The sequence below is a fragment of the Peptoclostridium litorale DSM 5388 genome (assembly GCF_900141635.1).
In the GTDB taxonomy this organism is placed as follows: domain Bacteria; phylum Bacillota; class Clostridia; order Peptostreptococcales; family Peptostreptococcaceae; genus Peptoclostridium; species Peptoclostridium litorale.
The window spans coordinates 173015-230685 of sequence record NZ_FSRH01000001.1 but is presented as its reverse complement, the minus strand read 5'-3'; the positions used below and the strand labels follow the sequence as shown (position 1 = coordinate 230685).

Here is a 57671-nt window from a genome sequence, read left to right as displayed (position 1 = left end):
ATTTATTGATTGTTAACATTTAATTGGATAAATTAGTTACTACAATGTCATTTGAAAAATAAATCATGCTTATTGGCTAAAACTGCTAGATTAGAATGGATAAATTCATTTTCAAATGGAAAAAGGTTGAATAATGCACTTTTTTTTGATATACTAATGAAGCATATTATTGGTATAGTTTAATTGGATAAAGTCTAAAAAATGATGTCTGGGGTGATTTGATGACAAAAGGACAAATTGAAGCACAAATCAGTGAAGCAATTAGTAAGTTTGAAATTGAACACATGGGCAGAGGTCCGGAGAAGATTAGAACTATTATTCTCCAGGATTTGATACTAATAAGGATAAAGGGTTTTTTGAGCGTTTCTGAAAAAAGCCTTGCCCAGACAAAGGACGGCGTAGAGCTTGTCAAGAAGGTGAGGTCTGCATTGTTTGAGAATGCGAGAGAGCGTTTGGAGGAAGCCGTAAAGTCTGTGATTGACGTGGAGGTTGTGAGCACTTTTTCTGATGTGAGCACCAAAACGGGAGAAAAAATCATAGCTGTAGTAGTTGATAGGGATATCGAAAAAAACATATAGAATGACGTTGGAAGACGCATTGAAGGGTCAATGACCAGTCGATAAGTAAGCCAACAGTGAAAATTCTGCCAAGGCAGGATGTTTGCTGTTGGCTTTTTTGTTTATACAATATAAATAGAGAGTTTGGAGGGTGTTTATGGAAAAAATCGTCAATGAGATTAATACTAATGTGGAAAGCAAGAAGAGATGGCTGTACGTCTTTTTGGGAATTATAATTATGATGTGCCTTGGAACAGTGTATTCGTGGAGTGTTTTCAGGATTTCAATCGAAAAGATTTTTGACATAGGAGCCGCTCAAAGTGGTCTTCCATACATGATTTCACTGGCTTCGTATGCAGTTTTCATGCTGCTGACAGGCAAGCACCTGGACAAATACAGCCCAAGGACTATAATCTTCATAGGAAGTCTTCTTGTTGGCGGAGGCTGGATACTGTCGGGATTTGCAAATAACATATATGTGCTGACATGCACCTATGGGCTTATAACGGGTGCAGGTGTAGGTATAGTATACGGAGTTCCAATGACTGTGGCTGCAAAATGGTTTCCTGAGAAGAAAGGGCTTATCGTAGGCCTTGTGCTTGTGGGATTCGGACTTTCACCGTTTATAACGGCACCTATTGCAGGTTATCTTATAGAGACTTACGGAGTTATGGCTGCGTTTAAGATTCTGGGAGCGGCATTTATAGTATTGATGCCGGCAGTAGCATATCCGCTGAGCTATCCTGTGGAGTCCGGCTACGAGAGCGCCGGGAAAATCCGTGGCGCAAGTGCTGCTGCTCATGGAACAAGCACTTCAGACATGATAAAGGCTAAAAGCTTCAAAGGCCTTTATCTGAGCTTTATGATAGGGGCCATGATAGGGCTCATGCTTATTGGAATGACGAGCAATGTAGGCATAGAGCTTATAAAGCTTTCAAAGGGAAAGGTAGTGCTTCTTATGTCTTTGTTTGCGGTTTTCAACGGAGTGGGAAGACCTACATTCGGATGGATAACAGACAGATTCTCTCATAAAAAGGCAATGCTCATATCTTACGTGCTCATAATAATAGCTTCGGTATTTATGCTCATGGCGGGAGATGGAAGCGTTATGCTGTACGCTGCAGCATTTTCGATATTCTGGTTCAACCTGGGAGGATGGCTTGCAATTGCCCCGACTTCAACTATTGCAATGTACGGTGCAAAGCATTACAGCCAAAACTACGGAGTTATATTCACGGCCTACGGCATAGGCGCCATAATAGGAGTGCTTGCCTCGGGAATGATAAAGGACGCATTCAGCAGCTATTACGCAGTATTTTATTTTGTAATAGCATTATGCATACTGGGAATAGTGTCGTCTCAAAAGATGATAAAAGTGCAGTAGCTGAGATGTCTATAAATATATCCCAAAAGAGTAAAACGGGTGGATTCCACCCGTTTATTTTTTGTCCACCGAATCTATTCATTTGACGATCTTAATATTCCATAAATAGCGAATATTGAGAATGCGACCATGCTGAGTCCGTAAAAGTAGCGGTGGGATTTAAAGTTTAAAACTGCCACTATCAGGCATACGATACCTGAAATTGCGATTAATTTCTTATTTATAGTTTTAGAGTCCATTTATATCATCCTCCAAACAATCATCACATCCACATTATACCATGTTTTGAAATATACACAACGGCTGTAAGCTTCATGTTAACACAGCGATGTTGACTATATTAACATAATGGAATTGCGCCAGCTCAACATGAGCATTGACGAGATAAAGAGGTATTTTGACAACAGGAATCTGAATCAATCGGTTGAAATACTAAGGGAAAAGCACGGCGAGCTCAGGGAGAAGATAAGGCAGCTTCAGCAACTTGAGGAAAGCATAGGCGAAAAGATAGAGCACCTTGAGCACATCTCAAAAGTGTCTGATTCAAAAGAAATAGATATCAGGGAAATCAGTGAGAGGGAGATAATAACATTCAACCGGTGCGCTGAAAATGAAATTGATATCTATAAAAAGGGATACAGAATATGCGGAGTCATACTCCAGATTGTGCAAATAGACATAAGCGTAACAGACAAAAATGAAGAGGCTATGTTTGAGACGCAAATCCCCATAAAAAAGCATTGACCTTTGTGCAACACAAAGGTTTATAATTGACTTCATAAAGACAAAGAACATGCAGTATATGCCAAATGCATGTTTTTTATTTGGTAACCGTATTCACTCCGCTCATGTCGCTTATGTTTTTATGCGGGTTTGTGGGCAGGCCCGACATTTACCTCAAGGGCATGCTTTTTATTATCTGGATATTTTAAATATTTTTAAATTTAGTAACCTGCGTTACATAACCAAACTAACCCATATAGTAAACTTTATCATGTAGAAAAGAGAAAGCGATATTCATTTCAAGAGTTCAATAAAGGTATCATAAATAAAAGTGAATTTAATGCAGGAAAAGCATAAGGTGCGTTGCGCTAATATTACATGGACTATAGAGGAGGAAATTATAATGGGTATGTTTTGTTTTCAGTGTCAAGAGGCTGCAGGATGCAAGGGATGTACTAAAATAGGTGTTTGCGGAAAGACTGAAGATGTGGCAAGGGCTAAGGACCTGCTTGTATATGTGACAAAGGGGCTTGCCATAGTGAGCAGCGAGGGAAGAAAGGTTGGAGTTGTTGATTCAATAGTGGACAGATATATTACTGAGAACCTGTTTACGACGATAACTAATGCCAACTTTGACAGGGATGTTATACTAGGCAGGGTGAGAGAGACATTGAAGCTGAGGGAGGAACTGAAATCAAACGTTGTAAAAGCTGGAGGAAAGGTTGGGGAGACAAGGATCAATGGGGGACTGCTCAAGAGGATTCTGGGAATGGCGTCGCAGGAAGTTATAATGCCTGATGCAGCAGAGTGGTCAGGCAGCACCGAAGTGGATTTCGACGCCAAGGCAGAGAGGGTAGGAGTCCTTGCGACGGAGGACGAAGACATAAGGAGCCTGAGGGAGCTCATAGTGTACGGCCTTAAGGGTCTGTCGGCGTACATGAAGCACGCTATGAACCTGGGATACAACGACGAAAATATTCATGGATTCATGGCAAGGGCGCTGGCTGCTACGCTTGACGACAGCCTGGGCGCGGACGAGCTTGTGGCTCTTGCACTTGAAGCTGGAAAATACGGAGTTGACGGAATGGCGCTTCTGGACAAGGCGAACACAGGAAGCTACGGGCACCCTGAAATAACAAAGGTTGACATCGGAGTAAGGGGAAATCCAGGAATACTTATATCAGGACACGACCTAAAGGATCTTGATATGCTCCTAAAGCAGACAGAGGGGACAGGTGTGGACGTTTATACACACAGTGAAATGCTTGCGGGGCAGTATTATCCTGAGTTCAAAAAGTACGGACATTTTGCGGGAAATTACGGAAACGCATGGTGGAAGCAGGCAGAGGAGTTTGAAAAGTTCAACGGGCCTATACTCATGACTACGAACTGCGTCGTTACTCCAAAAGACTCGTACAGGGAAAGGCTGTTTACAACGGGAGCCTCTGGCGTGCCTGGGTGCAAGCACATAGAGGCAGCTGAAAGCGGAGAGAAGGACTTCTCCCAGGTGATTGAAATGGCCAAAAACTGCAATTCCCCAACTGAAATAGAAAGGGGAGAAATAGTCGGCGGATTCGCGCACAACCAGGTGCTGTCCCTTGCAGACAAGGTTGTAGACGCTGTAAAGGCCGGCGCAATAAAGAGGTTCTTTGTAATGGCCGGCTGCGACGGAAGGGCCAAGTCTAGAAACTACTATACCGATTTTGCAAAGGCCATACCAAAAGACACTGTGATTTTGACCGCAGGCTGCGCAAAATACAAATACAACAAGCTTAATCTGGGAGAAATAGGAGGAATTTCCAGAGTCCTTGACGCAGGCCAGTGCAACGACTCATATTCGCTGGTTGTGATCGCACTCAAGCTTAAAGAGGTGTTCGGGCTGGATGATGTAAATGAGCTGCCTATATCGTACAATATCGCATGGTATGAGCAAAAGGCCGTAATAGTACTGCTTTCGCTCCTCCATCTAGGGGTCAAGAACATTCACCTTGGGCCTACTCTTCCGGCGTTCTTATCACCAAATGTCGCAAATGTGCTTGTGGATAGCTTCGGGATAGGCGGAATCACAAATGTGGAAGACGACATAAAAATGTTCATGGAGAGCTAATAAGGCAAAATACAGCAGGTTGAAATAGAAATAGAGTGACAATAATATAAGTCTGGAGAAGCCATGTGATTATTGGAGTTCAAATAATCACATGGCTTCTTTTTACGATTGCATAAACTCTTGTTCCAATAGAGTTTTTGACCTGCTTGGAAGTATTAATTCATTGAACAGCACAGCCGTCAAAACGCCTGTTAAAACGTATGAAATTCTGTATGTAGCGGCTGTCAATGATGACAGTGAAATTATGGAAAAAGACAAAGAGAGATACGTAGAGAATATATACGACTCAGCCAGGCGCTTGTGAGGCATGTAGGCCAGCATCAATAGAATGCTAAAAGGTATTGTTGCCATGGAGACAAATGTGTTTTTTACAAAAAAGGAAAATGCAAGGAACATAAGCCCTCCTATTATGGTTCCCTGGATTCGCTTAAAAGCCCTGGAGTGAATTTCGTTGCCCGTTGGAACCAGTGTAAAACAAGTAGAGGCAGATATCCAGTACCATTTTGGCAGATTCAAGTATTTCCATAAGACGAATGAAAAGGCGGTGGCTATGGACAGCCTTAATGCAAACCTTGATACATGTAAATTCAAATTCAAACCGTTTTTCAGCTTCGTATTGTTAGACTTAAAGTTGCCGACTAAGCATTCTTTGAAGCACATGATATCCGTATTCATGTTTTTATGGCTGGCAGACCAAATGATCTCTTCAAATAGATACCCTGTAATAAGCCCTATGAAAGAAGACAGTGCATTGAAACAGAACATATCCAGGGTTATGCCAATCGATTGAGTGAGAATAAATAAGCAATAGTAAAACATATATCCGCTGGTGTTAGTGTCGTCATTGAATATGCATACCACGGCAAATGGAACTATTAGATTTAATATGAAGGACAAAAGCAGGCCTGAGTTTGCCAAAGAGCCTAAAAAAATAACTAAGACGATATTAAAATATAGATATACGATTTTATAAAGAGGTTTGACTTTCATGTTCTTGTTGGGAGCAATAAAATAGAATGATGTTGTTAATGCGCTCAGCAGTGCGACATTAAGTCCGAATAAGAATTGGTTAACAGCAAGAGAAAGCAAGAATGTAAAAGTGTATCTAAGTCCAAATTTCAAACTGAGTTTGTTGAACTGTAAGTTGAATATATTGGCGGTGAATTTCATGTTGAACACTCCTATGCACAAAATAAAAAGTTGAATTTAAATTCAACTTTTAAAGACATTATATAGGCTAATTGATATATAGTCAATAGAAAGTGAATTTTGATTCAAGTTTTATAAACTATACTAACAGATAGAAATGTATTAAAATTATTAGAAAGGAGTGAATAGAGTTGAGTCATATAAAAGAGCCCATTCAAAAAAGAGCGATAGAAAAAAGGTTGAGGCTAATAAAATCGGCTAAGAAAGTATTCAATGACAAGGGATATCACAATACCCATATAAAAGACATAACGGGGGAAGCTGGGATTTCAACTGGATTATTTTACAAGTACTTTAAAGACAAGGATGATATCTATATAGAGGTTGTGAGACTGCTTATAGAGAAAGAGATGGAGGTGGTTTTAGATTTTAAGAACAGAATGGCTGAAGATATTGATAAAAAACAGGCCATAAGAAACTATATTGAAAGCCGGCTTGAATTTATTACATATAAGAGAGTCATGGAGGAATTCAATGTTCTAATGAATGAAAACGAACAAATAAAAGGTTTTTTTGAGGATGTGAAAAAAGACTATTTAAATATAATCAAGGAAATATTGAGACGGATATGGGTCGGTGCTGATGATTCGACGCTACACGTGGGGGCTATGCTGGTATGGCGCACCATATATATTAACATTGTAGAAATAGCCGGGATGGCCGATGAGGACTTGAAAAAGGAATACATAGATAATTTGACGGACATAATATGCAAATATATTGTAAGGGGCGACATATTCCCAGCGGTGTAAAAATAAAAGCATGCGATTAAAAAATGTTTTATCATTATCTAAAGACAATTGGAGCAGTGGAAACTTCGAAAATATGGAGTTTTTGCCGCTCCATATTTTTGAGCAGGCCAGACATGTGCATACTCTTTATAGTTGACAAGGAAACAAAAATGCGCTAAAATTGTTTCTAGGTAAACTATAAATTCAGGAGGGCTATTATGATAGATATAACAATGAATCTGGAAGGAGATCACAATGTGTGGAAATGGCTGGAGAGCCAGGAAAACAAATTGATGAATGCAGGCCATGTAGGGACCCATATAGACGTTTACAAAAAAAGCAGGATTCCTGTAGACTACTTCAAGACAAGGGGAGTTTTAATAGACTGCACTGAGTATGGCATTGAAAAAGAGATAGGAATGGAAGTTATAGAGGGAATTGATATAAAATATGGCGAGAAGGTCTTTATAGTGTTCAAAACAGGCATTCAAAGCAGGTTTGAATACGGAAGCGAAATGTATACAAACAATCACCCTCAGCTTGGATGGGAGCTTATAGACTTTTTGCTCCAAAGGCAAGTATGCTTTATAGGCATTGACTGTGCAGGAATCCGCAGAGGAAGTGAACACATAAAGGCAGACATAAAGGCGGAAGGCAATAGAACTTATGTCATAGAGAATCTGGACACGGGTGGACTGAACTTGAAAAATGGTGACAAGTTTGACGTCTACACAATGTGGATAGAGAATCCGTTTGCAACAGGGCTATCTACAAGGGTTCTTGCAGATGTAATATAGGGGTGCTTGATATGGACAATGAATTATTGCTTATGAAATTAATCCAAACACTCCAGTTGTTTTCGGAGTTTAGCGAGAAGGACTTCAGTGGCAGATATGGGAACTTGAACATGAACGAGGTTCATGCTATTGACTACATAGGAAGAACTGAATATGCAAATGTGACCAAGATTACGCAACACCTGCAAATCACAAAAGGTGCTGTAACCAAAATAACTAAAAGGTTAATGAATAGTGGATATATAAGCTCTTACAAAAGGGAAGAAAACAGGAAGGAAAAGTATTTTAGACTTACAAATGAAGGAATGGATATTTTTACAATACATGGAAAGGTTCATATGGAATCTGTGGAGAGGGACAAGCAGATATTTGAATTGTTTAATGAGGATGAAAAGGATGTCATAGCTAGATTTTTAGACACATTAAAAGACGATATTGAATACAAGCTTAAAAATGCTGGAGATATATAATTAGCGTATAAAGAGAATTAGGGGTGATACTTTGACAAAATATATTATTCAGGGGTTTATGCTGGAACTTGAATATGTCGCTCCAATTGTATTTAAGCGTGAAACAGTCGAGTTGGGGTGCATTTGGAATATACATGGAACTTTCGCATGAAGAGAGTTCCTTTTTTGTTTTGTTATTAAAATTGAAACGACAGTGCATACCACAGGATGACATTATATATAAAAAATGGTACTATGAAAATGATACATATGTTAATTGAAAAGGAGAAGTATATGAAAAAAATATGCTTGAAGGCGGTTGCAGTTTTGGCTGTGCTTATATTTACAGGAACTATGGTGCTTACTGGCAGCTTGAATAGTGAAAGCTCAAAAAATGCTTCAGCACTTGAAAAGAGCATAAAAGAAAAGTGCTCTGACTACGTGAGCATTTCATTAAGCGAGCTTACGCCTTTTGAATGGGAAAAAGTGTATTTCTTCCCTCCGTATATGCCCAAGGCGCAAATGTATGAAATCATGGGTTTTAAAAGCGGCAGGGTTAGCGAGACTTTTAGTGAAGGCATGATGAACATTGTATTTTCATATGGAGATAAAGTTGTATGCGCCATCTCTGGATATAATGACACATTTGGCATGAGCAGCACAAAAATTGAGCACAGCCGAGGTGAAAATCCGACATTCATAGTCAGTAGAATGGGCAGAGAAGAGGGCCAGGGTGGCAGAATATACCTGCAGTGGTATGGCGGTGGAGATTCTGTAAAAACGGCAAAAGAAGGCATTTCGCCGGAAATGGCTGGGGTATGGAAATGTGAGGACATATTGGAAAAGGGAGATTACATAACTGAAAAATATGGAGAGATTGTGGTTTCGAAAGACGGCATTGCAGCGGGCTATGTGGCCAGCATGGAATACAGGGGCGGGACAGACATACATAATCTAAAGAGCTCCCAGCTTGCAGCATGCAAGGGGCTACTTAGCGGTAAAACTGCAAAGTTCAGGCTTGAAAGCGGGCTAGATAAAGCTATGCATGATGGATTTGAACTGGAATTTGAAAACGGGGTGTTTTCAGGAAGCATTGAGATTACAGGCGAATTAGAGGAGCTGAGCGGATACTACGAATTTCAAAAGAGATAAAAAAGGAAGGTGCACATGGAAACATTATGTGAATTTGAATACGAAGACAGGGAATTCATAAAAATAAACGGAACGGGTGCAGATGTTACAGAAAGGGTATTCGTAAATTGCATGTTTGAAAGCTGTGATTTTTCAGAAGCGGACTTTTCATATTCGACATTCGAAGACTGCATATTTAAAAGCTGCAACCTCGCCTTGACAGTGTATGGCGAGTCAAGGCTTAGAAATGTCACGTTTGAGGGCTGCAAGCTTGTGGGGGTCGATTTTGGAAAATGCGACAGATTCATACTGGATATGGAATTTAGGGGGTGCCTTATCCAAAGCTGCAATTTTTCCGATATGAATCTTAGAAAGACTTCATTTGCAAAGAGCAGGGTGATTGAAAGCGACTTTGTAAAAACCCAGCTCATGGAGAGCGACTTCAGCCACTGTGATCTCAAGGGGAGCGTGTTCAACGGCTCAAACCTTGCAAAGGCAGACTTTTCCTTTACGAAGGGATATTCCATAAACCCTCTAAGCAACAATGTTAAAAATGCTATTTTCACGCTGCCTGATGTGGCTACGCTTTTGGAGTGCTTTGACATCAGGATAAAATAGATGGAAAATCAAGTGAATAGTTTAGGGGATGGGAGATATATGAACAGGAAAAAACTATATTTTTTATTGATACTTACCGTGGTGTTTTGGGGGTCTTCATTTGCCGCAGTCAAACTGGGCGCCGGAAAGCTTTCTCCGGTACACTTTACGTTTTTAAGGGTCACATTTGCAAGTGCCATATTCTCAGTGATACTTACCGGGGTTTCAAGCGAAAAGAAGAGGATAGATAAAAAAGATATCCCGACAATAATCTATCTAGGATTCATGGGAATTGGAGGCTATTTCATTGTGCAGTATACTGCTCTGAAATATACTACGAGCGTGAACGCGTCGCTGCTTTTGGGTATAACGCCCATACTGCTTGCGCTGCATTCATGCCTGGTGCTCGAGGAAAAGCTGGAAGGCCTTAAAATAGCGGGGATTGCCATATGCTTTGTTGGAATAACACTCGTCATAACAAAGGGGGATATTTCATCATTTTCATTTGGAAAAACTATAATTGGAGACGCCCTTATGATTTTGAATGCTGTCATGCTGGCGGCATTTTCACTGGGAGCCAAGAAAGTGCTGGAAAAATATGATCCGTTTATAATTGTAGCATATATAAATATTGCGGCAATGGGAATGCTTGTCCCGGTGGTTTTCACGAGTAATTTCTTGTCGGGGGCATCTCTTATAGACAATATGGAGTACATAGATATAAGGGCAGTCCTGGCTGCGCTTTACCTTGCGGGTACCTGTACTGTGATAGGATATTACAGCTGGTACAGCGCCATAAAGGAGATTGGGCCTGTAAGGACATCCGTTTTTAATTATATAAACCCTTTTGTGGCATCGATTGCTTCATTTGCAATGTTTGACGAAGGCATAACGGTTTTCACTGTCATAGGTGGAATTAGCATAATCGGGGGTGTGGCATTGAGCAGTATGGGAAGATCCAAATCTAAGATAAGGCACAATGTTCATATACGAGGAAGGGTTAAAACCGATGAAAGTGCATAATCTATTTCGCCATAAAAGATGAATTGGAGTGCATGAACAAAAAGCTGGGGGAAGGCCTGGAGCCTTTGTGTGAAAAATGCAAAAGGAATTTGAATGCTGAAAAAATAAAAAACGTATTCGAAAAACAACTCTTTAGATTAAATGGCAGGAGTTGTTTTTTATTGCAAGAATTTCAAAGTCCGCAAAACGGAAGATTTACCTAAAAGCATTAAAAATATATCGAAAAACGATAAAAAACATATTGAAAAACGATAAATGATCTGATATACTGTGATCAAGAAATTGATTTGGAGGTGCTTTATGAAAACGGAAAAAACGGCTTTTCTTAAGCTGGCAGTGTTGGGAATGGGAATAGTTGTATTTATGCTCAGCATATTCTGGCTTCCCAAAGCGGCGGGCAATATATTGGGGAGTAATTCTGAAAATGCCAACTTGAAATACCCAGCGCTAATGGGAATATATTTCACTGTGATACCATTTTACATAGTTCTTTACCAGGCATTAAAGCTGCTAAAGAACATTGAACTGAAAAATACTTTTTCCAAGCCGGCGGCAAAGTCATTAAATCTTATAAAATGCTGTGCATGTGCCATAGCATTTGTATATGCAGCAGGGGCTGCGCTTCTTGGAATGAAAACGGTACTCAATGCTTCAATTGCAGCAGTACCGATAACCTTTATGTTTGCCGCCTTGACTATAGCGCTTTTTGCGGCTGTGCTGGAGGAACTGCTTATGACAGCAATCGAAATCAAATCAGAAAATGATTTGACGATATGAGGTGATGGAATGGCGATAATAGTAAACATAGATGTAATGCTTGCAAAGAGGAAGATGAGTGTCACCGAGCTTTCTGAAAGGGTCGGAATAACAATGGCAAACATATCAGTACTTAAAAATGGGAAGGCAAAGGCGGTCCGGTTCTCCACGCTGGAAAAAATATGCGAGGTATTGGACTGCCAGCCGGGAGATATACTGGAGTATTCAGGGGACGATGAATAATACTTGAAAAAATATGACATGGGAAATGTAAATTAGATTGATAGCATTTGTGAAACATCAGAACATGAGATCGTATAAGAGATTTATTTGGAAAACACTAAAATTTATGGAGGTTGTCATGAAAAAATATATTTTAACTATAGTATCATTTGTTGCGGCTGTGGTATGCGGAGTATCATACAATATAATAGGGTCTGAAGTTGCTCCGGATGGAACACTTGTGGAACCATTCTTTTTAATACCACTTACGTATCTATTCCTTTTAATTGCAATAATAAGCGCAATATCGGTTGCTGCTATTTCATTCACCAAAAGCCGCAAAAAATCTCATTCAGGATAATGGTTGAATACTGTTAGATGGGAATATGAATTTTCACACCCGTACATTAGGTGTTATAAGTCTCGCCTAATGTACGGGTGCATTTGAAAAATATATAAAAAAGTCAATGAATAATGTCAAAATAAAGCGATATAGGTTGAAAAATGTTGCCTGTTTGGCAATACTAAAAAAATTATGAAATTTTTATGAAATATAAATTTATTATATAGCTAAATCTTCATTAAGTTTATATAATATGTATAGCAAGTATTTTATGGTCGTAAATGTCAGCGGCCATACAGAATTAGAGTGCTATATTAGCATGTAGAGGAGAGAAAGAATGAAGGGCTGGATTATCTACAGTGAAAACGAAACTGAAATAGTGTCTGAAAGAAACGAAGTCGACAGATTCGTTGAGGAGGCAAAGGAAGAAGGGATAGAACTTAAGGTATTAAAACCGGAGCAGATAGACCTGTTTGTTACAAGCCAAAACAGAAAAAGCATACTTGTTGACGGGGAAGAAACTACTCTGCCTGACTTTGTGCTTCCAAGAATGGGGGCGGGAACGACGTACTTTGCACTTGCTGTCATAAGGCATTTGGAGCGTCTAGGAGTGCAGTGCATAAATTCGTCACACCCCATAGAGATAGTAAAGGACAAGCTATACACTCAGCAGATACTGGCAGAAAACAATTTGCCGGTGCCTAAGACAATGCTGGCAAAGTTCCCTATAAATATTGACCTCATAGAAAAAAACATTGGCTTTCCAGCGGTGATAAAAACACTTTATGGAACCCAGGGAAAAGGAGTATTTTTATCCAACACAAAAAAATCATTCAAGGATTTGATGCAGCTGATAGAAATAACCAATTCCAAGCTGAGCATTATAATACAAGAGCTCATAAAGGACAGCTATGGCAGGGATTTGAGAGTGCTCATAGTTGGAGGACGTGCAATTGCATGTATGGAAAGGTCGGCCCCAGAGGATGGATTTAAAGCTAATTTTTCAGACGGTGGAGCCGTAAAGCAGTTTGACCTGACCCCTGAAATTGAATGGCTGGCAACAGAGGCTTGCAGGGTAACAGGACTTGAAATAGCAGGAGTGGACCTTCTGTTTGACGGCGACCATTACAAAATATGCGAGATTAATTCGTCTCCAGGATTTACAGGAATTGAATCGTGCTGTGATATAAATGTTGCAAAAGAGATATTCAAATATTTAAAGATAAGATTTGGCATTTTCTAATAGCGACTATTATGAATATATTATTAAAAAGGTGAGATTGATGATAAAATTCCATGAGATAGACAATTTGAATCCCGGCAAATGCGAGCATTGCGCCGACAGCAGGTCACTTGCACTTCAAATAGCAAAGCTTGTGAGCGATAACATGGCATACTCTAACAACAACACGTATTCAAGCCAGGACATGGAGTTGCTAAGCCGCAACAAGACAGCCGAATCAATGCTGGAATTGATAGAAAGGTCGTATATTGTGTATTTGACAAATGAAAACGACGAACTGGTCGGATGCGGAATGGTGGTAAGGCAGGACGGGCGCTACTTTGCAAAGACTCTGCATATAAGAAACGACTGCAGAGGCCTTGGATATGCACAGCAAATATGCGACCTTAGAGAGGATTTTATCAGGAATATGGGTGAAAGGGAAATATATATAGAATCTCTCAAGTATCCTAAAACTATAGAGTTCCACAAAAAGAGAGGCTTTGCAGAAACACCTCCCTACAGGGAACTTAAATATACTGTGCTTATGAAAAAACAAATATGATTTTGTGAAAATGTCTATAAAAAAGACGCTTTGGATTTAAATGCCAAAGTGTCTTTTTGTGCATTCGAACTTAAATTTACTTTAACAAAAGACTCACTCTGTTGAAAAAACTGAATATGAGGGATATAATTTGTATAAAGTAAAATACAAATTGATTCACATGAAAGGAGATGAGTGCATGAAAAAGATTACAAAGATGCAGATTCTGACAGGAGTGCTGCTCATGCTATATGCAGTCTGGGAAGTTTCGGTTTACAGATGGGCACAGACTCTTCCAGCGAGCGATCCCATAATAAGAGTGGATTTAATTATTATATATCCTGTGCTTTTGATCTGCATAATAATTTCGCTGATCCAATTCAAAAGGAGAAGAGTATGAACACCAAAAAACCAAGCTTTTCCAAATGGTATATTTTGATTACGACCCCAAAATGCCCTGGATAAAAAATGACAGCAAGTGCACATTGATATGGATTTTTACCAGTTAGATTTTTAAATGAAAAAATCAAAACCAGAGGTTCTGATTTTTTTGATTTATTTTGAGTTGTTTTTTAAGAATTCAATAAAAGAGTCTTTTCCAAGGGGCCTGCTGAACAAAAATCCCTGCCCCATGTCACAATGGTTTTCTTTCAGGAATGAGAGCTGATTGTTGGTTTCAATCCCTTCGGCTACGACCTGAAGCTTAAGTATATTCGCCATTGCGATTATTGTGGAGACTATCTGTGTGTTGTCTGTATCCACATTTATGTCATTTACAAAGCTCTTGTCTATTTTAAGCTTGTCTATGGAAAGTTTTTTAAGCTGTCCAAGAGATGAATATCCCGTACCAAAATCGTCTATAGAGAGCTTTATTCCAAGGCCGCTCAGGCTTGAAAGAACATTTATTATGTGGGATATATTTTCCACAGGAATGCTTTCTGTAAGTTCTATTTCAAGATATTTTGGATCGAGTCCTGTCTCTTCAAGGATTTCATTTACGGTATCCACAAAATCGTCTTGTTCAAGCTGCTTCAATGATACATTCACCGCAATAGTTATTGGAGCAATGCCCATATCCTGCCATTCCTTATTTTGCCTGCAGGCTTCTTTAAGCACCCATTTGCCTATTGGAATGATGAGGTTGTTTTCCTCGGCAATAGGTATGAACTTATATGGGGGTATAAGGCCTAGCTTTTTACTCTGCCAGCGGGTAAGGGTTTCTGCCGATACGATTTTCGTGCTTTCAATATCGATAATAGGCTGATATTCAAGATAAAATTCGTCATTGTCAAGCGCAAACCAGAGGTTGTTTTCAAGTACGAACTGGCTGTTTATTTTTTCGTTGAGATTTTGAGAGAAAAACTCAATGTGGCTTCCTGTATTTTCCTTTGCCTTATACATGGCTATGTCGGCATTTTTTATAAGAGTTTCAACGTCGCATCCATTAAGCGGATATATTGCAATGCCTATGCTTATTGACATGTGGAATATGTGGGTGTCGAATATGAAAGGCTGCTGGAAAAATTCAACCACTCTGTTTGCAAACTCAATTATTTCGTCTGTGTCATAGGCTGAATTTATAAGAGTAATGAACTCATCGCCGCCTATTCGGGCTATCTTGTTTGACGGGCCCATTACCGTCTTGAGCTTGTTGCCTACAACTTCAAGAAGCTTGTCTCCGTTTGCATGTCCAAGGTTGTCATTTATTTTTTTGAAGCCGTCAAGATCCATAAAGAGTATTGCAAACGTCTCATCTGGGGACTCGCTTATTTTCTGATCAATATGCTTTAAAAAGTAATTTCTGTTGTAAAGCCCAGTGAGGCCGTCTTTGAATGCCAGAGTATTTATCTCCTGCTCTTTTTTGTTGTTCTCGGTTATATCCCTGACTACGGCCACAATTCTTCCATAGGAATCTTCAGGTATGTGGACGAATGATATGCTTGCAAGAAATGAAGAGCCGTCTTTTTTAAAATACGAGGACACAAAATGGCAGGCACCAACTTTTATGGCACCGTCTATCATGGAATTGTTTCTGTCTATTGAACGCGTGCTTTTTTTTGTCTTGTCTATGGATAAAATTGAAAAATCAAGATCCACAAGGTCTTTTTTACTGTGGCAGTTAAAAAGATCAATTGCAAAGCTGTTGCAGTTTATTATCTTGTATTTGTCCAAAATGAAAACTGCTTCTGGAAGGTGTTCGAATAAAAGATCATGTCTTATGCTAGAATCATTATAGCTGTATTTAATATTGTGTATGTTTTGAAAATCTATATTGTTTTGCTTTTCCATGCAAAAACTCTCCTTATTAAAATAGTAGTATGTATATGGCTAGATGAATTTTAAAAAATAGTAAGATTTATACAGCTAGATCGTTACCATTACAATATATAAAGTAGTATACCATAAAACATAGAGGGGATTAATATATAAATGATGCTATATTAAAATAAAATTTATCGATTGCCAATTGATGGTGTAAATTATTAAGATGTAGTGTTAAAATTAGTTTTATAGACAATTAGTGAATATTAAAAGGGGTGGGATAGATGGACGCTACAGATGACAAGATAATAAAAATACTTCAAGAAGATGGAAGAATATCAATGAAGGATCTGGCTTCATTGGTTGCACTAAGCCCTCCGGCTGTTGCGGAAAGGGTGAAAAGGCTTGAAGAGTCAGAGGTTATAAAGGGGTACAAGGCCGTTATAAATCCGGAGAAGCTTGGCAGAAACATAAATGTACTGATAAATGTTGACATGAAGGTCCAAGGAAGAGATAAATTTTTGGATTTTGTGAAAAATGAGGACAGCATAGTGGCGTGCTACCATGTCACGGGGCCGTACTGCATGATATTAAAGGCGAGCCTTGACAAAATGTCGAGCCTTGAAAATTTAATAGGCAAAATACAGGTCTTTGGGGATACTGAGACATTCATAATACTTTCGTATCCTGTAAAAGACAAGATACTAAGCAAGCTGGAGAAATAGGTGGGCAAAATGAGAAGAGAAACAGCTATTATGCTTGCAGTTTTTTGCGGGATATGCATAGGAATGCAGCCCGTGGTTAATTCCATGCTTGGACAGGTTACAAACCCGCGGCTGGCTGCATTTCACAGCCTTGCAACAAGTGCCTTTATAATGTTTATGGTAGTCTTATTTTCTGGAGACATAAGGTTTTATTCAAATACATTCAATGCAAGGCCTGTATATCTGATTGGAGGGTTTTTGGGGATTGTAATAGTGCTTTCAAGCATATATATAGTTCCTGCGATAGGTCCAGCGAAAATGGCAGGCATATTTGTGGCAGTGCAGCTTGCTACATCTGCAATAATAGGCCATTTCGGACTTTTGGGAGTCGGAAAAAATCCGATGAATTTAACAAAAGCTGCAGGCATAACCCTAATGATGGTAGGGGTCAGGCTGCTGCTTAAATAAACATGCAGTGATAATCAGTTATCATGGGCCCTATTGTCTAATGGGGCCTAAAATTTTGCCGAGAATATAGTCTTAAATACCCTTTGAAAGCGCATATGAAAATAATGTATAAATTAAGTAAGTACATAAAATGGGGGTGTTTATATTGAAATCAAAAAAAGAAATGTTCAAAAAAGTTTCGGCACTATTTATAGCAGGCATGATGGTTTTTTCATATTCTATGCATGATGCTTTTGCAAAGGGGAAACCTGAAGTCAAAGGAAATCAAAAGCATGTAGTCCAAAATGATGAAAAGGACAAGGGAAAAGACAAGTACGATAAAGAGGAAAAGAAACAGGAAAAATACGACAAAAAGCAGGAGAAAAAGAAAGAAATCAAGAAGAGAAATATGGAGAAAAAGCTGTACATAGTTGAAAAAAAGCTTGAAAACATTAAAAATGATTTTGAGAGAATAGAATATGAAATAGACAAATATTTTCAAGATGATGTTCAAAACGACGATGAATTCGAAGATGATGAGCAAATCGGTGAGGATGTAACAGTTGAAGAAGGCACTGACGGGGAAGGAATGGATCAGGCCGATACTGCAGACGGTGAAAACAGTGGTGACGAAGATACAGCTGAAGAACCTGCAGATACTGTTCAAGACGAGATTCAACCTGAACAGCCGGCAGAAGAGCAGAATGTGGTATTAGAAGAGGGAGCAGATGCTGAGAGCCCTGATGATGCTGAAGCAGCTACAGATGGAGTAGAATCAACTGATGAAACAGCTGTGGAAGAACCTGAACAGGCGACAGAAGAAGTACAGGCATCTATGGAGTCAATAGATGAAATTCAGTACGGCTTTGTGCAAGCTGATTCATTAGAAGGTGAAATCAATTCTAATGTTGAAACAGTTACAGATACAACAGAACCAGCTGAAGAGGGATCAGAGCAGACTGAAGCTTCAGATTCCGAGAGCGCTGACGGTGCCGAAATAGTTGTAGATACAACAGAAACGATTGAAGGAGAAGACACAGAAGAAGCCGAAAAGGATGTAGCAGTGGAAGAAGGATCAGAGCAGATTGACCCAGCAGATGACGCTACAGCTGAAGAATCTGTGGATGCGGAACAGGAAGAGCCAGAAGAAGGCCAGGAGATAGAGGAAAGTGAAAACCCAGCAGACGAAGACGATGCTGAAGAAATTGAAGAGGAAGAGATTGAAGAAGAAGATATGGAACAGGAAATAGAGGATGAAGATGAGGATTTTGAAGAAGAACAAAAGGGAAGAAGCTTTGTAGGGAAACTAAATTCCATAAACAACAGGCTTAATTCGGTAGAAAAGCAATTGAGATCACTGGGCAATATTGACGAGGAAATGCAGTCAAGATATGACGAAATAAATAATACGATTGCAGAAATAAGAAGCGACATAGCGGCAGAAATTCAAAAGATAGGGGACATACAGAGCCCGGTTGTCGAAAAACTTAAAAAAGCTATAGATGCTGTAAAATATGAAGCAAAGAAAAAAACTGTAGAGCAGGACAAGTTTTGGACTGTGAAATTCAGTGGAGGCGTGGATGCAGGCACTATAGAAAACTCGAATATATTCGTAGTCGACTCAGATGACAATGTTGTAAAGGTTGAAGTGGAAATGCTTCCAGGGGGAGATGGAATAGTGATAAGACCTGTAGAAGGCTATGTAAGTGGAGAAAGATATACTCTTGCAATATCGGGAATAGCTTCTGAAGAAGGACAGAAAATGAATAATCTTGTAAAACTGGAATTTGAGGTATATTAATTTAATGCTAAAAGACCCCGCAAAGATGTTTTGCGGGGTCAGCTGTTTTCTCCAATGAATATATGAGTATGCCAGAGGGTATAAAAAGCGAGAGATGAATTTTTGAAAACACTTAATAATTAATATTTTGTATTTATAGCTGAAAGCTGATTTTTAATCCAAGGGGGAGACGAAATTGATATATAAGGGATGCTTCATAAAAAAGGACGAATATGGCGAAAAAAGTAGAGTAGAGGAGTGTTTCGTAGTAGAAGATGGAGAGTTTGCACTTGAGCAGCTATTTGAAGAGGCAGGGCTTCCTTTTCCGCCGTGGAACTTGGAAAAGAAAAAGGCGCTTAATGAAGGCAGCTTAGTTCTTTTTAAAGAGGAATTCATAGGGGTAGGACCGAATGATGATCAAATTGCGAAAATGGATTTCGATGAATTTATAATAGAAAAAGGAAAATATTAAAAAAAGCCAGGATTCCATTTTGGAATCCTGGCTTTTTTTAATTAGCTTTGCTTATGGTAAGCAATTTGACTATTGAATCCTTGTCAAGAAGAGGCTTGAATATTATAACGCCAAAAATGCTTACGACTGCAAACTCCCCTATGGCCACATACATGACAGACATTGCAAGAGGTATTGAAAACAGGTAGTTGAGCATCCATCCAACTATAATTCCGTTGAAAAATACAGGCCAAAGACTTGCTATGAAAAGCGATTTCAGGCCGTCTCCGATGTATTTTCTTGTAAGGTATATTGAATTTACAGAAAGAAGCGTAGCAAAAGAGCCAAGCGCTATATCTACAACGCCAAGAGGGCTTCCGAGATTTGCTATTACACAGCCTATTACAAGCCCTGGTATGTACAAGGGGTCTACGAATGCCAGCAGTGTTAGAATTTCTGAGAGGCGAAACTGTATCTCTCCATAGCTTATAGGGGCCAGTGAAAATGTGACTGCTGCATATATCCCTGCAACCATGGCGGTCTTGACAAGGTTTGAAGTGCTGAATTTTTGCATAAAAAAACTCCTTTCAACATAGGGGATATGTTTTACAGAGTTACCTACGAGACAAATAGTATAAATACCGTTTGCTCTTGTTTTTTTTGAAGTGGGTAACCAAGAAAACACTTATCGAGTCAATTATATCACAAAATATGGAATTGTGAATATATTGAGAAAAATAGACTATGCAATATGGATATTAAGAACTATGGATTTTCAGATAAAACTTAAAATGTATCTAGGTTTATTGTATAATTAGTACTAGAGATAGTTGGTGTCGAAAGATACGGTGTTTTGTAAATGGAATTAGTTACACAGAACTGACATCATGGAACTACATAATAGGGGAGGAAAGCAGTTGAAGAAGTTAAAGTTAAGCTCTAAACTCACAGCAATAATAACAATACTTATAGTGATTCCGCTAATTACAAGTGCGTTGTTTTCAAAAAAAATACTATCAAGTTATTTTGAGAACTATTCGAATGAAAAGGTTGAAAAAGCAGGGCAGGCATCGGAAGTGCTTATAAACGAGATGATAGAGGTGCTTGAAGGTTACTCCAAGGCTGCAGCGGCAAATAGCAGACTCGTGCAGTATTTGAATGACATGGACAGGCAGGGGATATCTGAAGAAGTGGATGCCCTTTTTAAAGGCATTAAGGAAAGTTCAAGGGTTGATATACTTGAAGTTGGAGACAGAAATGGAACTGTTGTGTACAGGGCCCATAATCCACAAAAGTATGGAGATGACAAGAGCGGCAATTTTGCTATAAGTAAAGCCATTGGTGGCGAAGCGGCATCTGGAATTGAAAAAGGTTCAAGTGGATTTGCACTCAGAGCTGTATATCCAATAAAGTTCAACGGTGAAGTTATAGGAACAATAATGGCTGGCTCGAAGTTCGACGAATCCGTGGTGGACTATCTAAAAGAAATCACTGGAATGGAAATCACTGTTTTCATAGGCAATGAAAGACTGACAACTACAATAACGGATGAAAGCGGGAGCAGGCAGGTTGGGACTGTTCAAGATGATACAAATGTAACAGACAGGGTCTTGAAGGAAGGAAGTACATATAAGGGCAAGGCAAGCGTACTGGGAGCCACGTTTTTTGTAAGGTACAGCCCTCTTGTGGCAATTGACGGCCAAATTGTGGGGATGTTTTTTAACGGATTAGATGTTGAAAGTACATACAAGACAGAAAAAAGCATTGTACATACACAGGAAATGGTTGCAATTGTAAGCCTCATAGTGGCTATAATAGTGGGAAGGCTGTTTATAAGAAGCCTTATAAAGCCCATAAGAATTATACTCGGCGGAATGAAAATGGTTGAAGAGGGAGATCTGACCCAGAGGATCAAAATTGCAAGAGGCGATGAAATCGGAGAGCTGGCGCAAGGATTTAACGAAATGACAAGCAACATGGAAGGTGCCATAAAGGAGCTCAACATGCTTGTAGGACATCTTGGAGGAGCCTCTTCAAACATGAAATCCGGAGCAAGCGCAGCATCGGAAGCTACAGGGCAAATTGTAATTGCAGTTGAAAGCATGACTAGTGAAATTTCACATCAGGCTCACAGTTCCAGTGATGCTCATGTCAGCATGCAGGAACTTGTTAGAAGTATTAACGAGGTAAATGATGATGTGAATACAGCAAGTGAGATATCGAATTATGTCTCCGTGGATGCAAAGGACGGAGAGTTTGCTATGGAGAACATGGCAAGTCAGATGAAGACGATAGAACAAAAAATTTCGGATCTGTCGGCAACGATGAAAGATCTTGAAAATAATTCAGTGAATATAATGGATGTGATTACGCTTATAAATTCCATAGCAAAGCAAACTCATCTCTTGGCACTCAATGCTTCAATAGAGGCGGCCAGGGCTGGCGAGAACGGCAAGGGATTTTCGGTCGTGGCTGAAGAAGTTAAAAGCCTTGCGCAGGAATCATCATCTGCAGCTGAAAGCGTTGAAAGCCTAATAAAAGAGACCAATATGCATGTTCAAAAGGCATCGGCTGTAATGGAGGAAGGGCTGAAGGAAGTACGCCGTGGAATAGCAGTTGTTGAAGATTCTTCTAACTCGTTTAGCAAGATAATATCCGGTGTTGCAAATATTAATTATAGATTTGCTCATATAAAGACTATAACCGGGGATATGAACAATAAAAGCGAAGGAGTACAGAATATTGTCCGCGAAATTTCATTAAGTGCTCAACAGTCAAATTTATCAACTGAAGAGATATTGGCATCTTCTGAAGAACAAAGCGCAACTATAGTTGAGTTTGAAAAACTTTCTGAAGACCTTGAGACCCTTACAAGCGAAGTAGAAATTATGACTTCCAAATTTAAAACAGATAAGGATATATAAGCGCGTTTGGATTTTTATAAAATAAATCAAAAAAAATAAACAGGTTAATTATAAATTGATATATAATATAAAATGAACGTGCCTTTAGGGTTTATTTGTGTGTTTTTATTGTAATCCGGAGAATAAATGTGGATGCAATGCTTTTGAGGAGGAGCTAGTATGGAAGATATTTTAGAAGACTCTAGTCTAAATTTTGATATGGAGAACGATTTTGAAAGCTCTGAGCTTGATTTTATGGATTCTGGTGAAAAAAAGGACGTAGAGAAAACCGTGAGGTCTTTAAAGTCGGCAGTAAAGTTTCCAAAAGAGTATGCTGGAGAGAAAGAAGACAAGTCTAAAAATAGAATATACATTGCAATAATATTGGCCTGCTGTATATTGATAGGATGCATGGGGTACGGTGCGTATGGCTTTTATCAGAAAAAAGTAGAACAGATGGAGATTGAAAAGGTTATTAAAATAAGGCCCCAAGAGGCAGAAACCTGCATAGGAAGCCTTGCGATTAGGGCGTTTCCGACCCCCTCGGGAGATGAAAGCTTTATGAAAGCGCCTGTGAAGATTATTGCAGTTAAAGACAATATGATAAACTATGTGGATGCCAACGGTGTTTCAAGGATATTGAAAAAAGAATTTTGTGATGATAATTGGATGAAGTGGGATGATTATCAAAAACTTAAGAACCTGGGAAAGAATATTGAAAAAAAAGTTGAATAAAGGTATTCTTATATTAAAAAACGTGATTCAGAATTTCTTCTGAATCACGTTTTTTAATATAAGAATTTGTGAGATGAAGAAACTTGAAGAGGTTGAATAGTAGGAAATTACTTAATTAATATTATCTTAAATGATAAATAATTGTAGGTTCTTAAATTCATATTTGTAATTTAGGGTATTGCTTATTTATAAGAAAAGTAAAATTCTATATTATTTCTTCAAATAATGAATCGTAATGAAGTGACATGCTTTTCCACGAAAAGCCGGCTGCTATATGGCTCATGTCCTGTTTTCTTATATGGCCTATATTCACTATGGCCCACTCCATTTTTTCTACAAGTTCGTCAAAATCAGAGTAAAAGTTGCCTGGGTTCTCATTTATTCCAATAAGCTCAGGGTAAGTCAGCCTGTTTGGCAGTATAGGATAACAGCCGCAGTAGACAGCCTCCATGACGCTTATTCCAAAAAACTCCTGGTTAGAAGTTACCGGGAGCAGGTCGCATTTACAAAGCCATTGGGCGTATTCGCTGAAGCTTTCAGCCTTTCCAAAAGAGACTATCTTGTCACCAAGAGATGCCCTCGCCTTTTCAAATATGTCGGGGATGTTCTTGTAGCTTTCGCCAAGTACAGCAACATTAAAGTCAAGTCCCTTTTCATTCAGGAAAATAAGGGCGTTGAAAAAATCATAAGGGTTTTTGTCGTATTCCCACCTGTGATTCCAAAGAACAAGTGCAGGTTCATTCCGCATTTTTTGTGAAGGCTCCAAATGGGACTTATGCTTTATGACACTTGTCTCATGGGCGTGCTTTTCAGCTGCAATGTCGAAATTTTCATATTCAAGCCCGAGGTGGAGCACCTGTGATTTCTTTCTTATGCTATCGACATTTGATATGCCATTATAGTCAGGGAGCCTTTGGAGAAATGCTTCCAGAGAATCCAAAAAGGATTCCATATGATACTTTGAATTGAAAAGGCATATGTCAGCTGACAGCGCAGAGGAATAGTTGATAAAGCCGTAGTGGAAATCTCTTCCTTCGTTTTTATCCCTGTCGCTTGGCGACCAAGGGTATGAAAGCTGATTTTCATGGAAATAAAGTGCTGTCTTAACTCCGTTAAGCTTGTGCCTGCAAAGAGATATGAATGTGGAAAGATCCATCATATCGCTTGCAACTATCAGCTCGGGCTTAAAATCGCTTTTCAGGAATTCTTCTGCGATGTGGATAGCGCCCCCGTGCATTCGCCACTTCCAAAAACGCCCTTTCATTCCAATGACTTTAACATTGTGGGAGCTGTATCTAATATAGCCGTTTATCCAGTTTGCGTGTGAACCCGTATAGTATGGTTCGAGCATTAGTATGTTCAAATGGTATCACAATCCTTTCGTTAGCTTGCAAAATATATTCTAGCACAAAATGCCCATAAAAAACCCCGCAAAAGCGAGGTTTTAATAATTGGATTAAATTTTGAATTCGCTTATGGCAAGCTTGAGCTCGTCTGAAAGCTCCTTATTTGTTTCAGAAAGAGAAGATATCTCTTCCATTGATGCAGCCTGTTGCTCCGTAGATGCAGATATTTCTTCTGTAGTAGCCGAAAACTCTTGGGTCACACCGGAAATCTGGTTTATTGCGACCATTATCTCTTCTTTTTTTAGAGCTATGTCATCCGAGTGACTGTTGACAACATCCATATGGCTTAGCAGGTTGTCAACTGACCCGCTTATTTCATTAAATATTTTGTCAGTATCCAAAAGGACCTCATACTGTTCGTTCGTCATGCTTCTGACTGTGCTCATTTCAGAAACCGCATTTTTGACTTTGCCCTGGATGGCAGATATCAGTCCCCTTATGTTTTCAGTGGCCTTGTGGGTTTCTTCAGAAAGACCCCTTATTTCATCTGCAACAACTGAAAAACCTCTTCCGGCCTCACCTGCTCTAGCGGCTTCTATTGAGGCGTTAAGTGCAAGAAGGTTAGTCTGGCCCGATATGTTTTCTATAAGGGCTATTATATTTTCTGTATCCTTTGAGGCATTTTCTATATCGGATATGATCTCTTCTATTTCAACAGTCTTTTCAATGCTGCTCATTGTCTTCTCGTTCAAATTGCTTATTGTCTCTTTACCCTGCCTGCTCAGCATCTCCGCCGTAGATGCTATATCTTTAGCATCGGCAATAAGGCCTGAGCTTTCCTCTATTTTTGAGCCGAGTATGCTTGTGTTTTTAGAAACTGCATTTGCATCATGGGCCTGAGTTGTAGAAGACATGGCCAGCGACTCAACGGCATTTGCATTTTCATTTATGGCAATTGAAGCTTCCTCTGTTATCTTTGAAAGTGAGTCGGAGCTGTTGGCAAGCTGATCTGAGCCATGGACTATTTTTCCTATGAGATCTCTAAGGCCATTTTGCATTGACATAAGGGATCTTGTCATATCTCCGATCTCATCGTTCACACTTGCATATTTATCCGGGATATCAGCTGAAAAATCTCCAGAAGACATTACGCTCATGTGCTCTGCAGCTTCCTTCAAAGGAAGAAGAAGGCGTCTTACAATATATATCATGGCGGCAGAAGATAACAGAATGATAAAAAGTGTTACAAGCATGGATTTTTGAAACATCGAGGCATTTGCTTTTTCAAGCTCTTCAAGTGATAGTCCAAGGGCAAGAGAGCCTTTAAGTGCGCCGTTTTCATAAAATGGTATTTGAACCTCGTAAGCCGCGACCCCGAGTTCTTCATCAAAATATTCTGAAGCCCCTTCCTGGCCGTTTTTTATTGCGTTCATAGTTACTTCATCATCGTATGTCTTTCCAAGCATAGACTGCGTTCCTGCAATGGCAGTTCCATTTTCATCGAGTCTAAGTGCATAAATTATGCTGTCCTTCTGTTCAACTTGAGAAAGCAGCTTTTGCATGTTCATATTTTCTTTAAGCTGCACTATGACGTCGGCGCTTATTCCAACCTGCACATAATAGCCGTTTTCAAGATAGATACCGCCGTACTTGTAGAACTTATGGTCTACGGGATTTTCCCTTACGCCTTCCATATAGCTGGGCTGAGTATAGTTGAATACAACGTCCATTGCATGTCCCTGGGGGTATTCCCATCCTATATATGCCTCTACGTTTGAATAAGGTATTTTTCGATCCGGTCCGACTATGTTTATTTCAGTTACAGCGAGCTCCTTGGCAAGCTCTTCCAGGTAGCCGTTGCTCATTGCAGGCCAGCTTACGTGATTTAGTGCATTTGATGCGGTAAGTATCTTATCTGCGAGGAGGGAGTCCACTATGGTTTCGAAATTTTGCATATGCTCTGTTGTTGAGTATATCTCATGAGCAAGGTCCATTCCGCCGATTTTCATCTCTTCTTTTACCAGATTATTCACATTTTTAAGTGTAATGTATGTAAGAGAGATGTTCGACACTATAAGAGCTATTGCGGTAAATAGGGTTATCTTGGTCTTCAGCGGAATTGAATTTTTGGTAAAAGCAATTTTTTTCATATACATAACCTCCAGTATAGTATAAATATAAATTGACAGACTATTTATAATAGACTTAGCTGATGCTGCATGTTTTTATAAGTAAAGAACACCACCTTTAAACAAATATAAATTTACATTATTAAAACTATTATAACCTAAAAAACATGTCGAAAGAAATAAAAAATGATTGAAAATACAGCTGAAATCAATAGAATATTTGCTAATCGCCAAATGGAATTGTATAAGAATAAACAATAAGCCCAGATTTCAATATGGCATAATCTAATAATCAGTTATAGAAATATAGTGAAATTATACTATAAATACAATTCGATTACTATATAAACGTGATTATAATGAATAAATATTTGACAATTTTGAACGGATTTGTGTTTTGAATGAGCTTTTATTAAAAGTGTTCTTTTTATAAATATGCCCGTTATTCAAAAATGTAAGGCAAAAAAAGCTGATTAGACTTGAAAATATTTACTGATATACAATGATGAAATTTTGATTTTAGTTTCACAAACACAGGAAAGCGCCCCTTAAAACAGTTTTAAGGGGCGCTTTCCTGTGTTTTAAAATTGAATTCTATTCAGATTTCAGGAGATCTTTTGCAGTGTGGGTGTCAATATCAGGGTTGTAGTTTGATATTTCTTTGAACTTGGTATCGGAAGGAACTGTGCTTTCAATGCCGAGTCTTTCGTACAGTTCATTAATTGGCATTCCTATATGTTTTGAAACTTCATCAAGAGTCATATAGCCTTTTATTTCGTCAATTTGTATTAGTTCACCCTCGGCAATGGGCTCAGGCAGAAACTGCGCATATCCAGATAGTTTTCCAAGTCCTATTCCGCCGAAGAATATGAGCAGCACAAGTGATAGCAATATTGCAGGCTTAATATTTTTTCCGGCGAATCTTGTTTTAAGTGCCCCTTCCTTAGGGCATGAAAGAGTGCATTTTTGACAGTTTATGCATTCTATTGATTTTACGGACTCAACATTGTCAACTGCTATGTTTACAGGGCAGGTTTTGGCGCATATCCCGCAGTCTATACATACATCTTTGTTTCTCTCTATTTTATAGGGGCTCAGCTTTGAAACCAATCCAAGGAATGCTCCCATGGGACACAAGTATTTGCAAAAGAACCTGTCATACACAGCAGAGCCAGCAATGGTAATTATCAAAAGGGCTGTTCCTATTGGAAACTCGTCAATAAGTGCTGCAGGCCCCTCGAATATATGTGCATATGCGGCCCACGGGTCGTAGGGAGACATCCAAAGCTCACCTGTTTTCCACGCGGCTCCAGCTGTTAATGCAAGTATTGCATATTTGAGATATCTAAGAGGCCTGTCTATTGATGAGGGTACTATAAATCTTTTTTTGAAAACTTTTTTTCCGATAAAAGCAAAAAACTCCTGGATGCCTCCAAATGGGCATATTGTTCCGCAAAAAGCCCTCCTGAACAAAAAGGCAACCATAAGGCTCATAACAAAGACAATAATTGTACCCGTGAATATTTTGGGAAGTGTTCCTCCTGTTGACAGCAAGATGTAAAGGCTTTCAAGTCCTCCATACGGACAAAGTGCATGCACGGAAGGGGAGCCATCACTTCCGCCGCCGAGAACATTATGCATGTACGCCTTGTATGTAACAAAAAATAGTACTGCAGAGAGCAATCCCGCGCGGATCCATTTGATTTTTTTGTTTGTGTTCAAATTAATTCCTCCATTCTCTATTACAATTATTATTGCAAAATAATACCTAAAATAAATAATACCCTTCAAATGTGACAAATATGTGAAGTATGCAATTAAATCTGCAAAAAATTAATTCTAATAAGCAGCTGCATCAAATAGGAGAAATATGTGTGAATATTGAGAATATAGGTTTTTAAGATGACAGAATGAGTTTTATAATTTACATAATACTGATATTGCATTAAACTTATAGTTGGAACTTAAAATAAAATGGGGGAGTCATATGAATATAAAAAAAACTGTATTAGTTCTGATACTATTAATAGTCAATCTATTTATGTTATCCGGATGTGAAAATATACCTGGAGCTGTCAACGAAAAGCCGGAATCAAAGACCCAGTTTGTACTGGGGACTACCGTGACAGTCCAAATCTATGGAGATCATTCTGATGAAATATTTCAAAAGGTATTCCAAAGGCTAAGGGATATAGAAAACAAAATGACCATAAATAGCGACGGCAGCGAGGTCATGAGCATAAATGAAAATGCGGGAAAGGAATTTGTGAGGGTCTCTGATGATACGTACATTGTAATAAAAAAGGGAGTTGAATTTTCAAATATTTCAGATGGAAAGTTTGACATAAGCATAGGTCCATTTGTAAAGCTTTGGAACATAGGGACTGAAAGTGCAAGGATTCCATCTGCATATGAAATTGAGCTTAAAAGACCTCTTGTGGGCTATAAAAATGTGGAAATAGACCATTTGCAAAAAAGCATAAAGCTTAAGAAAGAGGGTATGATGCTTGACCTTGGGGGAATAGCCAAGGGATATGCGGCGGATGAGATAGTAAGCCTTCTGAGGGAGAATGGAATAGAAAGGGCCATAGTAAATATAGGGGGAAACATATTTGCCCACGGGAAAAAACTTGATGGGAGCAGTTGGAATATAGGAATACAGAATCCATTTTCTAAAAGAGGTGACTATCTGGGAATAGTAAGCATAAGTGACAAAACTGTAGTAACATCGGGAATATATGAAAGGTTTTTTGAAGAAGAGGGGATAAGGTATCACCATATACTCGATCCCGGTACGGGATATCCGGTTGACAATGAGCTTGCAGGAGTTTCAATAGTTGCAGACAAGTCTATAGATGCCGATGCGCTCTCTACTGCGGCATTCTCAAGCGGAGTGAGCGAAGGTTTGAAGCTTGTTGAAGGGTATGAAGGTGCGGATGCGGTATTTATCACAAAGGAAAATAAGATATATATTACATCAGGCATTAAGGACATATTTTCACTTACGGATGAGCAGTTTGAAATAGTCGAATAATTAAATATATATACTGCATGAAAGCTGCCTATTGAAAAGGCAGCTTTTGTGCGTTTTGAAAAAAAGAAATTGCAAGAAGAGGCTGGCTTAGGCCAGAAAATATAATGAATTAATAGATTAGTCAAATGAAAAACGCAATTTGAAGGAGTTTGAGAATAAGAGAAAGAAATTATAAAAAGATTTACAGATATCGATATGTATGGTAATATATAAATGAGAATAGTTATCGTTCTCTTGTGAAAATGTTTACTGGTTGTGCAAAGGGAGGGGATTGTTTGGAAACAAAATCATGCGGTTTAAATTGTTCAACTTGCTTTAAGAGCAGTGAGGATTTTTTTGTAAGAGCATTCGTTTCAAACTTAGGCCCTGTAATAGCAGGAGTTAAACCTATACATCTTTTTAGCATTTCCCCATCGGACAAGCTTAAGGATGAAAAGATAGAAAAGATACATCACTATTTTTCAAGATGCAGCAAAATTTCTTACGACATATTTGAATGTAGCGACAAGAGTACGAAGATACTATTTTACAATGAAAATACACTTGACTATGTTTTGAGTGATCAAAAGAATCAAAGATTTTTGAAATCACACGGATATCCGCTGAATTACACCATGGATGCATATCTGGGACATCTAATAGAAAAAATGAGAGAGTGCATAGATGCCCATGAAATGGGAATATTTTTCGGATACCCGCTTAAGGATGTAATGGGATTTATGGGAAACCCAAAACTCAAATTCACAAAGATGGCAGGGTGGAGAGTTTACGGAGATCCAAAGAAATCAGATGAGGTATTTGCGAACTTCAACAGTGCGAAACTGTGGTTTATGAAAATGCTTGAACAAAATTCCCCGAGAGAACTTCTCGTGCAAAATTCAAAATTGGTTTATAATAGCTAACCCCTTTGGCAAGTCTGCCAAGGGGTTTTTTCGGATATTTTTATTCCATATTTAATTTTTTATATACTACAAATTATTGCTAAATAATACTATAATAGACATGAGATATTTGTTTTAAATTCATGATGTATTTAGAGACAGAAGTTCGATTCTTGAACGTTTACTTCATGAGAGGAGGGGACGAGTTGTATCATAAGGATGTAGTGTTTGACTGCATGCAGACATCTTCTGTAAGCCAAAGCGAGTCTGAAAAGGAAAGGCAGATGCAGAGAATAGAGTCAAAGCTTGATGAGCTCATACAGCTGATCAAAAATATGGAGTCGAAATAGCAATTATAGTTATTTTATTTCTTATAGTTATTATTTTTTTCGATTTAGCGGGGAAAACCCCGCTTTTTTGTTATTTCCATTGTAAACGCATGCTATTGTATGCATGAGATTACTAGTAAATAAATTCTGAATATGATATAATATGACTAATAAAAAGGTACAATAGTCCTATGCACCTGGGGATGGATTAGGCGTATGGGCCGGAACTGGGCCTACATAATTATACAACTAAATAAATGGGCAAACTTGTTGAAAGGCAAGGACGCAAAGCCATGGGTCTAAGGAATTTGTTTCTATGATTGCCAGGTTGCTTAATCTAATATCTGTATAAACTGTAGTGTACTAATTAGATTAATTAGCTAGATAAATCCTATGACCATCGAGGGCTTGTATAAATGAGCTCGGCGATGGTTAATTTTTTGTAATTTTAAGGGTGAAAAGTGGAGGCTGATTAAATAAAAATGAAATATAGTTTTTTAATTAGATATTAAAAAAGCATATGAAAATATTGAGCGATATGGGAAGTGGCTATGGAAGAATACTTTGGAAAAAGCATAAGAACCAAAATGACGGCAGCAATGGTTGTCTGCGCTGTTATCACAGCACTGCTGATAAGCATTATGATGATTTTGTCGCACTACTGCTCTTTTGAAAAAGAGATAAGCGAAAAGATGGCTTTGATTTCCCAGAACTACGCCAACAAATTCGACTCCGACTTGAGATCCGTTGAACAGTCAGTGAAAGTTATGAAATACTGTCTTGACAATGGATTTGAGCCAAAACAGTTCAACGAACATCCAAATGCGTACATAGAGCAGTATGAAAGAGAAATGGATATGCTGATAAAGACAGTGGCCGACGATATAAATGCCCAGAAGGGAATAGACATAAAAAGCGGCGTTGAAGCAGTATACTTTACCATCAACCCAAAGCTCACAGGCAGAGTCCACGAGATTTGGTATGCCGATTTAGCGGGAAACGGTTTACTGCAACAGATGGATTCAGATCCAGATCCAGAGCATCCATACATAGAGAGCTTTTATCCGGAAAATGAAAATATGAGGTGGTACTATAGTCCCGTAATGGAGAGAAAAGGCGTGTGGAGTAAGCCCTACGAAGAGCCTGAAATTGATGAGACCATAATATCTTACACCGAACCTGTGTTCAAAGAAGGCATTTTGGTTGGGGTTGTAGGGATAGACATAAGCATTGACTTGATGAGAAGGTCAATCGAGGAACTGAAGGTATTCGACAACGGATATGCATTTTTGATGGATCAGGACCTTCACTTTTTGGTTCACCCTGAATTCAGTCATGAGGACAGCATAATGTCCGTATACAGCGGAAATACTACAGATCAGGTGCAAGAGGCACTGAGCGTGCCCTCGGGAACGGCAAGATATGTTCTTATGGGGGAAAATAAGATCCTTGGCTATTCCCATATGAGCAATGGGTGGATACTAGGCTGCACGGCTCCAATGAGCGAGGCGTACATGCAGCTGAAAATACACATGATGTTCATATTGCTGGCTACAATCCTGTCTGTTTTAATAATTGTCAAAATTGCATTTCGAATTTCAAAGTCCCTTTCAGAGCCCATAATAAAGATAACTAATATAATTGAAAACACAGCTGGCTTTGACTTCAAAACAAACAATACTCTGAAGGTGTTTGCCAACAGGAGCGACGAGGTCGGCGTCATGGCTAGGGAAACGTCGAAAATGAAGAAGATATTGAAGGGCACGGGGATTGGCAAGGCAGCCTCAATGCAGAAAAAATCCCTACAGAGGGTATTCCCACTGCCTGGCAAGGCCGATATGGAAGTCGTCTATGCAGCCGCGCATGCGGTCAGCGGTGACGGCTATTACTTAAAAGCCGTAGATGAAGGCCTTGTGCTGGGAGTGATATGGGATGTCAGCGGGAAAGGTGTTACAGCGGCGCTTAAAAATCTGGCGTTCAATGTCATGTATCATGAATCCACAGCAAAATGCATCAGTCCCATTGATGTGGTGCGTGATTTGAATGAAAGGCTTTGCAGGCTTGACGAAGAGACATATATTGCGGCTTGCTGCTTCAGTCTGGATTTTGAAAAAGGCGTAGCAAATGTGGCGGGCGCCGGAATAAGCCAGTTCATGCATAAAAGTGCGAAAAATAAATATGAAGAAAAAACTGTCAAAGGGCCTTTTCTGGGAATGTTTGAAAACAGCGAGTTTGACCAGCAGTCTATTCATTTTAAAAGCGGCGACAGGTTTTATTTCTTCACCGACGGAATGGAATTCATAGAAGATGACAAATGCATGGAGGAAATGCTAAATAGCTTGTCCATTGCTGAATTGAAAAGCTATATAACTGACAGTATACGCAATTGTTCAAATGGCAGTGAAGGTTTAAAGGACGACTGCACGTTTATTGCATTTGATATTAAGTGAGGTGACAAATTTAGGGTGATAGGGAAAAAATCAAATGAGTATGTGCTATATGGTCTAAGTATGTGCGCTGAAGTGATAGACAATATTATTAGTGAAATAGGCGCATTTGAAGACTATTTCGACATAAAGCTCATGCTTACAGAAGCGATGGTGAATACGTTCAATCACGGGAACAGAGGCGACAAGGACAGGCCAATACATATAGAGTACTTGTGTGACGGTGAGAGCGTGGAGTTTACAGTAAAGGATTCGAATTTTGAAGTCGAAGAGATTTCAATTCCAGACTGCCATTCAGATGAAAATCTGCTCAACGAATCTGGAAGGGGGCTTTTTTTGATAAACTGCATTGCAGATGAAATCAGTATAAGCAACAAGTGCCTGATCATGAAAAAAAAAATGAAATCTAATAGCAGTCTATAATACTTTTTTGAAAGGAATGATGATATGAAGATGAGCATTAAAACGAAATTGACGCTTATGTTTTTAGTATTTATATCTGTCCCGCTTATAGCTTTGGGGATCACTTCATACAACCTGGCAGCAAATTCCGTGCAAAGCATCAAAGAGGAAGAACTGGGCCAGATTGTCATGGATGCATCTGATTCCATAGTGGGAGAGGTGGATTCAGTAAAGGGATATATTCAGCTTTTAAGCTATAACCAGGTCCTGGCAAGGGCGGCTGCGGGGGAAAGCGGCCTAAACAATGAGGCATTTGAATACATATCAAGCGTCAGGAGAGAAAATGACGGACTGCTGGACGACATCGTAATTGTAAATTCTCTCGGAATGACTGTGATGAGCAGCAAAGACGAGAATCTGAATATAGACCTTAGCGACAGGGACTATATAAAAAGCGCCCTCGGGGGCAATGCGTCAGAAAGTGATGTCATTTTTTCGAAGATTTCGGGAAAACCTGTAATTGCAATTGCACATCCACTTGTACTTGAGGGCAGAGTCGTAGGGTCAATACATGGAACAGTCTCATTTGAAAACATATCAAGGAATATATCCGAAATAAAGATAGGAGAAAACGGATACGCATACATGCTGGATAAAAGCGGGCTGATTGTGCAGCATCCGGACTCTGAAAAGGTGCTCAGTGAGAACGTGAGTAATACAGACAATTATGAACTAAGTGCTTTAGTGGAGAAAATGAAGCAGGGGGAAATCGGAGAAGGCTTTTATACATATCAAGGTGTTAGAAAATTCGTATGCTTTCACCCTGCAGGCGAGTGGAGCGTAGCCATAGTGGCCGACTACGATGAATACATGGCGCCGGCATACAAAATCAAAAAAGATACAATTGCAATATCCATGTCATCGCTTATTGTTGCACTCTTTTTGGCCTATTTAATCACAAATAGTAGAATAATAAAGCCAATTGCCGAGCTGGAGGACCTCATGATCAAAGCGGGAAATGGAGACTTGACTGTAAGCTCAAATATAAAGACAAAGGACGAAATACAGACGTTGGGAGAGTATTTCAACAGTATGATTGAAAGCCAGTCTAAAATAATCGGCCATGTAAGAAGCGGTTCGGCTGAACTGACGGCTTCATCAGAGGAAATAGCCGCATCAGCAGAAGAGATAACTGCTTCGACCCAGCAAATTGCGGCAAACATACAGGAGGTTGCCACAAATGCGGAGAGCCAGAACAGCTCAATAGTTGAAACGTCAGAAGTGCTCGTGCAGCTTTCGAGCCTGATCCAAATAGCCCAAAGTAGGGCATTCAAGGCAAAGGATTATTCCCAGCATACAGTGGAAGCGGCTCAGGTGGGCAGGGACAAGCTGAAAACGACTGTCGAAGCCATTGAGAACATAAGCAGGGTTTCAAATGAAACGGCCAGAGCATTCAATGTGTTGGATGAAATCTCCAAGAAGGTAAGCGGCATAATAAACACAATAAATAATATATCAAACCAGACGAACCTGCTGGCGCTGAATGCAGCCATTGAGGCGGCAAGGGCAGGGGAGCACGGAAGGGGATTTACAGTAGTTGCGGACGAAGTAAGGCAGCTTTCGGAGCAGACTAGTGTCGAGGCAAATGAAATATCTTCACTGGTAAGCGAAATGGTAGTGCAGATAGACAGGGCATCAAGGTCTATGGGTGACAGTGAAAAGGCGGTTACAAACGGAGTGGTTGTTGCAAGGGAAACTGACGAGTCTTTCATTAAGATCATAGATGCGGTTGAAAATATAGCAGAAGGCATAGACCAAATAGTAGATGTCACGAATAACGAGGTTGCAAGCTCGGAGCAGATAATACAGCTTATCGACGCTGTTGCAACTATCACTGAGACTACAATGGGAAACAGCCAGCAGGTAGCTTTGGCTTCAGAAGAGCAGTCTTCAATAATACAAAATTTTGCTGCGGCTTCAGAAGAGACAAGCGCCATGGCGAATGAACTCAACAGTCTTGTAAAAAAATTTATTGTTCGAGGTGATAACTAATGGCAGAGTTAAAAATTAATGTCCCTGAGAACTTTTCAGTGGAAGAGGCGGATGCGTTCAGACAGGAGATAAATGGCATGTTTGATGGAGGGGAAAAGCAGTTTTTATTCGATTTCAGCAGGTGCGTGTTTATCGACAGCACAGGTCTTGGAGTGCTTGTTGGAATTCATAAGAAGTGTGTTAAGCTGGGGGGAACATTGAAATTGAAATCCATAAGTTCGCAGGTTATGAGGGTATTCGAGCTTACAAGGCTGGACAAGGTGTTTGACATTCAGGCATAGGTGACAAGAGGCGGTATCAAAATCATGCAGAAAGAGAAGTATGGTCGTTATTATGTATCGGGGGATACAAATGAATTTTAAAATATATTGAGAATAGAGGGTGGCGAACACTTTGAAATACAAGGGGAGAATATGCTTGGCACTGGTATTCCTGATTATGGAATCGATATTTCTTATTTACTACTATAATAAATTTGGATATATAGATACGATTGAAAAGATGCTGCTGCCTATCTTAATTGCGCTTGTTTGGTTCTTAGGCAAAAACTATGACGAACTACAGTTTTACTCACAAAAAGCAAGTGAAAATGAAAAGGAGCTTCAACAAATATTCGATAATATAGATGTCGCACTGTGGTCATTTGATGTTGATGAAAATGTTGCGATGGTGTCGGCTGGAATTGAAAAAATATTTGGAGTGCCTCGACAAAAATTTCGGGAAAACCCACGGTACTGGAGGAGCCTGGTCCACCCAAAAGACAAGCTCTTAATCGAAGAAAAGCTTGGACAATTGTATTCGGGAAAATCGGTGACCACAGTATACCGCATAATAAAAGGAGATGGCGAAGTTTGCTGGATAAAGGATAGAAGCACTCCAAACATGGATTCTTGTGGCAATGTTATTAAAATAAACGGAGTGTTGTCTGATATTACTGATTTAAAAAGTTCTGAGGAAAAAAATGAATATCTGGCCTATTATGATGTCTTGACGAGCCTGCCCAACAGAAACATGTTATATGACAAGTTTAATGAGATTTTGGCTGGTTATGGAGATAGTGATCAAAACATAAGCGTGATTTTTTTTGACTTGGACTTTTTTAAGATGATAAATGATACTATGGGTCATTCAACTGGAGACGTTGTATTGCAGAATGTCTCGAGAAAATTGAATAGATGTTTGTGTGAATATGGCTTTCTTTCCAGGTATGGTGGCGATGAATTTATTATCATGCTGAAAGATGTTGGGAGGGAAAGAGCGTCAAAAATCGCCGAATGTATTCTCGAAGAAATGTCTCACCCGGTCAAAGTAGAGGATTGTGAGATTTTCCTGTCGGCCAGCATAGGGATAAGCGTATACCCTATGCATGGAAGTGACATAGACACGTTGGTCAAATGTGCCGATACAGCCATGCATTTTGCAAAAGAAAGGGGAAGGAACCATTATCAGCTGTATACTCCGGATCAAGGCAAAAGGGTCGGGAAAAAGATGATGCTGGCAAATGGATTAAGGACAGCACTGGCGAACGATGAATTTTTCTTACAATATCAGCCGCAATTCAACTTGGAGACTAGTGAAATTGTAGGAGTTGAAGCGCTAATCCGCTGGAGACATCCTGAGTTCGGGCTCATATCCCCGGCAGAATTTATTCCCGTAGCAGAAGAAACAGGCATTATTGTAGATATTGGCAAATGGGTTTTGAAGACAGCGTGCAAGCAAAACAAGGAATGGCAGGAAGCGGGACTGCCTAATGTCAACATGGCTGTAAATGTCTCAGTAAAGCAATTCCAGCACAGGGACTTTATAAAAGGGATAAAAAAGGTGCTTACGGAGACCAGGCTGGATTCACGGTATCTTGAACTGGAAATGACTGAAAGCATAATGCAAAACAGTGAGTATTTACATGGGGTGTTAAGCGAACTGAGGGAAATGGGAGTAAAATTGTCCATGGATGATTTTGGCACAGGTTATTCGTCTTTAAGTCTACTAAGATATCTGCCTATAGACAATTTAAAAATCGACAAGTCTTTCATTGACGGAATACAGGTTGATGAAAATGCAGTTTCAATTATAAAGACAATTATAGATATGGGAATGAATTTAAATATGAACATAATAGCTGAAGGTGTGGAAAACAAAGAGCAGGCAATATTTTTGAAGAAAAACAATTGCAATTTGGCACAGGGATATCTTTTCAGCAAGCCTCTGCCGGCTGGGAAAATAAGGCGGATATTAGAAGGCAGGGTTGTAGGGAATCATAAGGTAATATAGTCTATGTTTAATAATGGCTAATTGTGGCAACTGAAAATTGGCAAAAAATAGTGCTTTGAAATGCAAAATGGGTATCTAGATATTAATTAGATGGACGTAACGTATGCTTTAAAATTCATTTTGAAAGGGTGATATCCATGAAAAAGAGATTGTCGGCAGCTATTTTTTCGATGTTTTTAGGAATTGCACTTCTGGTAGGTTGTACAGCTCAAGAACAGCCTGAGCAGCCGCAAGAAGAGGTGCAGGATGAGGGCCAAAAACAGGCGGATGAAGATTTGGAAGAATCAATGGAAGTCACATTGCAGGAGCTTTCCCAGTATAACGGCAAGGAAGGAAATCCGGCATATATCGCAGTTGACGGAGTCGTATACGACGTTACAGACCATCCTGGCTGGAAAGATGGAATGCACAGCGGCGTATCGGCAGGGCAGGACATAACCCAGCAGCTTAAGGAAGCGCCTCATGGCGATTCAAAGCTCGAAGGGCTCAAGGTAGTGGGCAGGATTGCTGAGTAGATATGACGTCTTAAGGCTTTTGGGATGGGTGAATGTCAGCCTTTTGACCATACAGATTGCGATGTATGCTATCAGGCGGTTAAACAGGTATTTTTTCAAAAACAAGAGTGAGACACTTAAAAAAGCTGCGAAGCTGCTCAAGAAAGTGCACCCATATTCAGGAAGACTGCTTCTAATAACGGGCATTGTGCACGGATATGCCATGGCTGGCGGGATAAGACTTCATTCAGGCTATATTGCATGGACATTTATACTTATGACTGCATTTTGGGGCTGGGCAGGTCCGAGGTACAATATAAAAAACTGGTTAAAATTCCACAGGGCACTGGCCATTATACTTGTCGCAGCCGCCGCGTTTCACGTGCTTAAAATGAAAGCGGGACTTTTTAGGTGAGCGGAAGGCATATTTTCCAATGCATATTCAAAGTGTTGCAAATTCACATTGGAAATACTAATGAAAAATCCCCTCGGAGAATTTATAATCCGAGGGGATTTTATTTTACGTTTAACAGTTTTAAACATGTCCTCTAACAGCAAGAGCCAGAATTATCGCCACCGGCGAAAATGCTTTTAAGCACAGCATAAGCTCAGCCGACTCCTACGTTTACGGATATGGCATCCACGGGACAGTTCATTGAACATGCACCGCATTCGATGCAGCTGTCAGTGGATTTTATAACAGCCTTGCCGTGAATGACCTCGAATACTCCGTGAGGACACACGATATCGCACATACCGCAGCCTATGCATTTTCCTTCATCCAGTCTTAATGTAACAACGTCTTTAATATATTTCATTATAACACCCCGCTAAACAAGTCTTTCTATGAAAAGGCACATTATGCCTGTTATAAAGCATATAGCAAATACAGGGGCGCTCCAGAGAGTCTCCTTTTGAACCCCCGAAAGAGAAGTGAAATTCGTGGATCCCGTGAAATTAAGGGAAAAAAAACCTATAACACAGGTCATGCACATGAAATGCCCTATATTTGAAAGCATGGAACCTGAGTACATGAATGCGCCGGGAAAGCTCAAAGCCGCTGCCGAATACAGGCTTCCAAGCACGCCGCCTTTTGCAGAAAAGCTCCGAAACGGAAGCACGGGCAAAAGAGCGGGAAAGAGTATGCAGGCGGTAAGAATCGCAAATACGTAGGCGGATGTATTCAGCCATACATTATTAATGTATTCAGTCAGCCCCAAAGTAGAATTGTCTACATAGTTGAGCAATGTGAACATGAACAAAAAGGCAAGCATGTATTTTGCTGAAAGCATGACCTCCACAGGAGAGAGTATCATCCTTTCAGAAAGTGAGAAGGTAACCCTCCTCATACCGGCGGATGCTTTGAATTCGTTTTCAAAAAAGCTCTTTATGTCACCTGCCCTGACTGGGCCGTATATTGTTTTAAACCTTGTATATTTGGATATTTTTTGTGGATTGACTCCAGGGGCTCCAAGCTGAGGGAGCACGAGAAGCTTGGATTTTGAAATTTTGTAAAGCCCTGTGGCTTTTATTCGGTATATGATCTCATCGCTTCCAAAAGAGCCTTTTCCGGCAGCGCACCATACATTTACGCCACTTGTGTTTATTACAAGCAGCCAGGAGTCAATTCCCCCGATATTACTTCTCACCGTATCGACTGTAAGCTTGTAGTTTGCAGTGACTAAAGCAGGTGAGTTTTCGTCGGGGTTTCCAATGGCATAAAGTCCGGGGGGGAACTTGTAGCTTTTTCTGTTTATGCCAAGCCGCACAAGGAGGCTTCCCAAGCGGTCCTTTGAGGATAGAATAGTTCTAAGCCTTTTTACAGGACCTTCACAGGTGCTGACCTCGCCATCGAACATGTTGGCATATTCACTTTCATCAAAGACATCCAAGCACTGCAGAGGGGGCATGTACCTGTATTTTCGATCCAAACTGGATTGATTTGGGTCGACAACTCAGCAGGATTTGTCATTATATATTTCTGCCAATTAAATCATCTCCTGGGTTATTTTATATTAGTTCTTGCTAAGAATAAGGATGAAATTTTTATCAATTTACTCACATTATACCAGAAAACACAGCGTATATGAACATGTGATTATATTGTACGTGCGATAATTTTATCAATGTCTTACACATTGGAAACGCTGCAAAAAGCAGTGTATGAAAAAAAAGCACATGTGTGATATAATGAAAAAATCAGAAAAATGAATAATGAAAATCATTTTTATTCATTCTAAAATTGTAAAGAGGTGCATTTGATGATACTTATGATAGACAATTATGATTCTTTCACTTACAATCTGGTACAGTATCTCGGCCAGCTTGGCGAAAGCGTCGTTGTAAAGAGGAATGACTGTATTGAAATATCTGAAATTGAAAAAATGAATCCGGATATGATTGTTATATCACCGGGACCGCGCACGCCTAAAGAGGCCGGCATAAGCATTGAGGCTGTAAAAAGGTTCAAGGGGGTTATACCCATACTTGGGATATGCCTTGGGCACCAGACAATAGGAACGGTATTTGGAGCAAATATAGTAAAGGCGATAGAACCTGTACACGGCAAGGTTCATCCTGTGAACCACATTGACAAGGGAGTGTTCGAAGGGCTTAAAAACCCTGTAGACGTTACGAGATACCACTCTCTTATAGTGGAGAGGGAGAGCATACCGGACTGCCTTGAAATCACAGCTTGGACGAATGAGGGGGAAGTCATGGGATTTTTGCACAGGGAATACCTTTTGGAGGGAGTCCAGTTCCACCCTGAGGCAATACTAACTCAGCACGGCATGGACATGCTTAAGAATTTCCTGCTGAGGGCAAAAAAGCACAAGGAGGGTAAAGCCTAATGATCATAAAGAAGATATACACCAGCCTTTCGAGTTTTGAGATTTTTTCGCTCTTCAGGGAGAGGAAATATTGTTTTTTTCTTGACAGCGCAATGGATCCTCTAAAGCTTGGAAGGTATTCATTTATAGGATTTGACCCTGAGATAACATTCAAGAGCAAGGACGGAAATGTCGAGATAGAGGAAAATGGAATTGTAAAAACTTATGAGGCAAATCCATTTGACGAACTCAAAAGGCTTATGAAGCTATATGAATCGAATTGTGACTGCGTCCTCCCGTTCATAGGCGGGGCCGTAGGGTATTTGGGATATGACATGTGCCACCATGTTGAAGATCTTCCAAGGACGGCTGTTGACGATGTGCACATACCGGACTGCTTTTTTGGAATATACGACGGGGTGATTGCAATAGACCATCTTAATAAAGAGGTGTATGCTGCGTCTCCGGGACTGTTTTCAGATGCTAAGGCATGGGTGGAAGCGGCCGAAGAGGTTATAAAAAATGGAAAGCCAGAGCTGCCACATTTTGAGATGAACAATGCCGGTGAAAAAGTAAAGCTACAGTCAAACTTTGAAAAGGAAGACTATAAAGAGGCCATAAACAAGATAAAGGACTATATAAGGTCGGGAGACATATACCAGGCCAACATGACACAAAGATTCGAGTGTGAAACAAAATACTCTCCGTACGAGCTGTATTTCAGGCTCAGAACCATAAACCCCGCACCCTTTGCGTGCTATATGGATTTTGGAAGCGGCCACATAGTGAGCAGCTCTCCTGAAAGATTCATTCAAATCAGAGACGGCAGGGTCGAGACGAGGCCAATAAAGGGCACAAGGCCAAGGGGAAATACTCCTGCTGAGGACGAGGCGAACAAAAATGAGCTTTTGGGAAGCGAAAAGGACAAGTCTGAGCTTCTCATGATAGTGGATCTTGAAAGGAACGATCTTGGAAGGGTGTGCAAAACTGGAAGCGTGAAGGTAACTGAGCTTTTCCACCTTGAAGAGTATCCAACAGTATACCATTTGGTATCCACTGTTGTAGGGGAGCTCGACGGAGATGTTCACACGGTGGACTGCATAAAGGCGGCATTTCCGGGAGGGTCCATCACCGGAGCACCCAAAATAAGGTCGATGCAGGTAATAGACGAGCTGGAGCCTACCCAAAGGAACATATACACGGGATCTATAGGTTATATAGGATTCAATGGAGACGCAGATCTTAACATAGTCATAAGGACAATAGTCCAAAAGGGCGACAGGGCGTTTTTCCAGGTTGGCGGAGGAATAGTATGGGATTCTGATGCGCAGATGGAATACGAGGAGACCCTTCACAAGGCAAGGGCACTCATAAACGCACTTGACGCGCAGGTCTAGGTCTAGGTGAAGGGTATGAAAGTTTTTATAAATGGCGAATTCACGGATGAAGGCAGAGCTTTTATAAGCCCGTTTTCTCCGGGATTCATGTACGGATATGGAGTATTTGAAACAATAAAGGTATGCAGGGGAAGGGCTGTATTTTTGAAGGAGCACTATGACAGGCTTATGAAGGGGCTGGACTTCTTAAACATACAAGCCGACTTGGACTTGCAGGGGTTTTGTGATATTTGTGAAAAGCTAATGCGTGAGAATGTAGTGGAAGACGGATTTTTAAAGATAATGAGCTTCAAGGGCAGGGGAGGGTCTGCTGACATTATCATATACACGGGAAAGAAAGTATATGTAGATGAATATGAAAGAGGATTCGGGATCTGCCTTGCAGACTCAAGGAGGAATGAATACTCAAAGCTCTGCACTGTAAAGAGCATGAACTATGCCGAAAACATAATCCAAAAGGAAAGGGCTGCAGGGCTTGGTTTTGAAGAGGCCATATTTTTGAACACAAGGGGGGATATATGCGAGGGCTGTATATCCAATATATTCTGGGTCAAGGAAGGCCGCATGTATACGCCTTCGATAAATTGCGGGATATTGCCGGGAATAGCTAGGGAAAAGGTAATAGAGCTTTGCGCTGCGGAAGGAATTGAGATTATGGAAGGCGGCTTTGGAATTGAGGATATGGAAGGTGCAGATGAAATATTCATAACCAATTCACTAATGGACATAATGCCTGTAAATAGGTTTGAAGACAGGACGTTCAGTATATGTGACATGGAGTTTACAAACAGTCTCATTGATATGTACAGGCGTAAATACTATGCCGATTAAAGAATATATGTTGTATAAAAATGATAAATTTTAATGTTATTATGAATTTATATAATTTAATTAGACTTATAACGAAAAAGAAAAAAGATAAAAATACAGTATAAAGAATATCTATAGATTGCAAATACAATATAGATATTCTTTATACTGTATTCACTAAGTCATAAAATTTTGGTATTCTTAAAACTGGTGCTTTTTATATTTTTACTTGAACTAATCCATATATGGCACCAAATCAATAATATAAAAAGGAGACAACAAAATGGGGAAAAAGATGAAAAAGCATTTTCTTCTTATAGTGGTACTTCTGCTTGGAGTAATGGCTATGGCTGCTTGCGCTAAAGAAGAACCTGCAAAGGAAGAAACAAATGGAGCAGTAAATGTTATAACTACAGAGGAATTGAGCTCAAAGCTTGAGGACGATTCATGGGTTGTAGTGGATACTCGTTTAAATGATGCATACAACGGTTGGAAGCTTGAAGGTGTGAAAAGGGGCGGACATATAAAGGGCGCTGTAGACTTTTCGGCTAACTGGCTTAAAGTGGAGAAAGAAAACAAGGACAGCATACTTGATGAAGCTCTTGAAACAAAGGGAATTGCAAAAGACAGGAACGTAGTTCTTTACGATGCAAACGGCAAAGATGCTTCAGCTGTTGCAGAGTACCTTGCTGGAAAAGGGTACGAGAACGTTTACACTTACGATGTGAAGCAGTGGGCTGAAGATGAGAGCCTTCCTATGGAAAAGTATGAGAACTATAAGAATATAGTGCCTGCAAGTGTTGTCAAGGACATTCTTGAGGGAAAGACTCCTGAGACATTTGAAGAAGGCAAAAAGGTGAAAATGGTTGAGGCCAGCTGGGGAGAAGAAGAGACTTCTTATGCCAAGGGACACATTCCTACGGCGTTCCACATAAATACCGATATTGTAGAACCACCTCCAGCGTGGATGCTTGCAAGTGATAAAGAGCTTGCGCAGTTTGCTCTTGGCTATGGCTTTACGAAGGAAGACACTGTAATAGTGTCAGGAGCAGAGCAAATGGCTGCTTACCGTGTAGCTCTTGTGCTTAAGTACATGGGTGTAGATGATGTGAGGGTTCTTAACGGAGGGCTTGGAGCCTGGACTGCTGCAGGATATGAAGCTGAGACAGAAAGCCACAAGCCTGAGCCTGTGAGCGACTTTGGGGCTGAAACACCTGTAAACCCTGACGTAATAGACACTATAGAAGAGGCTAAGGCAGGACTTGCAAATCCTGAGGAGTTCACTCTTGTTGACAACCGTACTTGGGAAGAGCATATAGGAGAAATATCAGGATACAGCTACCACGACAAAAAAGGACGTATCCCGGGCTCTGTATTTGGATATGCGGGAAAGACTGATTCGTATTCGCTTGACTACTATAGGAACATAGATGGCACAATGAGAAATGCTGACGAAATACTTGCCCTATGGGATGAGGCTGGACTAGACACAAACAAGCATCTTTCATTCATGTGCGGAAGCGGATGGCGTGTTGCAGAAATATATGCGTACTCAAATGTCATGGGTCTTGAAAACACTTCTGTATTCAGCGACGGATGGATAGGATGGAGCAATGGAGGAAACCCTATTGAAACTGGAGAGCCAGCAAAATAGGAAAAGAGATGAATAAAGAGACTATAAAAAAAGCAGTCTGCGTAATAAGCGCAATGATTCAGGTTGTTACAATAGGAGCAGTTTTTGTAATAAACGATCTGACTGATAAAAAGGCTGGGGTTATGCACCATGTCTACTACAAGAGACATCAGTATGAAAGCGGCATATACTCTACTGCAAACTTAAACTGGCAAGTTATTGTTGCAGCGCTTTTAGGCGTGGTTTTCACAGCAATTTTCATACACGCAGTAAAGCTCAAAAAAGGGATGTTTTATAAGAGCCAGTCTGCATTGGCTGCATTAGTTGGATTTTCAGTCATAGTTGTCATAAAGGGCAGTTTTTTTATAGACATGCTGGCTTATCCATACTTCATAATGGCATTTGAAATTGCGATGGGCATTCAAGTTATGACTGTGGCTGCAATAGGAATTTTTGAAAAAAAGAGCAAATAATAAGGGAAGGTGCATGTCAGTATGTATGGCATGCGCTTTTTTTATGTGAAAAGCATATTCAATTCACCATATTAATTCAAATATAAGTATCTCTTGCTAATATTTGAATTAATATGAATGGAGATTGATATTCGCACTAGTCGGAAGAGATAGGGTGTTTAAGCTAAAAGTTTATTGTATTATATATAAAAAGCCTTTGCAGCACGCGTGCTGCAAAGGCTTTTTATATTCTATGATTTTTTGCAATTCCTATTCAAGTATTTATATGAAAAGGTTGAGTCCTGAATCATCAGTTTTTCCAAGGTATGATGCAACTCCGCCTATTTCAACTCCGTCTATCATCTCTTCTTCCTTTATGCCCATTATGTCCATTGACATTGCACATGCAACTATCTCAACTCCAAGGTCGAGGGCATTTTTTATCATTGTGTCAAGGCTGTCAACATTTTTCTTTTTCATTACATAGTCTATCATCTTTGGTCCCATTCCGCCCATGTTCATGTTTGAAAGAGGAAGGTTCTTAGGTCCCTTTGGCATCATCATGCCGAACATCTTTTCAAGGGCGTCCTTTTCGACTGCAGGAGCACTTTCCTTTCTCAGCACGTTGAGTCCCCAGAATGTAAAGAACATTGTAACCTTCTTGCCCATTGCCGCGGCGCCTGACGCTATTATGAATGAAGCGAGGGCCTTGTCCATGTCACCGCTGAATACTACAAGGGTAGCGCCCTCCTTTTCGCTGGTAGCAGGTGCTATTGAGCACGATGCATGTTCAGGTTTTAAGGCCATGGATCCCTTTTGGATATATGCCTTGAAAGTCTTGTCCACAAAGTCCGTCTTCAAAAGCGAGTTTCCAGTCTTGTCGCACCAAGCCTTTATGTCCTTTGAAAACCCAGGGTCTGTAACTGCTATTTCAAGAATCTGTCCTTCTTCCATTTCATTTACAGTATTGTACACCTTCGTTATAGGGCCAGGGCACTGAAGGCCGCAGGCATTCACAGTCACATGCGCATCTATTGGGCCGCAATGAGGGTGAGTGGTTCCAGAGTCGTCAACCTCCACAGGGCATTGGCTTTCAGGGTTTTGAGAATTCGAACCGAACACTGAAGAATATGTCCTGTATCCTCCGTCTAGGTTTACAGCATTATATCCGTTTAGGGTAAGAACCCTTGCAGCAAGGTAACCTCTAAGGCCCACCTGGCATGTAATGTACACAGGCTTGTCCTTAGGAAGCTCAGACAGTCTACCTCTTAGCTGTCCAAGAGGTATGTTTATGGAACCTTCTATAAAGCCCATGTCTCTTTCCAACTCTTCTCTTACGTCTACAAGAAGGCCGCCTTTTTTAACTATGTCGTCTATTTCATGCCACTGAACTGTTTTCACAGCTTCTTCTATTACGTTTGAAGCCACGTATCCAAGCATGTTTACGGGATCTTTTGCAGAAGAATATGGAGGCGCATACGCAAGCTCCAAATCTGGAAGGTCGAATACAGTAAGGCCTCCCTTTATGGCAGTTGCAACAACGTCTATACGCTTTTCAACACCATTGTAGCCAACGCCCTGCACTCCGAATATTCTTCCTGTTTTAGGGTCGAAAGTCATCTTAAGTGACACAGGGAATGCCCCAGGATAATATCCTGCATGAGAGCCTGGATGGATGTGAATAGTGCTGTACTCTGTTCCAAGCCTCTTTAGAGTTTTTTCGTTGTTTCCAGTTGCAGCCACAGTCATATCGAATACTTTGGCAACAGATGTCCCCATGCTTCCAGGATATTTTACATCTCTGCCGTATATGTGGTCGGCAGCAATCCTTCCCTGTCTGTTGGCAGGCCATGCAAGAGGTATCATTGTGGGAGATCCGTTTATGAAGTCTGTAACTTCTATGGCATCTCCTATTGCATATATATCCTCGTCCGCAGTTTGAAGAGATGCGCTCACTTTTATTCCGCCGCGCTCGCCGATCTCAAGCCCTGCATCCTTTACAAGTCCGTTTTCAGGCCTTACGCCTATTGAAAGTATTATTAGGTCAGTATCTATTTCCTTACCGCTTTGAAGGATTACTTTTTTGCCGCCGTTTTCAAATGATTTCACGCCGTCTCCAAGAACAAGGTCGGTGCCCTTGTCCATTATGTGCGAGTGAAGTATTGAGGCCATCTCAAAGTCAACAGGAGCCATTATCTGGTCTAGCATTTCAACTATTGTAACATGAACTCCCCTGTCGTGAAGGTTTTCAGCCATTTCCACGCCTATGAATCCGCCTCCGACAACCACGGCTTTTTTAGGTTTGTTATTGTCCACAAAGCCCTTTATCGCATCTGTATCAGGCACGTTTCTAAGCGTGAATATGTTGTCTGCATCGGCTATTCCAGGGATAGGAGGTTTTATAGGGTTGGCCCCCGGAGAGAGTATAAGTTTGTCGTAAGATTCTTCGTAGACCTCGCCGGTTCTAATGTTTTTGACTTCGACTGTCTTATTTTCCCTGTTTATCTTTGTCACTTCGCTTAAGTTTCTTATGTCTAGATTGAATTTTTTGGACATCCCTTCCACCGTCTGAACTAGAAGGGCGTTACGCTCGGTTATTGTCTCTCCTATATAATAGGGAAGTCCGCAGTTTGCAAATGAGATGTATTCACCGCGCTCAAACATTACTATATGAGACTGCTCGTCAAGCCTTCTAAGTCTTGCAGCCGCAGTAGCTCCTCCGGCAACTCCGCCTACTATAACTATTTTTTTACCCATTTTACATACCTCCATTTTGTTGTATGAATTTTAAATGTTTATTTATTTTCAAACTATCATTTACAATGGAATATCGCTATATTGCGTTTTAACGATATAGTTATTAAAAATAAAATCAAGGAATAATCAGCTAAAGAGTATCCTTATTATTTCCTTGACCTTTTCGTTAGAGACTGAATATGCAATTTCAAGCCCTTTTCGCTCTCCTTTTATTATGCCGGACGACTTAAGCTTTGAAATGTGCTGTGATATCGTGGACTGAGGTGCGTCAAGACAGTTTTGCATATTGGTCACATTGGAGGGACCATTTTCCATAAGTCCCTTTACTATGCATAGCCTTGCAGGATGTGCAATTGCCTTTAATATTTCGACTTTTTCTTCAAACAATGCAGGATTTGTTTTGTAATTATCCATAAAAACACCTCCAGTGGACTGTAGCCATCAAATCCTTATATCGTAATAATACGATGTAGTTTAGACTTTGTCAATAGCATCTATTAGATTTTTCTATTTGACCTGAAAACTATACGGGGGTATACTATATTCAAGAAGTCGGAAATGTTAATAAAAATACAACTATTTATTAGGGGGACGTCAAAATGGCTATAACAACTTTTAAAACTACCGCTGTGTCGGATGAAGGGTTTACTATTGAGTGTGAAAGCGCCTCAGGGAAAAAGCTTGTACTGGACGAGCCAAAGGATCACGGCGGCAAAGACCTTGGAATGAACCCGTGTGAAGGTCTTTTGGGGGCTATAGGAGCCTGCCAGACAATGGTGGCAAAGGGTTTTGCGAAAATGAAGGGTATAAACCTTGAGAACATAGTTATAGAAGTAGAGGGAGACATCGATCTTAGGGGTTACAAGGGAGCAAAAGATGTTCCTATTGGTTTCCAGGAAATAAGAAGCATATTCCACATAAAAGCCGACAACACTGAAGAACAGATAAGGGAATTTGTAAAATTTGTGGAAAGCAGCTGCCCTGTCGGTGTAACAGTTAAAAACTCAGCCAAGGTTGTGTCGGTAGTAGACATTCAAAAATAGATTGAAATACATAAATATTAAAAATGAAAAATATTACATCTTTTCGCCCTTGCGGGCGATTTTTTATTTTGGGGCGGGGGTATATTATAACAAAGCCCCAAAATAAAAGCGAAAGAAGGTGGTATATTGAAACTCAAAAACGGCAGTATTGACTTTACAATGAAAACGTGGTTCGCAATATTTACTGTATCAGTCGTTCTTTTCATATCATTTTTTGCGTATGTTTTTTATTCAATAGGGCAAGGCGAGGATTACAGCGCTAATTGGCCTGGAAAATATCCGGAGGAATCCCAGGTTAGATATGGAAAGCTTATGGATATCGAAGATGTTGAAAAGGCAATGGAGGAATATATTTCTTTGTTTGAAGAGAACCTTCGAATAGGGGATATATTCGTATATGAGGATACGGATTACTATGTATCAATAGAGGAAGCGGATACTGGAAAAGGGGCTATGGAACTTCTCGTTAATCCATATACCGGCTTTATATATCCTGAGCACGGGCCCAATATGATGTGGAATGAAAAATACGGAATGCACGGAAGAGGCCACATGATGTGGAGGGGAAGAAGGGACTATGAATCTGGAGAATACAGGTGGTATTTTCCAAGTGGAAATCAGACCCAAAAGATTCAAAAGGGCGAGGCAATACACAATGCCAATGAATATATAAAGCAGTATTTTGACAAGGATGCATTTACAGATGGTGAAGGCCATGACTTTTATGGATACTATACATTCCATATAAAAAAGGGAGAGGATACAGTGGGGATGCTTAGCGTTAGCCAATACACAGGAGACGTATGGTTCCACAGCTGGCATGGGGAGCTTGTAGAGGTCATATCTCACCACGAAGAGAATGAGGACAAATAGCAGATTATGGAGTGTCAAAGGGGGGATGTCAAGTGATGCATTATGGATATGGCGGCCTGGGAGGATGGTGGTTTTTCATGTTTTTAGTACCAATAGTATTTGTAATAATTATAGCATACGCTGCATACAAGATGGGGGAAGGGAAAAACGGCTTTCAATCATCAGCTAAATCGGCAGAGGATATACTTGCAGAGCGGTTTGCAAAGGGTGAAATAAGCGAGGATGAATACATCAAGATGAAAGCGGCTTTGAAAAAATAGTCAAAATATACATTACAATAGAACCTAGTTTGATTCTTAAAAAAATCACTCTGCGTGAATTCACGCAGAGTGATTTTTTTAAGAATCGCACAATTGAAGTGCTATTTTGTCATAAGAGCAATCAAAATTTATGCATATAATCGGTTTTTATGATATGATTAAACTTCAAAATCGACCGCTGATCTAGATTCTACTATCTTTTTCATAAACTGTACGATTTCCTGGTGAGCTGGATGCGCAGCATACCTTTTAAGAGCGTCAAAATCACTGCATGTCATTGATAGCACCGCGTCAAAATTGCCGTCTGGTGCATATGAAGAGTTGATTCCAACTTCGATTTCTTCAATTTCATCAATTACCGATTTTAGTGCTTCAAGTTCAGACTTTATTTTTTTTGCATTTTCAATTTTTGAAGACCCTTCTGCAGACTCTTTGAGTTTCCACATTACAATATGTCTTATCATAAATATCACCCCTATATATTTTAACATAGACTGGACAGAATGTTACATATTTGCAGCGGTACCGGTCACATGATTTAGAACATGCCCTATCCTGTTTTTCGAAAACTCCAGTTCATCTTCTGAAAGTATACAGAGCTTTTCGAGCATAGGCACCATATTAGGCTTTACTCCGGCGAAGAAGAGTTTCTTGCCGTTTTTCTCCATTAGCCCTTTTATGTTTTTGAGTGCCATTGCTCCTGACATGTCTATAACCGGCATGTTCATAAGGTTTAGAACTATTATGTCGGCATCTTCAGCCTCTATTTCGAGTTTGCTAGTTATTGCATTGGCAACCCCAAAGAAAAGAGGCCCCTCTATTGTATACGAAACTATTTTACCAATTGAGTCTCCGCAGCTGATTTCGTATTTTTTAAGATACACATCTCCCATCTTTATCACGAATGAGAACATGGAAAGAAGTGTTCCTATCGCAACAGCCACTGTAAGATCTGTAAATATTGTCAAAAGCGTAGTTGCGATTACAACCGTACCTGCCTTTTTTGACGCATATGCGATTTCCCTTGTGGTGTTGTACTCAACCATCTTTATTGCAGTGCCCATAAGTATTCCGCCAAGCACAGCAAGGGGGATCTGGGATGCAAGCTGAGAGAATTTAAGTGTGAGCACAAGCAGTATAAGGCCGTGAAGTATTCCCGAAAGCCTCGTTCTTCCCCCCGCATTTACGTTTACGGCTGACCTTACTATTGCTCCAGTTCCTATCAAAGATCCAAACAACGCAGATACTGTGTTTCCTATGCCCTGACCTATAAGCTCTTTGTTTGAGCGGTGCTTTGTTCCCGTCATCTCATCAACCACAAGAGACGCAAGGAGCGATTCTATGCATCCAAGCATTGCAAGGGCAAATGCCGATTTAATTATATAGCCCATTTGAGAAGCCCTGAATACGGGAATCGTGAGAGTTGGAAGTCCCGTTGGAATCTCTCCTACGATTTCGCCCCCTCCAAGTATGTATGTTCCAAGAAGGGTTCCCACGATAAGTGCAACAAGTGAAGCAGGAACCTTTTTTGTAATCAGAGGGAAAATCAGCATTACAAATATTGTAATCACCGCAAGCACAGGGCCTGTCTTATAGTATGAAATCATCTTTATGAATATTAGAAAACCTATGCCGTTTGTAAAACCGACTATCACGGGATGAGGTATAAGGTGTATGTATTTTCCGAGCTTAAGGGCCCCCATTGCTATTTGCATTACGCCTGCAAGAACCATTGCTGCAAAAAGTGCCTCGACTCCATATTTTTCATAAAGCTCTATCAGAACCACCGTCATGGCTCCGGTAGGTCCGTTTACCTGAGCAGGGGTTCCTCCAAACAAAGTAGAGAGTATACCTGTTATGATCGCAGAGTAAAGACCCGCTTTTGCGCCTGCACCTGAAGCAACTCCAAGAGCCAAGGCTAGAGGCAGGGCAACGACAGCAGTTGTAAAGCCGCCCATTATGTCGCCTTTTAAATTTTTGACATCATAGGATTTAAAAATTTTACCAGTTACCAATTAAAACCCTTCTTTCCATATATTGTAATTATTAGAAATATTGACATGTATATTGTATGCGTTAAATGCTTTATTTGCAAGTTAAAAAAACAAATATTAAATTTTATTAAATGCTATAAAAGTGGAGCATATATTTAGGCAGGCTGATGTATCCTATGCATTTTTGAAAATATTATTTTTAATGTTAATTTAAGACTTTTGAAATGGTATTGCAAAACTACAGTGGCTGGAATGTGATACAATAATACTTATGAAATTACAATATATTACATATGGAGGTGTGAAAATGAAAAGTATTAAAAGGGCAGGTGCATCCCTGATTGCCATGCTGATGGCGTTTTTAATGTACATGCCTGAAGTGTTTTCGCAGGAAGAGGTCTATGAGGATTTTAGGGTAGTTGGCTATTATTTTGAGGGGTTTGAAGATCCGATAGAGGAAAATGTGCAGTTTGAAAGGCTTACACATATAATATATGCATTTTTAATACCCAATGAGGATGGAAGCCTGATCGGGGTGCAGTATCCCCAAAAGCTTGAAAAGATAGTCAAAATGGGACATGACAAGGGTGTAAATGTCATACTGGGGGTCGGCGGATGGTCTTATAAAGACATACCTCTTGATCCAACATTTGAAAAAATGGCCTCATCGGATGATACGAGGGAAAAATTTGTGGAAAATGTAATTGAATATGTCGACAGATATGATCTGGACGGGGTCGATATGGACTGGGAATACCCTGACAGGGGGCAGTCTGCTCAAAACTATGAAAAGCTCATAATAAGCATGTCTGACAAGCTCAGGGCAAGGGGGAAAACACTTACTGCGGCGGTTCCGGGCTCTCCATTTCCAGACAAGGGGCTTGAAGCCGCCGAGGCCATATCTGACAACACTCTTCAGAGGTTCGACTGGATAAACATAATGGCGTATGATGCAGACAATGGACCTGGACACAGTCCATATGAATTCACTGAAAACTCCATAGCCTACTGGACGAGAAGGGGCATAGAGAGTGAAAGACGCGTAATCGGGGTGCCGTTTTACGCAAGGCCAAGCTGGAAGCTTTACAGGGATCTTATAGCGGAGGACAATACGAATGCCTTTAGGGACTCATCGTCTTCAGGCGGAGTAAGTTCATATTATAACGGCATATATACAATACGCGAAAAGACAAGGCTTGCACTCAATAGGACTTCCGGGGTTATGATATGGGAGATCAACATGGACACGCTTGATGAGCACAGCCTGCATAAGGTGATAAATGATACGATAGCCCAAAGAAGGGATACTGGTGATTCAAAGGACAGCATATACCTTAGAATAGACGGCAGGGAAATTGAATTTGGAGGAGATGGCATGGGAACACCTTTTGTAGATGGCAATTCAAGAACACTTATGCCTGTGAGAAAAGCTCTTGAAGAGATGGGGATATCGGTAAAATATGATAAGTCAAACAGGGTTGTAAAAGCCCAAAAAGGCGAACTTTATGTCGATATGCCAATAGGTGAAAAATATATAGTGAAGATGGAAAAGGATGAGAGGGGACACGTAGTTAAAAGGAGCACTGTGAATATGGACACCGTGGCCGTGGTGAAGGATGGAAGGACATATGTACCTGCAAGGTATATATTTGAGACATTCGGATATTCAATAGGCTGGCATGATGGTTCAAGGACTGTAATTATAACTAATTAGAAAAGGATTTGTTTGTTTGATTGAAAAACAAGGTATAAATTAAATATACCTTGTTTTTTTATTAAAACAGAAAGAGGAGGAGGGATACCATGAAAAAAAGGATGACAGGGATTTTAGTTGTAGCTTTTTTTGCCGCAAGCTCGATATTTTCAGTAGCAAGCGCTGAAACTGTAAATGCACGGGTTGCAGACCACAGGGTTAATCTCAACGGTCATATAGTATTCAACAGGCTCATAGAATATCCTCTTATGGAATACAGGGATGTGACTTATGTCCCTATGACCACAGACAATCTCCAGGTTCTTGGCCTTGGAATGCAGTGGAGCCCTACTGAAGGCATAAGCATATACAAGGACGGTGTCGTAAGGGATTTTGTGATGCCGGAAATAAACAAGGAGCTGGCAAGCACAAGCAGAGTTGTCAAAATGGATATTGCAGACTTCAATATAGAGGTCAATGGAGAAATTGTAGACAATAGTGAAGAAGAATATCCAGTACTGTTTAAGAACGACCTCGTATATTTCCCGCTTACATGGAGATTTGTAACCGGTGAATTTGAAGGAACTATAATATGGAATGATGAATACGGATTAAGCATATATAACCATGAAAACAGCAAGCTTACAAAAAACCAGATATATATACAAAATCAAAAACAGTACCTACAAGACTCTATAGCGAGGTATGAAACCGTTCTTGAAATGTATGACGTAAACAGGGAACAATATTCAGACATTGAAAACTCACTTAAAAAGACATTATCAAGTATAGGCCAGTCCATAGATGTCATCGAGGATATGAAAAATGATTCATTTAAAAAACTTGAAAAGGACATGGAGTTTGGCTCAAAAGAGGTAATAGTGGGAGCAGAAATGGGTATTAGCGATATTACAGAAGAAACAGACGAGGAGGAGACTCCAAAGGTCAAATATGAGGTTGGAAATAAATATGCACTTGAAAGTATATTAGAATCAGGAAGATATATACAGCTTGAAGATGAGAGCATATGGGAAGTCAACACTGATGAAGAACAAGACTTGAGCGTCTGGGAAAAAGGGTCAAATATTATACTTCTTGAAAGCCAGAACAAGACTTATCCATATAAGATGCTCAACATCGAAAGTGACGAATCAGTTGAAGTCAAATTGTTGTCCAACTAAATATTTGGGTATATAAAGACATAAAATATAAAGGGGGTTGACTATTCATGAAAATAACGTTTGAAATTGGGAACAAAAAAGAAGTTGAAGCTTTTTTTAACAACAAGGAGATCAAGGGAAAAGCAGTAATAATAGACGGAAGGCTTGTAATAGAGCGCTGGGGAGAAGTGCTTATAAATGAAATAGAGGGAACTAACGGGGAATTTTCAATGAACTTCACACCACCGGGAGAGATGTATGAAGAGAAGCTGAACCTTAAATATGAAATTCCGTTTTGGGTATATTTTAATCTCAACAAGGAAAAGGCGGATATAATATACCAAGAGGAAGCAAATCAAGTTGAAATAAGAACTGTTGCAAAATAGTATAATAAACACCTAAACTGGTCATATTCATGCGCATGTAGCTAACAGCATGTGCGTGGATATGATTTTTATTTGTCACATAGATTGACAGGTCTGGGATATTCGCATATTATTTACATATATATTCAAAATTATCTATATAGAAGGAGTGTCACTATGGAAGAGCAAATAGAGGTGTTCAAGGCGCTTTCTGACAAGAATAGGCTCTTGATAATAGAAATGCTTTCATGCGGTGAAATGTGTGGCAATGACATAATGAACGGGCTTAATTTAACTCAGCCTACTATATCGCATCATATGAAAATTCTTCACAAGTCGGGACTTGTAAAATCGCGAAAAAGCGGCAAATGGACTATATATTCTCTGGAAGACAAGGCATTTGATGAAATAGCTGGCTTTATAAAGAGGCTCTCATCATACAAGGAGGACTGCATATGCCACAGCGTTAAAGTCAGCTGCTGTCCAGAGGTGATTTTACTTGAAAAAAAGAGCAAATAGTAGCTTGAAATTCGCGCCCTGAATTAAGTTCTCTATATTAATTTAAAAATTTTATGTATTTGACTGATGAACTGTTGGGTATCAAATTGAATTGATAGTCTTTAAGTACATTAATACTGAATCATTAGTCAGGAGGCATACAATGAAAAAGATACTTATATTTACAGCTTCAACTGGTGGTGGGCACAATCAAGTTGCATTGACTTTGGAACATGAGTTGAAGACAAGCGGCTATGATGTTACTAGAATAGATATCCTCAAAGAGGAGAATAAAGTAATGCAGCTCTTGATTGAAGATGGGTATGAAATATTGGCAAGTAAATTCCCCAAAATATATGGGGAACTATACAAACAGACAAATCGAGAAGAGGTTTCGGACCCATTCATGAAATTTTTTATAAAGGCTGAATACCAAAATACAAAAGAAATAATTAAGAAATACAATCCTGTTTTAAGAATTTTGTCTACTTTATTGACATGGATACTTTTCAAAAAACAAGGGGGCTGAAATCATTATTTTCAACAGAGACTTGCTAAATACAAGTATGCTTTTGAAAACTTTTTATGCTGAATGTTGCAAATCACTATTTCATGTCCTTGTAAATATCCATAGAGGCAATTGCAGATTTTAAAATCCATTCTCCGAAAAACTTGAGCGGTGTAGTCAAATGAATAGTATTCGGGTCCAAATAAAGTCCCATATATATCTCTTCCGCCTTCCCTTATGTCATGATTCCCAAGAGTTGTGTAAAGCGGCACTTTAAAATTCGAAATGGTTTGATAGAAGAGCCTGTTGTCACCTAATATTACGAATTCAAAATAATTTTCGTTATTGTATCTGGGTTTGAGGGTTGCGCCTTCGACATTGTTTTCACCAAGGCTAAATTCAATTGATATGTTCCCTGTGCCTCTGTTTACGATTTTGAAGTTTCCCTGTGCTTCAATCCTGCCTGAATCTACATTCTCCACCAGAATTCTGATGTCTTGCTTTTTTTGAGAGATTAATTCTATGCCCATCTCTGGAGCCAATGATCTTACAATTACAGTCTCGATGTCTTCACCTTTCAGCATCCCCTTTACAAAGCCACCTTTTACAGATATGCTTTTGCCATCCCAACTGTAGCTTGAAGCAGATTGGGTGTGGTTGAATGCGGAATCAACAGGCTCGAAATTTCTGTCTACAATATAGTTGTGCAGGCTATGCACTATCAGTCCTATTACAGCCCCGATAGCTATAATCAGCATGATTACTGCTTTATTTGTTTTCATGGAGATGAGCTTATCGTTCATATTGTCCCTCCCTGCCTGTCAAATTTTGAGCCTTTCATATTTGTCAAAATACCACCTCTTTATGCAATTAATACCTCAAAGAGATGGGTTTATATCAAATTTATTCAATAGTTTGCTATTTGGGATTATAGC

General features: G+C 39.8%; 59 protein-coding genes and 1 riboswitch. Of the genes, 46 read left to right on the top strand and 13 right to left on the bottom strand.

The features are described 5' to 3' along the window. The first annotated feature begins 221 nt into the window (after positions 1–221). From BUQ87_RS01020 to hcp, 4 genes are all read left to right on the top strand, one after another. Positions 222–578, top strand: a complete 357-nt coding sequence (locus BUQ87_RS01020) for a Na-translocating system protein MpsC family protein (protein ID WP_038261044.1) — start codon at positions 222–224, stop codon at positions 576–578. A gap of 136 nt (positions 579–714) precedes the next feature. Beyond that, positions 715–1941: an L-lactate MFS transporter gene (locus BUQ87_RS01015; RefSeq protein WP_038261045.1), complete on the top strand. Its 1227-nt coding sequence runs from the start codon at positions 715–717 to the stop codon at positions 1939–1941. Between the two features lie 348 nt (positions 1942–2289). Further along, complete coding sequence (locus BUQ87_RS01010) at positions 2290–2685, top strand: MerR family DNA-binding protein (protein ID WP_038261046.1); 396 nt, start codon at positions 2290–2292, stop codon at positions 2683–2685. Positions 2686–3067: 382 nt separating this feature from the next. Then, entirely contained in the window at positions 3068–4771 is a 1704-nt protein-coding gene (gene hcp, locus BUQ87_RS01005) for a hydroxylamine reductase (RefSeq protein WP_038261047.1), read from the top strand. A 102-nt stretch (positions 4772–4873) separates the two neighbouring features. On the opposite strand, the gene BUQ87_RS15800 is transcribed toward hcp, so the two are convergent. Beyond that, on the bottom strand, positions 4874–5287 hold the full coding sequence (locus BUQ87_RS15800; protein ID WP_408635085.1) for an FUSC family protein: 414 nt from the start codon (positions 5285–5287) through the stop codon (positions 4874–4876). Between BUQ87_RS15800 and BUQ87_RS15495 the strand changes: the two genes are divergently transcribed. From BUQ87_RS15495 to BUQ87_RS00940, 13 genes are all read left to right on the top strand, one after another. After that, a complete protein-coding gene (locus BUQ87_RS15495; RefSeq protein WP_242943751.1) occupies positions 5223–5561 on the top strand; it encodes a hypothetical protein in 339 nt (112 codons plus the stop codon). The two genes, BUQ87_RS15800 and BUQ87_RS15495, sit on opposite strands and share 65 nt — an antisense overlap. 550 nt (positions 5562–6111) lie before the next feature. After that, positions 6112–6732 (top strand): TetR/AcrR family transcriptional regulator, encoded by a 621-nt coding sequence (locus tag BUQ87_RS00995; protein ID WP_052635841.1) that lies wholly within the window; start codon positions 6112–6114, stop codon positions 6730–6732. A 197-nt stretch (positions 6733–6929) separates the two neighbouring features. Further along, on the top strand, positions 6930–7508 hold the full coding sequence (locus BUQ87_RS00990) for a cyclase family protein (RefSeq protein WP_052635842.1): 579 nt from the start codon (positions 6930–6932) through the stop codon (positions 7506–7508). 11 nt (positions 7509–7519) lie between these two features. Next, entirely contained in the window at positions 7520–7978 is a 459-nt protein-coding gene (locus BUQ87_RS00985) for a MarR family transcriptional regulator (protein ID WP_052635843.1), read from the top strand. 273 nt (positions 7979–8251) lie between these two features. Beyond that, on the top strand, positions 8252–9109 hold the full coding sequence (locus tag BUQ87_RS00980; RefSeq protein ID WP_052635844.1) for a hypothetical protein: 858 nt from the start codon (positions 8252–8254) through the stop codon (positions 9107–9109). Between the two features lie 15 nt (positions 9110–9124). Continuing rightward, positions 9125–9706 (top strand): pentapeptide repeat-containing protein, encoded by a 582-nt coding sequence (locus tag BUQ87_RS00975; RefSeq protein ID WP_038261049.1) that lies wholly within the window; start codon positions 9125–9127, stop codon positions 9704–9706. Positions 9707–9745: 39 nt separating this feature from the next. Next, positions 9746–10708 carry a DMT family transporter gene (locus BUQ87_RS00970; RefSeq protein WP_052635845.1) on the top strand — a complete coding sequence of 321 codons (963 nt, stop codon included), beginning with the start codon at positions 9746–9748 and terminating at the stop codon, positions 10706–10708. A gap of 300 nt (positions 10709–11008) precedes the next feature. Then, on the top strand, positions 11009–11485 hold the full coding sequence (locus BUQ87_RS00965; RefSeq protein WP_038261050.1) for a DUF2975 domain-containing protein: 477 nt from the start codon (positions 11009–11011) through the stop codon (positions 11483–11485). Between the two features lie 9 nt (positions 11486–11494). Then, entirely contained in the window at positions 11495–11707 is a 213-nt protein-coding gene (locus BUQ87_RS00960) for a helix-turn-helix domain-containing protein (RefSeq protein ID WP_038261051.1), read from the top strand. Between the two features lie 118 nt (positions 11708–11825). Further along, positions 11826–12047 (top strand): DUF3955 domain-containing protein, encoded by a 222-nt coding sequence (locus tag BUQ87_RS00955; protein WP_038261052.1) that lies wholly within the window; start codon positions 11826–11828, stop codon positions 12045–12047. Positions 12048–12366: 319 nt separating this feature from the next. Then, positions 12367–13272 carry an ATP-grasp domain-containing protein gene (locus BUQ87_RS00950; protein ID WP_038261055.1) on the top strand — a complete coding sequence of 302 codons (906 nt, stop codon included), beginning with the start codon at positions 12367–12369 and terminating at the stop codon, positions 13270–13272. Continuing rightward, complete coding sequence (locus BUQ87_RS00945; protein WP_159434245.1) at positions 13259–13816, top strand: GNAT family N-acetyltransferase; 558 nt, start codon at positions 13259–13261, stop codon at positions 13814–13816. The genes BUQ87_RS00950 and BUQ87_RS00945 overlap by 14 nt, the downstream gene beginning before the upstream one ends. Before the next feature lie 178 nt (positions 13817–13994). After that, positions 13995–14195, top strand: a complete 201-nt coding sequence (locus BUQ87_RS00940; RefSeq protein ID WP_038261057.1) for a hypothetical protein — start codon at positions 13995–13997, stop codon at positions 14193–14195. A 155-nt stretch (positions 14196–14350) separates the two neighbouring features. Here the strand turns inward: BUQ87_RS00940 and BUQ87_RS00935 are convergent, their stop codons facing one another. Then, the gene (locus tag BUQ87_RS00935; protein WP_052635846.1) at positions 14351–16084 is read right to left on the bottom strand and encodes a sensor domain-containing protein; all 1734 of its coding nucleotides are present in this window, start codon (positions 16082–16084) and stop codon (positions 14351–14353) included. Positions 16085–16341: 257 nt separating this feature from the next. Here BUQ87_RS00935 and BUQ87_RS00930 point away from each other — a divergent pair, with 257 nt between their 5' ends. From BUQ87_RS00930 to BUQ87_RS00915, 4 genes are all read left to right on the top strand, one after another. Continuing rightward, positions 16342–16782, top strand: coding sequence for an Lrp/AsnC family transcriptional regulator (locus BUQ87_RS00930; RefSeq protein ID WP_038261058.1), 441 nt, complete (start codon positions 16342–16344; stop codon positions 16780–16782). Positions 16783–16791: 9 nt separating this feature from the next. Then, positions 16792–17229 (top strand): DMT family transporter, encoded by a 438-nt coding sequence (locus tag BUQ87_RS00925; protein ID WP_143182363.1) that lies wholly within the window; start codon positions 16792–16794, stop codon positions 17227–17229. Positions 17230–17374: 145 nt separating this feature from the next. Next, on the top strand, positions 17375–19009 hold the full coding sequence (locus BUQ87_RS00920; RefSeq protein WP_038261060.1) for an ICP22 family protein: 1635 nt from the start codon (positions 17375–17377) through the stop codon (positions 19007–19009). Positions 19010–19184: 175 nt separating this feature from the next. Further along, the gene (locus tag BUQ87_RS00915) at positions 19185–19460 is read left to right on the top strand and encodes a hypothetical protein (protein WP_038261061.1); all 276 of its coding nucleotides are present in this window, start codon (positions 19185–19187) and stop codon (positions 19458–19460) included. Between the two features lie 37 nt (positions 19461–19497). On the opposite strand, the gene BUQ87_RS00910 is transcribed toward BUQ87_RS00915, so the two are convergent. After that, on the bottom strand, positions 19498–20013 hold the full coding sequence (locus BUQ87_RS00910; RefSeq protein WP_038261062.1) for a QueT transporter family protein: 516 nt from the start codon (positions 20011–20013) through the stop codon (positions 19498–19500). Between the two features lie 343 nt (positions 20014–20356). On the opposite strand from BUQ87_RS00910, the gene BUQ87_RS00905 reads away from it, so the two are divergent. Then, complete coding sequence (locus BUQ87_RS00905; RefSeq protein ID WP_038261063.1) at positions 20357–22363, top strand: methyl-accepting chemotaxis protein; 2007 nt, start codon at positions 20357–20359, stop codon at positions 22361–22363. Positions 22364–22522: 159 nt separating this feature from the next. Further along, on the top strand, positions 22523–23077 hold the full coding sequence (locus tag BUQ87_RS00900; RefSeq protein WP_038261064.1) for a hypothetical protein: 555 nt from the start codon (positions 22523–22525) through the stop codon (positions 23075–23077). Between the two features lie 205 nt (positions 23078–23282). Here the strand turns inward: BUQ87_RS00900 and BUQ87_RS00895 are convergent, their stop codons facing one another. The 3 genes from BUQ87_RS00895 to BUQ87_RS00885 form a co-directional block, all read right to left on the bottom strand. Continuing rightward, a complete protein-coding gene (locus tag BUQ87_RS00895; RefSeq protein ID WP_038261065.1) occupies positions 23283–24440 on the bottom strand; it encodes a tRNA-queuosine alpha-mannosyltransferase domain-containing protein in 1158 nt (385 codons plus the stop codon). A 93-nt stretch (positions 24441–24533) separates the two neighbouring features. Further along, positions 24534–26573 (bottom strand): methyl-accepting chemotaxis protein, encoded by a 2040-nt coding sequence (locus BUQ87_RS00890; protein WP_038261068.1) that lies wholly within the window; start codon positions 26571–26573, stop codon positions 24534–24536. A gap of 573 nt (positions 26574–27146) precedes the next feature. Continuing rightward, a complete protein-coding gene (locus BUQ87_RS00885; RefSeq protein ID WP_038261069.1) occupies positions 27147–28274 on the bottom strand; it encodes a 4Fe-4S binding protein in 1128 nt (375 codons plus the stop codon). 265 nt (positions 28275–28539) lie between these two features. Between BUQ87_RS00885 and BUQ87_RS00880 the strand changes: the two genes are divergently transcribed. From BUQ87_RS00880 to BUQ87_RS00840, 10 genes are all read left to right on the top strand, one after another. Then, positions 28540–29586 (top strand): FAD:protein FMN transferase, encoded by a 1047-nt coding sequence (locus tag BUQ87_RS00880; RefSeq protein WP_038261070.1) that lies wholly within the window; start codon positions 28540–28542, stop codon positions 29584–29586. A gap of 275 nt (positions 29587–29861) precedes the next feature. Next, positions 29862–30488, top strand: a complete 627-nt coding sequence (locus BUQ87_RS00875; protein WP_052635847.1) for a DUF3793 family protein — start codon at positions 29862–29864, stop codon at positions 30486–30488. Positions 30489–30673: 185 nt separating this feature from the next. Beyond that, a complete protein-coding gene (locus BUQ87_RS15090; RefSeq protein ID WP_159434244.1) occupies positions 30674–30817 on the top strand; it encodes a hypothetical protein in 144 nt (47 codons plus the stop codon). Positions 30818–31046: 229 nt separating this feature from the next. Beyond that, a riboswitch (cyclic di-GMP riboswitch) is annotated at positions 31047–31132 on the top strand. Between the two features lie 215 nt (positions 31133–31347). Next, positions 31348–33246 (top strand): SpoIIE family protein phosphatase, encoded by a 1899-nt coding sequence (locus tag BUQ87_RS00870; protein WP_052635848.1) that lies wholly within the window; start codon positions 31348–31350, stop codon positions 33244–33246. Between the two features lie 60 nt (positions 33247–33306). After that, positions 33307–33666, top strand: a complete 360-nt coding sequence (locus BUQ87_RS00865) for an ATP-binding protein (protein ID WP_074210011.1) — start codon at positions 33307–33309, stop codon at positions 33664–33666. A gap of 57 nt (positions 33667–33723) precedes the next feature. Next, positions 33724–35697, top strand: coding sequence for a methyl-accepting chemotaxis protein (locus BUQ87_RS00860; protein ID WP_242943750.1), 1974 nt, complete (start codon positions 33724–33726; stop codon positions 35695–35697). Next, the gene (locus BUQ87_RS00855) at positions 35697–35978 is read left to right on the top strand and encodes an STAS domain-containing protein (RefSeq protein ID WP_038261072.1); all 282 of its coding nucleotides are present in this window, start codon (positions 35697–35699) and stop codon (positions 35976–35978) included. The genes BUQ87_RS00860 and BUQ87_RS00855 overlap by 1 nt, the downstream gene beginning before the upstream one ends. A gap of 157 nt (positions 35979–36135) precedes the next feature. After that, a complete protein-coding gene (locus BUQ87_RS00850; protein WP_077216440.1) occupies positions 36136–37968 on the top strand; it encodes a putative bifunctional diguanylate cyclase/phosphodiesterase in 1833 nt (610 codons plus the stop codon). Between the two features lie 137 nt (positions 37969–38105). Next, positions 38106–38483, top strand: a complete 378-nt coding sequence (locus tag BUQ87_RS15490; protein WP_242943749.1) for a cytochrome b5 domain-containing protein — start codon at positions 38106–38108, stop codon at positions 38481–38483. Next, positions 38473–38877 (top strand): hypothetical protein, encoded by a 405-nt coding sequence (locus tag BUQ87_RS00840; protein ID WP_038261073.1) that lies wholly within the window; start codon positions 38473–38475, stop codon positions 38875–38877. The genes BUQ87_RS15490 and BUQ87_RS00840 overlap by 11 nt, the downstream gene beginning before the upstream one ends. Positions 38878–39070: 193 nt before the next feature. Here the strand turns inward: BUQ87_RS00840 and BUQ87_RS00835 are convergent, their stop codons facing one another. Both BUQ87_RS00835 and hgcA read right to left on the bottom strand, forming a co-directional pair. Continuing rightward, positions 39071–39280, bottom strand: a complete 210-nt coding sequence (locus BUQ87_RS00835; protein WP_038261074.1) for a 4Fe-4S binding protein — start codon at positions 39278–39280, stop codon at positions 39071–39073. Between the two features lie 12 nt (positions 39281–39292). Next, positions 39293–40450, bottom strand: coding sequence for a mercury methylation corrinoid protein HgcA (gene hgcA / locus BUQ87_RS00830; RefSeq protein ID WP_252989044.1), 1158 nt, complete (start codon positions 40448–40450; stop codon positions 39293–39295). A gap of 273 nt (positions 40451–40723) precedes the next feature. Between hgcA and BUQ87_RS00825 the strand changes: the two genes are divergently transcribed. From BUQ87_RS00825 to BUQ87_RS00805, 5 genes are all read left to right on the top strand, one after another. Next, positions 40724–41314, top strand: coding sequence for an anthranilate synthase component II (locus BUQ87_RS00825; protein ID WP_038261075.1), 591 nt, complete (start codon positions 40724–40726; stop codon positions 41312–41314). A 2-nt stretch (positions 41315–41316) separates the two neighbouring features. After that, entirely contained in the window at positions 41317–42690 is a 1374-nt protein-coding gene (gene pabB / locus BUQ87_RS00820; protein ID WP_408635086.1) for an aminodeoxychorismate synthase component I, read from the top strand. A 15-nt stretch (positions 42691–42705) separates the two neighbouring features. Further along, the gene (locus BUQ87_RS00815) at positions 42706–43521 is read left to right on the top strand and encodes an aminotransferase class IV (RefSeq protein ID WP_038261077.1); all 816 of its coding nucleotides are present in this window, start codon (positions 42706–42708) and stop codon (positions 43519–43521) included. A gap of 262 nt (positions 43522–43783) precedes the next feature. Further along, complete coding sequence (locus BUQ87_RS00810) at positions 43784–45154, top strand: rhodanese-like domain-containing protein (RefSeq protein ID WP_330391166.1); 1371 nt, start codon at positions 43784–43786, stop codon at positions 45152–45154. Positions 45155–45162: 8 nt separating this feature from the next. After that, a complete protein-coding gene (locus BUQ87_RS00805; protein ID WP_052635852.1) occupies positions 45163–45606 on the top strand; it encodes a hypothetical protein in 444 nt (147 codons plus the stop codon). Between the two features lie 261 nt (positions 45607–45867). On the opposite strand, the gene BUQ87_RS00800 is transcribed toward BUQ87_RS00805, so the two are convergent. Continuing rightward, positions 45868–48342: a CoA-disulfide reductase gene (locus tag BUQ87_RS00800; protein ID WP_038261078.1), complete on the bottom strand. Its 2475-nt coding sequence runs from the start codon at positions 48340–48342 to the stop codon at positions 45868–45870. Between the two features lie 126 nt (positions 48343–48468). Beyond that, on the bottom strand, positions 48469–48756 hold the full coding sequence (locus BUQ87_RS00795) for an ArsR/SmtB family transcription factor (protein WP_038261079.1): 288 nt from the start codon (positions 48754–48756) through the stop codon (positions 48469–48471). A 185-nt stretch (positions 48757–48941) separates the two neighbouring features. Here BUQ87_RS00795 and BUQ87_RS00790 point away from each other — a divergent pair, with 185 nt between their 5' ends. The 3 genes from BUQ87_RS00790 (at position 48942) to BUQ87_RS00780 (ending at position 50518) form a co-directional block, all read left to right on the top strand. Next, complete coding sequence (locus BUQ87_RS00790) at positions 48942–49385, top strand: OsmC family protein (protein ID WP_038261081.1); 444 nt, start codon at positions 48942–48944, stop codon at positions 49383–49385. 126 nt (positions 49386–49511) lie between these two features. After that, positions 49512–50258, top strand: coding sequence for a hypothetical protein (locus BUQ87_RS00785; RefSeq protein ID WP_038261083.1), 747 nt, complete (start codon positions 49512–49514; stop codon positions 50256–50258). 35 nt (positions 50259–50293) lie between these two features. Further along, complete coding sequence (locus tag BUQ87_RS00780) at positions 50294–50518, top strand: SHOCT domain-containing protein (RefSeq protein ID WP_038261604.1); 225 nt, start codon at positions 50294–50296, stop codon at positions 50516–50518. A 158-nt stretch (positions 50519–50676) separates the two neighbouring features. Here BUQ87_RS00780 and BUQ87_RS00775 read toward each other — a convergent pair whose 3' ends face one another. After that, a complete protein-coding gene (locus BUQ87_RS00775; protein ID WP_038261084.1) occupies positions 50677–50982 on the bottom strand; it encodes a Dabb family protein in 306 nt (101 codons plus the stop codon). A 42-nt stretch (positions 50983–51024) separates the two neighbouring features. Continuing rightward, positions 51025–52533 (bottom strand): SulP family inorganic anion transporter, encoded by a 1509-nt coding sequence (locus tag BUQ87_RS00770; RefSeq protein ID WP_052635854.1) that lies wholly within the window; start codon positions 52531–52533, stop codon positions 51025–51027. Between the two features lie 286 nt (positions 52534–52819). On the opposite strand from BUQ87_RS00770, the gene BUQ87_RS00765 reads away from it, so the two are divergent. From BUQ87_RS00765 to BUQ87_RS00745, 5 genes are all read left to right on the top strand, one after another. Continuing rightward, positions 52820–54226: a glycosyl hydrolase family 18 protein gene (locus BUQ87_RS00765; RefSeq protein WP_052635855.1), complete on the top strand. Its 1407-nt coding sequence runs from the start codon at positions 52820–52822 to the stop codon at positions 54224–54226. 89 nt (positions 54227–54315) lie between these two features. After that, entirely contained in the window at positions 54316–55386 is a 1071-nt protein-coding gene (locus BUQ87_RS00760; RefSeq protein WP_038261085.1) for a hypothetical protein, read from the top strand. Positions 55387–55433: 47 nt separating this feature from the next. Next, positions 55434–55751, top strand: coding sequence for a hypothetical protein (locus tag BUQ87_RS00755; protein WP_038261086.1), 318 nt, complete (start codon positions 55434–55436; stop codon positions 55749–55751). Positions 55752–55907: 156 nt separating this feature from the next. Next, the gene (locus BUQ87_RS00750) at positions 55908–56249 is read left to right on the top strand and encodes an ArsR/SmtB family transcription factor (RefSeq protein ID WP_052635856.1); all 342 of its coding nucleotides are present in this window, start codon (positions 55908–55910) and stop codon (positions 56247–56249) included. Between the two features lie 142 nt (positions 56250–56391). After that, positions 56392–56757, top strand: coding sequence for an MGDG synthase family glycosyltransferase (locus BUQ87_RS00745; protein WP_052635857.1), 366 nt, complete (start codon positions 56392–56394; stop codon positions 56755–56757). Positions 56758–56768: 11 nt separating this feature from the next. Here BUQ87_RS00745 and BUQ87_RS00740 read toward each other — a convergent pair whose 3' ends face one another. After that, the gene (locus BUQ87_RS00740; RefSeq protein WP_038261087.1) at positions 56769–57539 is read right to left on the bottom strand and encodes a hypothetical protein; all 771 of its coding nucleotides are present in this window, start codon (positions 57537–57539) and stop codon (positions 56769–56771) included. Between the last annotated feature and the right edge of the window lie 132 nt (positions 57540–57671).

Coding starts and splice junctions, on each gene's coding strand:
- BUQ87_RS00775 (WP_038261084.1), bottom strand. CDS start 50,982: ATGATAAGACATATTGTAATGTGGAAACTCAAAGAGTCTGCAGAAGGG.
- BUQ87_RS00900 (WP_038261064.1), top strand. CDS start 22,523: ATGGAAGATATTTTAGAAGACTCTAGTCTAAATTTTGATATGGAGAAC.
- BUQ87_RS00890 (WP_038261068.1), bottom strand. CDS start 26,573: ATGAAAAAAATTGCTTTTACCAAAAATTCAATTCCGCTGAAGACCAAG.
- BUQ87_RS00985 (WP_052635843.1), top strand. CDS start 7,520: ATGGACAATGAATTATTGCTTATGAAATTAATCCAAACACTCCAGTTG.
- BUQ87_RS00765 (WP_052635855.1), top strand. CDS start 52,820: ATGAAAAGTATTAAAAGGGCAGGTGCATCCCTGATTGCCATGCTGATG.
- BUQ87_RS00935 (WP_052635846.1), bottom strand. CDS start 16,084: ATGGAAAAGCAAAACAATATAGATTTTCAAAACATACACAATATTAAA.
- BUQ87_RS00795 (WP_038261079.1), bottom strand. CDS start 48,756: ATGGATAATTACAAAACAAATCCTGCATTGTTTGAAGAAAAAGTCGAA.
- BUQ87_RS00780 (WP_038261604.1), top strand. CDS start 50,294: ATGCATTATGGATATGGCGGCCTGGGAGGATGGTGGTTTTTCATGTTT.
- BUQ87_RS00990 (WP_052635842.1), top strand. CDS start 6,930: ATGATAGATATAACAATGAATCTGGAAGGAGATCACAATGTGTGGAAA.
- BUQ87_RS00850 (WP_077216440.1), top strand. CDS start 36,136: ATGGAATCGATATTTCTTATTTACTACTATAATAAATTTGGATATATA.
- BUQ87_RS01020 (WP_038261044.1), top strand. CDS start 222: ATGACAAAAGGACAAATTGAAGCACAAATCAGTGAAGCAATTAGTAAG.
- BUQ87_RS00860 (WP_242943750.1), top strand. CDS start 33,724: ATGTTTTTAGTATTTATATCTGTCCCGCTTATAGCTTTGGGGATCACT.
- BUQ87_RS00880 (WP_038261070.1), top strand. CDS start 28,540: ATGAATATAAAAAAAACTGTATTAGTTCTGATACTATTAATAGTCAAT.
- BUQ87_RS00940 (WP_038261057.1), top strand. CDS start 13,995: ATGAAAAAGATTACAAAGATGCAGATTCTGACAGGAGTGCTGCTCATG.
- BUQ87_RS00740 (WP_038261087.1), bottom strand. CDS start 57,539: ATGAACGATAAGCTCATCTCCATGAAAACAAATAAAGCAGTAATCATG.
- BUQ87_RS00750 (WP_052635856.1), top strand. CDS start 55,908: ATGGAAGAGCAAATAGAGGTGTTCAAGGCGCTTTCTGACAAGAATAGG.
- BUQ87_RS00800 (WP_038261078.1), bottom strand. CDS start 48,342: ATGGGTAAAAAAATAGTTATAGTAGGCGGAGTTGCCGGAGGAGCTACT.
- BUQ87_RS00815 (WP_038261077.1), top strand. CDS start 42,706: ATGAAAGTTTTTATAAATGGCGAATTCACGGATGAAGGCAGAGCTTTT.
- BUQ87_RS00865 (WP_074210011.1), top strand. CDS start 33,307: ATGTGCGCTGAAGTGATAGACAATATTATTAGTGAAATAGGCGCATTT.
- BUQ87_RS00970 (WP_052635845.1), top strand. CDS start 9,746: ATGAACAGGAAAAAACTATATTTTTTATTGATACTTACCGTGGTGTTT.
- BUQ87_RS00810 (WP_330391166.1), top strand. CDS start 43,784: ATGGGGAAAAAGATGAAAAAGCATTTTCTTCTTATAGTGGTACTTCTG.
- BUQ87_RS01010 (WP_038261046.1), top strand. CDS start 2,290: ATGGAATTGCGCCAGCTCAACATGAGCATTGACGAGATAAAGAGGTAT.
- BUQ87_RS01015 (WP_038261045.1), top strand. CDS start 715: ATGGAAAAAATCGTCAATGAGATTAATACTAATGTGGAAAGCAAGAAG.
- BUQ87_RS00975 (WP_038261049.1), top strand. CDS start 9,125: ATGGAAACATTATGTGAATTTGAATACGAAGACAGGGAATTCATAAAA.
- BUQ87_RS00805 (WP_052635852.1), top strand. CDS start 45,163: ATGAATAAAGAGACTATAAAAAAAGCAGTCTGCGTAATAAGCGCAATG.
- BUQ87_RS00910 (WP_038261062.1), bottom strand. CDS start 20,013: ATGCAAAAATTCAGCACTTCAAACCTTGTCAAGACCGCCATGGTTGCA.
- BUQ87_RS00955 (WP_038261052.1), top strand. CDS start 11,826: ATGAAAAAATATATTTTAACTATAGTATCATTTGTTGCGGCTGTGGTA.
- BUQ87_RS15490 (WP_242943749.1), top strand. CDS start 38,106: ATGAAAAAGAGATTGTCGGCAGCTATTTTTTCGATGTTTTTAGGAATT.
- BUQ87_RS00960 (WP_038261051.1), top strand. CDS start 11,495: ATGGCGATAATAGTAAACATAGATGTAATGCTTGCAAAGAGGAAGATG.
- BUQ87_RS00950 (WP_038261055.1), top strand. CDS start 12,367: ATGAAGGGCTGGATTATCTACAGTGAAAACGAAACTGAAATAGTGTCT.
- BUQ87_RS00790 (WP_038261081.1), top strand. CDS start 48,942: ATGGCTATAACAACTTTTAAAACTACCGCTGTGTCGGATGAAGGGTTT.
- BUQ87_RS00965 (WP_038261050.1), top strand. CDS start 11,009: ATGAAAACGGAAAAAACGGCTTTTCTTAAGCTGGCAGTGTTGGGAATG.
- BUQ87_RS00825 (WP_038261075.1), top strand. CDS start 40,724: ATGATACTTATGATAGACAATTATGATTCTTTCACTTACAATCTGGTA.
- BUQ87_RS00745 (WP_052635857.1), top strand. CDS start 56,392: ATGAAAAAGATACTTATATTTACAGCTTCAACTGGTGGTGGGCACAAT.
- hcp (WP_038261047.1), top strand. CDS start 3,068: ATGGGTATGTTTTGTTTTCAGTGTCAAGAGGCTGCAGGATGCAAGGGA.
- BUQ87_RS00855 (WP_038261072.1), top strand. CDS start 35,697: ATGGCAGAGTTAAAAATTAATGTCCCTGAGAACTTTTCAGTGGAAGAG.
- BUQ87_RS00835 (WP_038261074.1), bottom strand. CDS start 39,280: ATGAAATATATTAAAGACGTTGTTACATTAAGACTGGATGAAGGAAAA.
- BUQ87_RS00980 (WP_052635844.1), top strand. CDS start 8,252: ATGAAAAAAATATGCTTGAAGGCGGTTGCAGTTTTGGCTGTGCTTATA.
- BUQ87_RS00755 (WP_038261086.1), top strand. CDS start 55,434: ATGAAAATAACGTTTGAAATTGGGAACAAAAAAGAAGTTGAAGCTTTT.
- BUQ87_RS00925 (WP_143182363.1), top strand. CDS start 16,792: ATGAGAAGAGAAACAGCTATTATGCTTGCAGTTTTTTGCGGGATATGC.
- BUQ87_RS00930 (WP_038261058.1), top strand. CDS start 16,342: ATGGACGCTACAGATGACAAGATAATAAAAATACTTCAAGAAGATGGA.
- BUQ87_RS00760 (WP_038261085.1), top strand. CDS start 54,316: ATGAAAAAAAGGATGACAGGGATTTTAGTTGTAGCTTTTTTTGCCGCA.
- BUQ87_RS00870 (WP_052635848.1), top strand. CDS start 31,348: ATGGAAGAATACTTTGGAAAAAGCATAAGAACCAAAATGACGGCAGCA.